Source organism: Pseudomonas marginalis (genome assembly GCF_001645105.1).
Classification (GTDB): Bacteria; Pseudomonadota; Gammaproteobacteria; order Pseudomonadales; family Pseudomonadaceae; genus Aquipseudomonas; species Aquipseudomonas petroselini.
On record NZ_LKEG01000026.1, the window covers coordinates 321,255 to 376,954 of the forward strand.

At 61.1% G+C, this 55,700-nt stretch carries 56 protein-coding genes (1 of these 56 only partly in view); 23 read left to right on the plus strand and 33 right to left on the minus strand.

All coding sequences use genetic code 11. The annotated features are described in order from the left end of the window. The first annotated feature begins 302 nt into the window (after positions 1–302). Both AO064_RS06425 and AO064_RS06430 read left to right on the plus strand, forming a co-directional pair. Positions 303–1,697: an aspartate aminotransferase family protein gene (locus AO064_RS06425; RefSeq protein WP_015885139.1), complete on the plus strand. Its 1,395-nt coding sequence runs from the start codon at positions 303–305 to the stop codon at positions 1,695–1,697. Positions 1,698–1,779: 82 nt separating this feature from the next. Next, positions 1,780–2,001: an MbtH family protein gene (locus AO064_RS06430; RefSeq protein ID WP_015885138.1), complete on the plus strand. Its 222-nt coding sequence runs from the start codon at positions 1,780–1,782 to the stop codon at positions 1,999–2,001. Positions 2,002–2,147: 146 nt separating this feature from the next. Here AO064_RS06430 and AO064_RS06435 read toward each other — a convergent pair whose 3' ends face one another. From AO064_RS06435 to minC, 8 genes are all read right to left on the minus strand, one after another. Continuing rightward, positions 2,148–3,485: an amidohydrolase gene (locus AO064_RS06435; RefSeq protein WP_064052753.1), complete on the minus strand. Its 1,338-nt coding sequence runs from the start codon at positions 3,483–3,485 to the stop codon at positions 2,148–2,150. A 17-nt stretch (positions 3,486–3,502) separates the two neighbouring features. Continuing rightward, positions 3,503–5,668, minus strand: coding sequence for a mechanosensitive ion channel family protein (locus AO064_RS06440; RefSeq protein ID WP_015885136.1), 2,166 nt, complete (start codon positions 5,666–5,668; stop codon positions 3,503–3,505). A gap of 52 nt (positions 5,669–5,720) precedes the next feature. Next, on the minus strand, positions 5,721–5,897 hold the full coding sequence (locus AO064_RS30870; protein ID WP_015885135.1) for a hypothetical protein: 177 nt from the start codon (positions 5,895–5,897) through the stop codon (positions 5,721–5,723). Between the two features lie 146 nt (positions 5,898–6,043). Then, positions 6,044–7,333, minus strand: coding sequence for a M18 family aminopeptidase (locus AO064_RS06445; RefSeq protein WP_046036055.1), 1,290 nt, complete (start codon positions 7,331–7,333; stop codon positions 6,044–6,046). Positions 7,334–7,430: 97 nt separating this feature from the next. Then, on the minus strand, positions 7,431–8,066 hold the full coding sequence (locus tag AO064_RS06450) for an RluA family pseudouridine synthase (RefSeq protein WP_015885133.1): 636 nt from the start codon (positions 8,064–8,066) through the stop codon (positions 7,431–7,433). 96 nt (positions 8,067–8,162) lie between these two features. Next, complete coding sequence (minE, locus tag AO064_RS06455; RefSeq protein WP_003175252.1) at positions 8,163–8,417, minus strand: cell division topological specificity factor MinE; 255 nt, start codon at positions 8,415–8,417, stop codon at positions 8,163–8,165. 3 nt (positions 8,418–8,420) lie between these two features. Further along, positions 8,421–9,233 carry a septum site-determining protein MinD gene (gene minD, locus AO064_RS06460; RefSeq protein ID WP_017737535.1) on the minus strand — a complete coding sequence of 271 codons (813 nt, stop codon included), beginning with the start codon at positions 9,231–9,233 and terminating at the stop codon, positions 8,421–8,423. 200 nt (positions 9,234–9,433) lie between these two features. Then, positions 9,434–10,171, minus strand: coding sequence for a septum site-determining protein MinC (gene minC, locus AO064_RS06465; RefSeq protein ID WP_015885132.1), 738 nt, complete (start codon positions 10,169–10,171; stop codon positions 9,434–9,436). Positions 10,172–10,290: 119 nt separating this feature from the next. Here minC and AO064_RS06470 point away from each other — a divergent pair, with 119 nt between their 5' ends. Both AO064_RS06470 and AO064_RS06475 read left to right on the plus strand, forming a co-directional pair. Beyond that, entirely contained in the window at positions 10,291–11,223 is a 933-nt protein-coding gene (locus AO064_RS06470; protein WP_064052754.1) for a lipid A biosynthesis lauroyl acyltransferase, read from the plus strand. Positions 11,224–11,385: 162 nt separating this feature from the next. Next, the gene (locus tag AO064_RS06475) at positions 11,386–12,516 is read left to right on the plus strand and encodes a patatin-like phospholipase family protein (protein WP_064052755.1); all 1,131 of its coding nucleotides are present in this window, start codon (positions 11,386–11,388) and stop codon (positions 12,514–12,516) included. Between the two features lie 48 nt (positions 12,517–12,564). Here AO064_RS06475 and AO064_RS06480 read toward each other — a convergent pair whose 3' ends face one another. The 8 genes from AO064_RS06480 to puuE form a co-directional block, all read right to left on the minus strand. Next, positions 12,565–13,350, minus strand: coding sequence for an outer membrane protein OmpK (locus AO064_RS06480; RefSeq protein WP_046036057.1), 786 nt, complete (start codon positions 13,348–13,350; stop codon positions 12,565–12,567). 23 nt (positions 13,351–13,373) lie between these two features. Next, the gene (locus AO064_RS30640) at positions 13,374–13,742 is read right to left on the minus strand and encodes a hypothetical protein (RefSeq protein WP_139237980.1); all 369 of its coding nucleotides are present in this window, start codon (positions 13,740–13,742) and stop codon (positions 13,374–13,376) included. Positions 13,743–13,784: 42 nt separating this feature from the next. Beyond that, the gene (locus tag AO064_RS06485; RefSeq protein WP_064052756.1) at positions 13,785–15,131 is read right to left on the minus strand and encodes a nucleobase:cation symporter-2 family protein; all 1,347 of its coding nucleotides are present in this window, start codon (positions 15,129–15,131) and stop codon (positions 13,785–13,787) included. Between the two features lie 193 nt (positions 15,132–15,324). Continuing rightward, positions 15,325–16,629, minus strand: a complete 1,305-nt coding sequence (locus AO064_RS06490) for a urate hydroxylase PuuD (RefSeq protein WP_064052757.1) — start codon at positions 16,627–16,629, stop codon at positions 15,325–15,327. Between the two features lie 51 nt (positions 16,630–16,680). Further along, on the minus strand, positions 16,681–17,184 hold the full coding sequence (locus tag AO064_RS06495) for an ureidoglycolate lyase (protein WP_015885126.1): 504 nt from the start codon (positions 17,182–17,184) through the stop codon (positions 16,681–16,683). A 206-nt stretch (positions 17,185–17,390) separates the two neighbouring features. Then, on the minus strand, positions 17,391–18,386 hold the full coding sequence (alc, locus tag AO064_RS06500) for an allantoicase (RefSeq protein WP_015885125.1): 996 nt from the start codon (positions 18,384–18,386) through the stop codon (positions 17,391–17,393). 41 nt (positions 18,387–18,427) lie between these two features. Next, positions 18,428–18,943: a 2-oxo-4-hydroxy-4-carboxy-5-ureidoimidazoline decarboxylase gene (gene uraD, locus AO064_RS06505; RefSeq protein ID WP_064052758.1), complete on the minus strand. Its 516-nt coding sequence runs from the start codon at positions 18,941–18,943 to the stop codon at positions 18,428–18,430. Beyond that, entirely contained in the window at positions 18,940–19,866 is a 927-nt protein-coding gene (gene puuE / locus AO064_RS06510) for an allantoinase PuuE (RefSeq protein ID WP_064052759.1), read from the minus strand. The genes uraD and puuE overlap by 4 nt, the downstream gene beginning before the upstream one ends. A 388-nt stretch (positions 19,867–20,254) precedes the next feature. Here puuE and uraH point away from each other — a divergent pair, with 388 nt between their 5' ends. Next, positions 20,255–20,608: a hydroxyisourate hydrolase gene (gene uraH, locus AO064_RS06515; protein WP_015885122.1), complete on the plus strand. Its 354-nt coding sequence runs from the start codon at positions 20,255–20,257 to the stop codon at positions 20,606–20,608. Between the two features lie 227 nt (positions 20,609–20,835). Beyond that, positions 20,836–25,971: a dermonecrotic toxin domain-containing protein gene (locus tag AO064_RS06520; RefSeq protein WP_244159493.1), complete on the plus strand. Its 5,136-nt coding sequence runs from the start codon at positions 20,836–20,838 to the stop codon at positions 25,969–25,971. Positions 25,972–25,978: 7 nt separating this feature from the next. Here AO064_RS06520 and AO064_RS06525 read toward each other — a convergent pair whose 3' ends face one another. From AO064_RS06525 to AO064_RS06535, 3 genes are all read right to left on the minus strand, one after another. After that, positions 25,979–26,605 carry a LysE family translocator gene (locus AO064_RS06525; protein ID WP_064052761.1) on the minus strand — a complete coding sequence of 209 codons (627 nt, stop codon included), beginning with the start codon at positions 26,603–26,605 and terminating at the stop codon, positions 25,979–25,981. A gap of 63 nt (positions 26,606–26,668) precedes the next feature. Then, positions 26,669–28,015: an NCS2 family permease gene (locus AO064_RS06530; protein WP_064052762.1), complete on the minus strand. Its 1,347-nt coding sequence runs from the start codon at positions 28,013–28,015 to the stop codon at positions 26,669–26,671. 169 nt (positions 28,016–28,184) lie between these two features. Continuing rightward, complete coding sequence (locus AO064_RS06535; RefSeq protein WP_015885118.1) at positions 28,185–28,619, minus strand: MarR family winged helix-turn-helix transcriptional regulator; 435 nt, start codon at positions 28,617–28,619, stop codon at positions 28,185–28,187. An 82-nt stretch (positions 28,620–28,701) separates the two neighbouring features. Between AO064_RS06535 and AO064_RS06540 the strand changes: the two genes are divergently transcribed. Both AO064_RS06540 and AO064_RS06545 read left to right on the plus strand, forming a co-directional pair. Continuing rightward, a complete protein-coding gene (locus AO064_RS06540) occupies positions 28,702–29,868 on the plus strand; it encodes an aminotransferase-like domain-containing protein (RefSeq protein ID WP_046036062.1) in 1,167 nt (388 codons plus the stop codon). A 10-nt stretch (positions 29,869–29,878) separates the two neighbouring features. Continuing rightward, the gene (locus AO064_RS06545) at positions 29,879–30,481 is read left to right on the plus strand and encodes a glutathione S-transferase family protein (RefSeq protein WP_015885116.1); all 603 of its coding nucleotides are present in this window, start codon (positions 29,879–29,881) and stop codon (positions 30,479–30,481) included. A 103-nt stretch (positions 30,482–30,584) separates the two neighbouring features. On the opposite strand, the gene AO064_RS06550 is transcribed toward AO064_RS06545, so the two are convergent. After that, positions 30,585–31,481, minus strand: a complete 897-nt coding sequence (locus tag AO064_RS06550; protein WP_015885115.1) for a LysR family transcriptional regulator — start codon at positions 31,479–31,481, stop codon at positions 30,585–30,587. A gap of 111 nt (positions 31,482–31,592) precedes the next feature. Here AO064_RS06550 and AO064_RS06555 point away from each other — a divergent pair, with 111 nt between their 5' ends. From AO064_RS06555 to AO064_RS06565, 3 genes are read left to right on the plus strand one after another with little or no spacing between them, the layout of a single operon-like run. Next, a complete protein-coding gene (locus AO064_RS06555; RefSeq protein ID WP_015885114.1) occupies positions 31,593–32,885 on the plus strand; it encodes a CitMHS family transporter in 1,293 nt (430 codons plus the stop codon). Between the two features lies 1 nt (position 32,886). Further along, positions 32,887–34,212, plus strand: a complete 1,326-nt coding sequence (locus AO064_RS06560) for an acyclic terpene utilization AtuA family protein (protein ID WP_064052763.1) — start codon at positions 32,887–32,889, stop codon at positions 34,210–34,212. Beyond that, entirely contained in the window at positions 34,209–34,517 is a 309-nt protein-coding gene (locus tag AO064_RS06565; RefSeq protein WP_015885112.1) for an AtuA-related protein, read from the plus strand. The genes AO064_RS06560 and AO064_RS06565 overlap by 4 nt, the downstream gene beginning before the upstream one ends. Positions 34,518–34,573: 56 nt before the next feature. On the opposite strand, the gene AO064_RS06570 is transcribed toward AO064_RS06565, so the two are convergent. The 5 genes from AO064_RS06570 to AO064_RS06590 form a co-directional block, all read right to left on the minus strand. Further along, positions 34,574–34,945, minus strand: a complete 372-nt coding sequence (locus AO064_RS06570) for a glutathione S-transferase N-terminal domain-containing protein (protein WP_015885111.1) — start codon at positions 34,943–34,945, stop codon at positions 34,574–34,576. A gap of 102 nt (positions 34,946–35,047) precedes the next feature. Then, positions 35,048–35,593 carry a GTP cyclohydrolase I FolE gene (gene folE / locus AO064_RS06575; RefSeq protein ID WP_003442011.1) on the minus strand — a complete coding sequence of 182 codons (546 nt, stop codon included), beginning with the start codon at positions 35,591–35,593 and terminating at the stop codon, positions 35,048–35,050. Positions 35,594–35,671: 78 nt separating this feature from the next. Beyond that, entirely contained in the window at positions 35,672–36,229 is a 558-nt protein-coding gene (locus AO064_RS06580) for a Smr/MutS family protein (protein ID WP_015885110.1), read from the minus strand. 75 nt (positions 36,230–36,304) lie between these two features. Continuing rightward, positions 36,305–36,625, minus strand: a complete 321-nt coding sequence (locus AO064_RS06585; protein WP_015885109.1) for a hypothetical protein — start codon at positions 36,623–36,625, stop codon at positions 36,305–36,307. Between the two features lie 141 nt (positions 36,626–36,766). After that, positions 36,767–37,357, minus strand: coding sequence for a cysteine hydrolase family protein (locus tag AO064_RS06590; protein WP_025855010.1), 591 nt, complete (start codon positions 37,355–37,357; stop codon positions 36,767–36,769). A gap of 239 nt (positions 37,358–37,596) precedes the next feature. On the opposite strand from AO064_RS06590, the gene prmB reads away from it, so the two are divergent. Then, positions 37,597–38,505, plus strand: a complete 909-nt coding sequence (gene prmB / locus AO064_RS06595) for a 50S ribosomal protein L3 N(5)-glutamine methyltransferase (RefSeq protein WP_015885107.1) — start codon at positions 37,597–37,599, stop codon at positions 38,503–38,505. 102 nt (positions 38,506–38,607) lie between these two features. Here the strand turns inward: prmB and AO064_RS06600 are convergent, their stop codons facing one another. Further along, positions 38,608–39,414, minus strand: a complete 807-nt coding sequence (locus tag AO064_RS06600) for a hypothetical protein (RefSeq protein WP_015885106.1) — start codon at positions 39,412–39,414, stop codon at positions 38,608–38,610. Positions 39,415–39,512: 98 nt separating this feature from the next. Further along, a complete protein-coding gene (locus AO064_RS06605) occupies positions 39,513–40,475 on the minus strand; it encodes an alpha/beta hydrolase (RefSeq protein ID WP_064052764.1) in 963 nt (320 codons plus the stop codon). A 143-nt stretch (positions 40,476–40,618) separates the two neighbouring features. On the opposite strand from AO064_RS06605, the gene aroC reads away from it, so the two are divergent. The 4 genes from aroC to AO064_RS06625 all read left to right on the plus strand — a co-directional run bounded on the left by aroC (position 40,619) and on the right by AO064_RS06625 (position 43,960). Next, positions 40,619–41,710, plus strand: coding sequence for a chorismate synthase (aroC, locus tag AO064_RS06610; protein WP_064052765.1), 1,092 nt, complete (start codon positions 40,619–40,621; stop codon positions 41,708–41,710). A 79-nt stretch (positions 41,711–41,789) separates the two neighbouring features. Continuing rightward, positions 41,790–42,953: an MFS transporter gene (locus AO064_RS06615; RefSeq protein WP_064052766.1), complete on the plus strand. Its 1,164-nt coding sequence runs from the start codon at positions 41,790–41,792 to the stop codon at positions 42,951–42,953. Then, positions 42,950–43,480 carry a 1,2-dihydroxy-3-keto-5-methylthiopentene dioxygenase gene (locus AO064_RS06620; RefSeq protein WP_064052767.1) on the plus strand — a complete coding sequence of 177 codons (531 nt, stop codon included), beginning with the start codon at positions 42,950–42,952 and terminating at the stop codon, positions 43,478–43,480. Before AO064_RS06615 ends, AO064_RS06620 begins: the two co-directional genes overlap by 4 nt. A 210-nt stretch (positions 43,481–43,690) precedes the next feature. Next, a complete protein-coding gene (locus tag AO064_RS06625) occupies positions 43,691–43,960 on the plus strand; it encodes a response regulator transcription factor (RefSeq protein WP_015885101.1) in 270 nt (89 codons plus the stop codon). Between the two features lie 58 nt (positions 43,961–44,018). Here the strand turns inward: AO064_RS06625 and AO064_RS06630 are convergent, their stop codons facing one another. Beyond that, complete coding sequence (locus tag AO064_RS06630; protein ID WP_003172952.1) at positions 44,019–44,297, minus strand: DUF3509 domain-containing protein; 279 nt, start codon at positions 44,295–44,297, stop codon at positions 44,019–44,021. A gap of 395 nt (positions 44,298–44,692) precedes the next feature. Between AO064_RS06630 and AO064_RS06635 the strand changes: the two genes are divergently transcribed. The 5 genes from AO064_RS06635 to AO064_RS06655 all read left to right on the plus strand — a co-directional run bounded on the left by AO064_RS06635 (position 44,693) and on the right by AO064_RS06655 (position 50,506). Next, positions 44,693–46,519, plus strand: a complete 1,827-nt coding sequence (locus tag AO064_RS06635) for a long-chain-acyl-CoA synthetase (RefSeq protein ID WP_064052768.1) — start codon at positions 44,693–44,695, stop codon at positions 46,517–46,519. A gap of 113 nt (positions 46,520–46,632) precedes the next feature. Continuing rightward, positions 46,633–47,148 carry an ankyrin repeat domain-containing protein gene (locus AO064_RS06640; RefSeq protein ID WP_015885099.1) on the plus strand — a complete coding sequence of 172 codons (516 nt, stop codon included), beginning with the start codon at positions 46,633–46,635 and terminating at the stop codon, positions 47,146–47,148. A 41-nt stretch (positions 47,149–47,189) separates the two neighbouring features. Further along, positions 47,190–47,720, plus strand: a complete 531-nt coding sequence (locus AO064_RS06645; protein WP_015885098.1) for a hypothetical protein — start codon at positions 47,190–47,192, stop codon at positions 47,718–47,720. 68 nt (positions 47,721–47,788) lie between these two features. Then, a complete protein-coding gene (locus tag AO064_RS06650; RefSeq protein ID WP_015885097.1) occupies positions 47,789–47,980 on the plus strand; it encodes a PLDc N-terminal domain-containing protein in 192 nt (63 codons plus the stop codon). Positions 47,981–48,418: 438 nt separating this feature from the next. After that, complete coding sequence (locus AO064_RS06655; RefSeq protein WP_064052769.1) at positions 48,419–50,506, plus strand: LTA synthase family protein; 2,088 nt, start codon at positions 48,419–48,421, stop codon at positions 50,504–50,506. A gap of 54 nt (positions 50,507–50,560) precedes the next feature. On the opposite strand, the gene AO064_RS29870 is transcribed toward AO064_RS06655, so the two are convergent. Next, the gene (locus tag AO064_RS29870) at positions 50,561–50,713 is read right to left on the minus strand and encodes a DUF3309 family protein (protein WP_015885095.1); all 153 of its coding nucleotides are present in this window, start codon (positions 50,711–50,713) and stop codon (positions 50,561–50,563) included. 327 nt (positions 50,714–51,040) lie between these two features. Between AO064_RS29870 and AO064_RS06660 the strand changes: the two genes are divergently transcribed. Then, entirely contained in the window at positions 51,041–51,856 is an 816-nt protein-coding gene (locus AO064_RS06660; protein WP_064052770.1) for an SDR family oxidoreductase, read from the plus strand. Positions 51,857–51,985: 129 nt separating this feature from the next. Beyond that, on the plus strand, positions 51,986–52,189 hold the full coding sequence (gene csrA, locus AO064_RS06665) for a carbon storage regulator CsrA (protein ID WP_015885093.1): 204 nt from the start codon (positions 51,986–51,988) through the stop codon (positions 52,187–52,189). A gap of 2 nt (positions 52,190–52,191) precedes the next feature. On the opposite strand, the gene AO064_RS06670 is transcribed toward csrA, so the two are convergent. The 4 genes in view from AO064_RS06670 to AO064_RS06685 are tightly spaced (at most 59 nt apart) and all read right to left on the minus strand, a layout consistent with a single transcriptional unit that may run on beyond the window. Continuing rightward, positions 52,192–52,419 (minus strand): YheU family protein, encoded by a 228-nt coding sequence (locus AO064_RS06670; RefSeq protein ID WP_003236706.1) that lies wholly within the window; start codon positions 52,417–52,419, stop codon positions 52,192–52,194. Positions 52,420–52,478: 59 nt separating this feature from the next. Next, a complete protein-coding gene (locus AO064_RS06675) occupies positions 52,479–53,663 on the minus strand; it encodes an osmoprotectant NAGGN system M42 family peptidase (protein WP_064052771.1) in 1,185 nt (394 codons plus the stop codon). A 24-nt stretch (positions 53,664–53,687) separates the two neighbouring features. Continuing rightward, a complete protein-coding gene (ngg, locus tag AO064_RS06680; protein ID WP_015885091.1) occupies positions 53,688–55,421 on the minus strand; it encodes an N-acetylglutaminylglutamine synthetase in 1,734 nt (577 codons plus the stop codon). A 3-nt stretch (positions 55,422–55,424) separates the two neighbouring features. Then, positions 55,425–55,700: the 3' end of an N-acetylglutaminylglutamine amidotransferase gene (locus tag AO064_RS06685; protein WP_064052772.1), read on the minus strand. Its footprint extends 1,497 nt past the window's final position; the window shows 276 of its 1,773 coding nt (coding positions 1,498–1,773); its start codon lies beyond the right edge, outside the window — the gene reads right to left on this strand; it ends in the stop codon at positions 55,425–55,427.

The following is a 55,700-nucleotide window of genomic DNA, read 5'->3' on the forward strand; positions in this document are numbered from 1 at the left end:
CAAAGCGCGGCGGCCTTAGAGCCGACCGGGTTCTTGCTGTTGATCTCGGTCAAATGTGGGAGCGGGCTTGCTCGCGAAGGCGGTGGTTCAGTCAATATGTGGGGTGACTGGCACGCCGCCTTCGCGAGCAAGCCCATTCCCACACTTGGCTCCTCATCCATCAGTTAAAGATCGGTGGTGACTAAATCCCTCCCCTGCTGGTGCGTTTCCAGAACAGGAAATCCGTGCGCATGCCCTCTTGGGCCAGACGCCAGCGGATCGGCAGTTTGGTCACCATCATCAGCGTATTGAGGGATCGAGAAATGTCAGTCGCTACCAGCCGTATCGAAGACGCCCAGGTGCATGAAACGCTCTACCAGTTTGACGAAAACCCGCTGCTCGCCCGTCAGCGCCAGCAGGAGTCCAACGCCCGCAGCTACCCTCGGCGCATTCCCTTGGCGCTCAAGCGCGCCAAGGGGATTTACGTGGAAGACGTGGAGGGCCGCAGTTTCATCGACTGCCTGGCCGGCGCCGGCACCCTCGCGTTGGGGCATAACCACCCGGTGGTGATCGAGGCGATCCAGCAAGTGCTGGCCGATGAACTGCCGTTGCACACGCTGGACCTGACTACGCCGGTCAAGGATCAGTTCGTGCAGGACTTGTTCGGCCTGTTGCCGCCAGCGTTGGCGCGCGAAGCGAAAATCCAGTTCTGTGGCCCCACCGGCACCGATGCGGTGGAAGCCGCGTTGAAGCTGGTGCGCACCGCCACCGGGCGTAGCACAGTGTTGTCCTTCCAGGGCGGTTACCACGGCATGAGCCAGGGCGCCTTGAGCCTGATGGGCAGCCTGGGGCCGAAGAAACCCTTGGGCGCGTTGCTCAGCAATGGCGTGCAATTCTTGCCGTACCCCTACGACTACCGTTGCCCGTTCGGCTTGGGCGGCGCGGAAGGGGTGCGGGTCAACCTGCACTACCTGGAAAACCTGCTGAATGACCCAGAGGCTGGCGTTTTGCTGCCGGCGGCGGTGATTGTCGAAGTGGTGCAGGGCGAGGGCGGTGTGATTCCGGCTGACCTGGACTGGCTGCGCGGTCTGCGCCGTATCACCGAACAGGCAGGTGTGGCATTGATCGTCGATGAGATCCAGAGCGGTTTCGGTCGCACCGGCAAGATGTTTGCCTTCGAACACGCCGGCATCATCCCGGATGTGGTGGTGATGTCCAAGGCCATCGGCGGCAGCCTGCCGTTGGCGGTGGTGGTGTACCGCGACTGGCTCGACACTTGGCTGCCGGGCGCACACGCTGGGACCTTCCGTGGCAACCAGATGGCGATGGCGGCGGGTTCGGCGGTGATGCGCTACCTCAAGGACCACGACCTGGCCGGCCACGCGGCGGCCATGGGCGAGCGCCTGGGTGAACACCTGCGCATCCTGCAGCGCGACTTCCCGCACCTGGGGGATATCCGCGGCCGTGGGCTGATGCTCGGCGTGGAACTGGTTGACCCCAATGGCCCGCCCGACATCCAGGGCCACCCGCCCGTGCATCGCCAATTGGCGCCGCTGGTGCAGCGCGAATGCCTCAAGCGCGGGCTGATCTTGGAACTGGGCGGCCGTCATGGCAGCGTCGTGCGTTTCCTGCCGCCGTTGGTGATCACCGCCACCGAAGTGGACCGCGTGGCGGATATCTTCGGACGTGCGTTGGCGGCGGCGGTTGCCAGCCTCTAATTTTTTTGCAACGTGGTACGTTTCTACAGGTATCAGTGCTGCGCGCGTTGCGCAGCCAGCCTTTCAGCGATGGAGAACAGCAATGACCTCAGTATTTGACCGCGACGACATCCTGTTTCAGGTAGTGGTCAACCATGAAGAACAGTATTCCATCTGGCCCGACTACAAGGCTGTGCCGGAAGGCTGGCGCACCGTGGGCAAGAGCGGCATGAAGAAAGAGTGCCTGGCGTACATCGAAGAGGTCTGGACCGATATGCGTCCGTTGAGCCTGCGCCAGAAGATGGACGGCGCCGCGCTGGGTTGAAGAGGGTGCGCTTACTGTGGTGAGCGGGCTTGTCCCGCGCTGGGCTGCGCAGCAGCCCCAAAGAAGCCGGGAGCGCTTCGCACTCCAGCGCGAGCAAGCTCGCTCACTACAATGACCCTGTTAACCGCAAGAACGCATTTCAGCGGTTACTGGGTGTAGAGGTAATCCGTCGCCAACGACGCCAACGTCCTCACCCCCACCACCAACGCCGACTCATCCACAAAGAACCCCGGATTGTGGTTCGGCGCTGCCTTGCTCATGTCCTGATCCCTCGGTGTCACCCCCAGGAACACAAACAGCCCCGGCGCCTCCTTGGCATAAAACGAGAAGTCTTCCGCGCCGCCCACCAGTGGGCCCTGCACCACGTCATCCTTGGCCGCCCAGCGCAGGCTCGGCAGCATTTTCTCGGTCAATGCCGGGTTGTTGATGGTGGGGTCGTACTTCTCGATGATGGTGACTTCGGCCTTGGCGCCACCGCTTTCGGCGATTTTTTCCACGGTCTGCCGTACGTCCGCGTGCAGCTTCTGACGGATACCGTAGTCATAGGAGCGAATGGTGCCGGTCATGTCCACCGACTCAGGGATGATGTTGTAGCGCGTGCCACCGTTGATGGTGCCAATGCTCACCACCGAAGGGAACGAGGAAATGTCGGTGCGGCGGCTGACCACGGTCTGCAAGCCAACGATGGTCTGCGCACCCACGGTGATCGGGTCGATGCCGTCCCAAGGGCGACCGGCGTGGGTCTGTTTGCCGAGGATCTTGATACGCAAATCATCCGAGCTGGCCAGGGTCGGTCCCGGGCGGTAGGCAATCTGGCCGGCGGGCACACCGGCCCACACATGCAGGCCGAATACCGCGTCCGGCTTGGGCGCTTTCATCACGCCTTCCTGCACCATCATTTTGGCGCCCCAGGTATTTTTGCCGTCGGGAATGAAATCACTCGGGCCTTCCTCGGCCGGTTGGAAGTAGAACACCACGGTGCCGGGCAGGCGCTCGCGCATGCCGGTCAGGATCTTCGCCGTGCTCAGCAGGATGGCGACATGGGCGTCGTGCCCGCAGGCGTGCATCACGTCGACTTCCTTGCCCAGGTAGGTGCCCTTGGCGTTGGAGGCGAAGGGTAGGTCGGCGACTTCCTTCACCGGTAGCGCATCCATGTCGGCACGCAGGGCCACGGTCGGGCCGGGCAGGGCGCCTTTCAGCACGGCGACCACACCGGTGCGGGCTACGCCGGTCTTGACCTCAAGGCCGAGGTCGCGCAGTTGTTTGGCGACCAACTCGGCCGTACGGTTTTCAGTGTTGCCCAGTTCAGGGTGGGCGTGAAGGTCGCGTCGGGTTTCCAGCAACGCCGGTTCAAGCGCTTTTGCCTGGGCGGCGATTTCCTCCCGGGCACTGTCCTGGCCGCTGCTGGCGGCAATCACGGCACTGCTGGCAACGCCGCACAGCGCGCCGAAAACCCACGTGTGTGTCAGACCGGTTAAACGCATAAGGACCTCTCCTGAGTTTATTGTTGTTGATCTTTCTCCTGCACCGTGCCGGCGGTCACCACCTGCACACTCAAGCGCGGCGTGGCCAGGTCCAGCCCGGCTTCGTCCAGATGACGCTTGAGCGACAGGTTGAACGCCCGCGACACTTCCCATTGCTTGATCGGCGCGGTCTTGAACCGTGCGCGCAGGATCGCGCTGCCCGACTCGAAACTTTCGACCCCCTGTATCTCCAGCGGCGACCAGATATTGCGGCGTTGCAGCGGGTCGTTGCGCATTTTCTGACCGACATCGCGCATCAGCTTGATGGCATCGTCAATTTCCATGTTGTAGGGGATCGCCACCCGGAAGATCGCGTAGCCGAACTCCCGCGAGTAGTTCTTGATGCTCTTGATTTCGCTGAACGGGATGGTGTGCACGATGCCGTCGATGTCGCGCAGGCGCACGGTGCGGATGGTCAAGCCTTCTACGGTGCCCAGGTGGCCGCCCACATCCACGTAGTCATCGATGGCCAGGGAGTCTTCGATGATGATGAACAGGCCGGTGATCAAGTCCGCCACCAGCGACTGCGCGCCGAAACCAATGGCCAGGCCGATCACACCGGCACCCGCCAACAGTGGCGTGACATTCATGCCCATGTTCGCCAGGGCGACAATCGCGGCGATGATAAAGATGGTCACGAACAGCACGTTGCGGATCAACGGCATCATGGTCTGCGCTCGTGCGTTGGCCAGGCCTTTGCGCGAGCGGGTGAGGGCGTGGTGGATCGCCGTGTCGCTGAGGATCCAGATCAGCCAGGCGAACAGCAAGGTGCCGCCCAGGCCGAACAGCTTGACGCTGATTTCATGGCCGTCGCCTTCGGTAAAGCGAATCAGCGACAGGCCCCACACCCGCAGGCCCAACTCGATAAACACCAGCCACACCACCAGGTGGGCCAGGGTGTAGACGAAGCTTTTCAGGCGCTCGGAGTACAGCGCGTGGCGCTTATGCCCGCGTTGCGGCTTGAGGGCGTGACGACGGACCAGGCCGTTGATGACCATGCACAGCACCAGCAACACGGTGCACAACAGAGACTGGCGCAAGGCGGTGCTGGTATCGCCGGCAGAGACAAAGGTGGCGAACAGCGAAATGCCCACCAGCAGCAATGCGGGGATGTACCAAAAGGAGCCGATGATTTCGATGGTGTCGCTGAGGGCCCTGCGGGTCAGGCGACGGGACAGCGGCTGGTTGCGGATCAGGTGGGCGATGGGCCGGCGGAAACGCAGGATAAACACACCGGTCGACAGCGCTGCCATCACATTGGCGATCGTCGCGGCGGTGTGTGACAGGTGCTGGCCCAGAGCCAGGACGAGACGCGGGTCGCTCAAGGCCTCACCGAAGGCGGCAAAGCTGCCGATCCACCACAGGGGGCGGAACGCCTGGTGACGCAGGATGTACAGCGCGCGATGGCGATGGGGGCCGTCGAGCACCGAAAAGGCAATCACGCAGATGGCAGAGAAGCAGGTACCGACCACCAGCGCGTAGGCCAAGACCATCGCCAGGGATTTGCCCAGGGACGAGGGCAGGGCGTAGCTCAGGTAGACCGTGATCACCAGGGCGATCAGCCATGGGCCGAGCTTGCGCAGCGCGAAGCGCACCATGTCCCAGGTGCGTGGGTGTTGCGGCAATTCTTCGGGCAGGCCGAAGCGTTCGCGGACACGGTGGCTGAGCCAGATCAGCGCGGCGGCGAGCAGGCTCCACACCGCCAGGATCAGGGCAAACCCGAAAATGATCGGCAGCCATTCGTTGGCCGGCAGCATCAGCGCACTGAGTTCTTCCTTGGCCAGGTCGACTTCGTTGGACCAACGCCCCACCGGGCTGTCTTCGCCGGAGAACTGCTGCTCAAAGCCCGACAGCGTACTGCCGATGAGCCCCAGTACGCCTTGCTCGGCGGCGGGCTGGGCTTTTTGCGTGGCGGCGCGCAGCTTTTTCAGGTCGCTCAGCAACTGAGTGCGCTGCTGGTCGTTTTCCAGGGTCTTGATCACCTCGTCCAACGACTGCCCCAGCGGCACGTCGGCCTGGGGCTGGGTTTTGCTGTTGTTACCCAATAGGCCGGGCAGGCCCACGGCTTGGGCAGGCGTGAGCGGCAGCAGGGTGAGCAGGGCAATCAGGCAATAGCAGGGCAGGGCAAACAGACGGGAAAGCACGAGGCGGTCAACCTTGAAAACGACGGGTTGAGCGAGTGTACGAGTGCAATCGTCATTCGGCCAGTTTGGCGAGGATCTTGTACACCACGGTGCCCAGGATCAGCAGCATGCCGACCCACATGCCGAACACGCCGACAGGCTTGTCACGAAAGTTGAAGCCTACAGCCAACAGGATCATGCCGATCAGAATCGGGATAAGCATGGCGTGGAAGGAGGACATGGAGATCATGGTGCGACGGCCTTGTCGGAGTGGGAATACTGACAAGTCTAGGTCGGATTGCAGAAAGTGCAGGTGATGCAGGTCAGGTGTACGCAGATCTAATGTGGAAGGGGGCAAGCCCCCTCCCACATTTTTGACCGAGTCAGCCCACATTATCAGGGCAGGTCGTGGCTCGCGTAGAACGCGCCCAGCACTTTCACCAAATGCGCCAAGTCATGGCTGCCGCACAGCTCGCGAATGGAGTGCATGGCAAATGTCGGCAGGCCGATATCCACGGTGCGCACGCCCAGGTGGCTGGCGGTGATCGGGCCGATGGTCGAGCCGCAGCCCATGTCGCTGCGCACCACGAAGCTCTGCACCGGTACTTCCTGGGCCATGCACAGGTGGCGGAAGAACCCGGCGGTTTCGCTGTTGGTGGCGTAGCGCTGGTTGCTGTTGACCTTGATCACCGGGCCGGCGTTGAGCTTGGGGCCGTGGTTGGCGTCGTGCTTCTCGGCGTAGTTCGGGTGCACGCCGTGGGCGTTGTCCGCAGACACCAACAGGGATTTCTGAATGGTACGTACGAACTCATCACCTTCCGGCAGCAGACGGCGCAGGGTCTGTTCGAGCATTGGGCCATCGGCACCGCAGGCTGAGCAGGAGCCCACCTCTTCGTGGTCGTTGCAGACCAGCACGCAGGTTTCATCGGTCTCGCTGGTGAGCAAAGCTTGTAGGCCGGCATAGCACGACAGCAGGTTATCCAGGCGCGCGCCGGCGATGAAGTCGCCGTTCAGGCCGATGACCGCAGCGCTTTGGGTGTCGTAGAAGCTCAACTCATAGTCGAGCACCACGTCGGCGTTCAGCCCATGCTCACGCGCCAGTTGATCGGTGAGCACGGCGCGGAAGTCCACGCGCTCATCACCGGCAAACTGCGCGAGGATCGGCGGCAGCTCGGTCTGGGCATTGATCGCCCAGCCCTGGTTGGCTTCACGGTTCAGGTGAATGGCCAGGTTGGGGATGATGGCGATGGGCAATTTGAAGTCGATCAGTTGGCTCTCGACCTTGCCGTCGCGGCGGAACGTCACGCGGCCGGCCAGGGACAGGTCGCGGTCGAACCACGGTGCCAGCAGCGCGCCGCCGTAGACTTCCACGCCCAACTGCCAGAAACCCTGGCGCTGCAGCTCCGGCTGCGGCTTGACGCGCAGGCACGGGCTGTCGGTGTGGGCGCCGACCAGGCGGATACCGCCTTGCAGCGGCGAGTGGCGGCCGAGCTTGAAGGCGATGATCGAGGAGTCGTTACGGGTCACGTAATAGCGCCCGTTGGCCTCGGTGGTCCAGGTCTCGCGCTCGTCGAGACGCTGATAGCCGGCCGCTTCCAGGCGCTGGGCCAGGGCAGCAGTGGCATGAAAAGGAGTAGGGGAGGCCTTGAGGAAGTCGATCAGGCCTTGATTCAACGCTTCGCGCATAAATAGCTCCAGACAGCAATGCGCGGAGTTTACCGTTCGAGGGTGAGAAGTGCACAGAACAAATGTGGGAGGGGAAAAGCCCCCTCCCACAACCGCTTTAAAATGGCGCTGGGCACTCGAAGCGCAGGCGCTCGCCGCTTTGCGGGTGAGTGAAGCTCAGCATGCTCGCATGCAGGCACAGGCGCGGCCACGCAGCCAGGGCCTGTTCATGGGCATACAGGCCATCACCCAACAGCGGATGACCGATGGACAGCATGTGCACGCGCAGCTGGTGCGAGCGCCCGGTGATCGGCGTCAGCTCGACGCGGCACCAGTCACCACAGCGTTCCAGCACCTTCCAGAAGGTCAGTGCATGCTTGCCGAACTCATGGTCGACCACGTGGCGTGGCTTGGTGGGCGGGTCGTAGCGCAGGGGCAGGTCGATGCTGCCGCTGTCCAGTTCCGGCTGGCCCCAGGCCAGGGCGGTGTAGGCCTTTTCGGTTTCTCGGTCGTGAAACTGGCGGGACAGTTCGCGATGCGTATCGGCGTCCCGCGCCAGCAGGATGATGCCCGAGGTTTCCCAGTCCAGTCGATGGACGATGCGGGCTTCGGGGTAGCCGTTCTCCTGCAGGCGGGTGATCAGGCAGTCCTTGTTGTCGTCGGCGCGGCCAGGCACCGAGAGCAGCAGGGTGGGCTTGTTCACCACCAGGACGGCAGCGTCCTGATAGAGGATATGGATGTTGGACAGCGGCATTAAACAGCCTCGTAACAAACGCCAACGGCGGCTCGCCCACCCGGTCCGCAAAAAGGGATCAGGGTGAACGAGCCGCCGTGGCGGCCGCCTGTTCGATCAACGATCAGGCAGGGTGATATTGAGTTCCAGAATCGAGCAGCTGCCGTCATTTTCCAGGGCGACATGCACGTCATCGTTGCCGATATTGACGTACTTGCGGATCACCTCGACCAGTTCCTTCTGCAAGGCTGGCAGGTAGTCCGGCGTGCTGCGTTGGCCGCGTTCGTGCGCCACGATGATCTGTAGACGCTCTTTCGCTACCGACGCGGTACTTGGCTTTTTGTTGGCGCGAAAGAAGTCGAGAAATTTCATTGTTTAGTTGCCTCCAAAGATACGCTCGAAGAATCCCTTCTTCTTAACATCGAGGAAGCGATGTTCCACGGTCTTGCCCAGCAAGCGATCAACCGCATCGCTGTACGCCTGGCCGGCGTCGCTCTGGTCGTCAAGAATGACTGGAACGCCTTGGTTGGAAGCCTTCAGGACGGCCTGGGATTCCGGGATCACACCCAGCAGGGTCACGGCGAGGATGTCCTTCACGTCTTCAACGCCCAGCATTTCGCCGTTGCTGACGCGCTCAGGGTTGTAGCGGGTGAGCAGCAGGTGCTCCTTGATCGGGTCTTCGCCTTTTTCGGCGCGCTGGGACTTGCTGGCCAGCAGGCCGAGCATGCGGTCCGAGTCACGTACCGAGGAGACTTCCGGGTTGGTCACCACAATGGCTTCATCGGCGAAGTACATCGCCAGGTGAGCACCGGTTTCGATACCGGCCGGGGAGTCGCAGACGACGTATTCGAAGGTTTCCTTCAGCTCAGCCAGGACTTTGCCTACGCCTTCTTTGGTCAGCGCGTCTTTGTCACGGGTCTGGCTGGCGGCCAATACGTACAGGTTCTCAAGGCGCTTGTCCTTGATCAGGGCCTGTTGCAGGTTGGCTTCACCGTTGACCACGTTGACGAAGTCATACACCACGCGGCGTTCGCAGCCCATGATCAGGTCGAGGTTACGCAAGCCGACGTCGAAGTCGACGATAACTGTCTTGTGGCCGCGCAGAGCGAGACCGGTACCGATAGCGGCGCTGGTGGTGGTCTTACCCACACCACCCTTGCCGGATGTAACCACGAGAATCTTGGCCAAGGTGTTTCACCCCTAAGGAAAAAGGACTTTTGAGTCCCTGAAAAACATCTCTTGAAACTCGCTGCAGGCGGACAGTCTTTGTAGGAAAAAGATGGGGTTTCCCGAGGAAAAACGCCACTTTCAATTATTCCTACGCAAGTCTTGCCGGTTTCGCTGTGCTATCAGAGTCTAGAGATGCTTGGAAAATGCGGCAGTATCCGTTAAAGACGGATGATGTTCAACACATCGCCCGACAGGTTGACCTGCACCGAAGCCCCCCACAGCGGGTCGCGACGCAAATCTTCTGAAACCTTGTACTGGCCCGCGATGGACACTAGCTCAGCGGTCAACTGCTGGCAAAAAATACGGGCCTTGGTATCACCCTTGATGCCGGCGAGGGCACGTCCGCGCATTGGGCCGTATACATGGATGTTGCCATCGGCAAGAAGTTCCGCCCCCGGGCTGACCGAGGAGATCACGACAAGGTCGCCACCCTGGGCATAAATCTGCTGCCCACCACGTACGGGCGAGGTGATGATCTTTGTCGGCTTGATCGTGGGCTCGGGTGGTTTTTCCGGTTTTTTCTTCTCTTCACCGACCAATGGTTCAAGAGGTCGCTCACGCGCGCCGGACGGTGGCAGTACTGGCAGTTCAATGGCGATGGCGGCGGCAATGTCTTCAATTCGACTGGCGCGGATGGCCAGGGTACGCAGGCCATGGGAGCGGCACACGCGCATCAGCCCAGGCAAGTCGATCACCCCTTGGCCGGCGGGCAGTTTGTCCAAGGCCAGCACCAGCGGGGCGTTGTTGAAGAAATTCGGCGCCAGGGCGACCTTGGCGGCGAGCTGGCGGTCCAGGGCGTCGAGGTCGTTGCGGGCAAGTTCCAGCACGGTGATGGCGAGCATGCTGCCTTTCAGCTGGAACACGGGATCTTGGTCTAGCGGTTCGGTTTGGCTCATGGTCGGCAAAAGCGGCTTGTCACGAAAAGTGTCGAGACTTATAACGAGAACACTCACCCGCCGCAAGCCGAGTCGAACCGTTGTAGAATGCGCGGCCCTTGTCTTTACCGGAATCTGTAATGGATCGCCCGCGTTTTCGAGCTGTATTTTTTCACCCGCGTTTTTGGCTGTTATGGCTGGGGCTCGGCCTGCTGTGGCTGGTTACCCAACTGCCGTACCGCGCCCTGCTGACCATTGGTCGCCTGCTGGGTGCCGGCATGTACCGCGTGGCCGGCGAACGTCGCCGCATCGCCGCGCGCAACCTGGAACTGTGCTTTCCGGAAAAATCCGCCAAAGAGCGTAAACGGTTGCTCAAGGAAAACTTTGCCTCCACCGGCATCGCGTTCTTTGAAATGGCCATGAGCTGGTGGTGGTCACGTCAGCGCTTGGCGCGCCTGGCCCACGTCGAAGGCCTGGAACACCTCAAGCAGGCTCAATTGGACGGCAAGGGCGTGATCCTCATGGCGCTGCACTTCACCACCCTGGAAATCGGCGCAGCGCTGTTGGGGCAGAAGCACACCATTGATGGCATGTACCGCGAGCACGGCAACCCGCTGTTCGACTTTGTCCAGCGCCGTGGCCGCGAGCGTCACAACCTCGATTCCCTGGCCGTGGAGCGTGAAGACGTGCGTGGCATGCTCAAGCTGCTGCGCGCCGGCCGCGCCATCTGGTACGCACCGGACCAGGACTACGGCGCCAAGCAAAGTATCTTCGTGCCGCTGTTCGGCATCCAGGCGGCGACCGTGACCGCCACCAGCAAGTTCGCCCGCCTGGGCAAGGCGCTGGTGGTGCCGTTCACCCAGGAGCGCTTGGCTGATGGCAGCGGCTACCGCCTGGTGATCCACCCGCCGTTGACCGATTTCCCCGGTGAAAGCGACGAAGTCGACTGCCTGCGTATCAACCAGTGGGTCGAAGCTTCGGTACGTGAATGCCCCGAGCAATACCTGTGGACTCACCGCCGCTTCAAAAGCCGGCCACGGGGTGAAGCCAAGCTGTACGAAAAACGCCGCTGATTAAGATGGATAAGTACTGCACGTGTGGCGAGGGAGCTTGCTCCCGTTGGGTCGCGAAGCGGCCCCAGCGTTAGGCGCAAGAAGATCAGGACTGCTGCGCAGTCCAACGGGAGCAAGCTCCCTCGCCACAAAGACAGACCTTTCCCTACATGGAGTGACGCAATGCGCCCAGCTGAACCGGTTACTGGCTTGATTCTTTCCGGCGGCGGGGCGCGAGCGGCGTATCAGGTAGGGGTATTGGCGGCCATTGCCGAGCTGTTGCCGCCGGGAGCACCCAATCCTTTCCCGGTGATCGTCGGCACCTCGGCTGGCGCGATCAATGCTGTGACCCTGGCCAGTGGCGCCATGGACTTTACCGCGGCCATCCAACGCCTGACCGCGTTCTGGCAGGGCTTTCGCAGCCATCTGGTGCTGCGCAGCGATTGGCCGGGGGTGATTCGCCAGGCGGGCCGCTTTTTCATCCACAGCCTGCTGGGCATCGGCGCTCAGGTGCCGGTGGCGCTGCTCAACAGCTCGCCGCTGCGCGACCTGTTGCAGGAGCGCCTGAACCTCGACGGCATCGACGAGGCTATCCGCCACAAACACTTGCACGCAGTGGCGGTGACGGCCTTCGGTTATGAGTCCGGGCAAGCGGTGACCTTCTACCAGGGCGGCGGCACCATTGACGCCTGGTTGCGCCACCGCCGCATCGGCGTGCCGACCCAACTGACGGTGGAGCACCTGCTGGCCAGCTCGGCGATCCCTTTGCTGTTTGCCCCGGTGAAACTCGACCAGGAGTATTTCGGCGATGGCGCCGTGCGGCAGTCGGCGCCGATCAGCCCGGCCTTGCACCTGGGGGCCAGTCGCGTGCTGGTGGTGGGGGTCAGTGGCAACCCGCGTGGCATTGAGCCGGTGACGCTACGCACCTACACCGGCCAGGAACCGACCCTGGCGCAGATCGGTGGGCACATGCTCAACAGTACGTTCATTGATAGCCTGGAAAGCGATATCGAATTGCTGGAGCGCTTGAACCAGTTCAGCCATGCCGCGCCTGGGGTGGCGGCGGTGGAAGTGCTGGTGATTGCGCCCAGTCAGCCCATCGACGAAATCGCGGCACGGCATCGCCAGGAATTGCCGGCGGCGTTGCGGTTGTTTTTGCGCGGGCCGGGGGCGACCAAGACGAGTGGGGCGGGGGTGTTGAGTTACTTGTTGTTCGAGGCGGGGTATTGCAGTGAGTTGATTGAGCTGGGGCGGCGGGATGCGTTGGCCAAGCGCGAAGAAATCACTCGGTTCCTCGGTTTGAAACAGGACTAAATGTGGGAGGAGGCAAGCCCCCTCCCGCATTAGATCTGCAGTGTTCTGTCAGAAGTGGTACTTGACCAGGAAACTCGCTGTGTCCTGGTTGGTCTTGAACGCGCCGGAATCTTCGATCCCGTACTTGTTCTTCCAGTAGTCGTACTCAAAGCCCACATACAACTGCTTGTCGCCCCAATGCAGCGCTTTACCCAGGTCATATTTGACCTGTGGGTTGAAGTGCAGGTTGGCGTGGTAAGTGCCACGGGCGTTCTTGTCGTTGTCCGTCACCCAGTCCATGAAACCATCGATCAGCACATCGGAGTTGCCGACCGGAATCGTGTACGACCAGACCGGGGTGATCTGCCAAACGCCGTCACCCGGGCGATTGCCTTCGGTCTGGCGCTGGTAGAAGTTCAACTGGAAGTAATCGAAACCGGGGATGTTCAAGTCAAAGCCGGGGCCGACCAGATACGACTCGTTATCGCCTTCGCCGAACTCGTAAGTCAGTGCCAGCAGCACATCTTTGATCGGGCCGAAGGACAAGTCTTTGTCCAGGATTTTGCCGAATGATAGCCGCGGGCTGATTTCGCCGTAATACGTACTTGGGCCGACGTTGCCGTCTTCCTTGCCGTTGTAAAAGATGCGGTCGACAAAGAGGAAGTTGTCGCCATACTTCCAGGCATCGGCATGTTCGAACGTGACGGTTTGCTGGATCTGCGGGTTGACGGTAAAGCTCTTGCCCCACAGGTAAGTCAGGCTGTTGTTCTGCCACTGCAACAGGTCACCGGCCACGGCTTGGCCACCGGCCAGCAGGGATCCCGCCAGCATCAGGCCTTGGAACATAGGTTTCATTCGGTTGCTCCCGAGTTAAAGTTTTATGGTTTTTCTTCTACGCAGGCGCTCTGGTGTGGCGCCTTTGGCTTCGCTGCAAAAATCGTCTGTTTGGTCAGCTTTAGTGCTTTTAGCAAGAGCTGCGCCAAGGTGTTTAAAAAGCCAAAAAATCCCCGTCGGCTGCATCGGATGCAGTCGAATTCAGAGGACGTTTGCGCACGTTGGCCGCAGACATAAGGCCGGGATAAGTTGGCCTTGCAGTCAGCTTTTACATTCGCTGTTTTTTTTTGAGTTGATTCGAGCGGGCGCGGAGAATACTGGCTCCAAAGCTTGGGCTCAAGTGCGCTGTAACAGCGCGCGTGGGGCGAGAATGGGGCACGGCTTGTGGCCGGCCCCAGGTGAAGGGTGTGCATGTGAGTGTTCCCTGTCTTGTTATTGTTTTACTAACAAAGGAATCAATGCGTGTGAGCAACGGCAGGTCGTTCAGCGCCGCCGAGAATGTTGAACAGGATATTCAGCGACAACGCGCTGAGGGTGGCCATGGCGATGCCGCTGTGGGTAATCGGGCTCATCCACAGCGGCAGCTGCGCGAAGAACTCCGGGCGCACCACTGGGATCAGGCCCATGCCGATGCTCACCGCCACTAACAATTGGTTGCGACGGTCGGCGATGTCGGCTTCCTGGAGGATCTTGATCCCAGTGGCCGCCACCATCCCGAACATGGCAATCGCCGCGCCCCCCAGTACCGCCGGTGGAATCGATGCCACCAGGTAGGCGGCCTTGGGCAGCAGGCTGAGTACGATCAGAAATGCGCCGGCCATCATCGTCACCGAGCGGCAACGCACGCCGGTCATCTGCACCAGGCCGATGTTCTGGGCGAACGAGGAGTGGGTGAAGGTATTGAAGAAGCCGGCAAAGAACGACGCACCGGCATCACACAGCAGGCCGCGACGGAGCATCTTTGGCGTGACGTCCTGGCCGGTGATTTTGCCCAATGCGAGGAACATCCCAGTGGACTCGACAAAGATGATCACCACCACCAGGCACATCGACAGGATCGGCGCCAACTCGAACTTGGGCATGCCGAAGTGCAGCGGCGTCACCACTTGCACCCACGGCGCTTGGGCCAGGCCGCTCAGGTCGACCATGCCGATAGCCCCGCACAAGGCGTAGCCCAGGCCCATGCCGATCAGCACCGAGATATTCACCCAGAATCCGCGCATGAAGCGGTTGATCAGCAGGATGGTGGCCAGTACCAACGCGGCAATTGCCAGGTAGATGGGTGAGCCAAACGTCGCAGCGGCACTGCCGCCACCGGCCCAGTTCACGGCCACCGGAAACAGCGACAGGCCGATCGCAGTGATCACCGTGCCGGTCACCAACGGTGGGAAAAAGCGTACGACCTTGGACATGAACGGCGCGATCAACAGGCCAAAGAACCCGGCGGCGATGGTTGCGCCGAAGATCCCCTGCAAGCCGATACCCGGCATGCCGGCCATGGCGACCATGCTGCCGACGGCGGCAAAACTGGCGCCCATCATCACCGGCATGCGAATGCCCACCGGACCGATGCCGAACGACTGCACCAGGGTGGCGATGCCGGCCACCAGCAGGTCGGCGTTGATCAGAAAGGCGATTTCTTCACGACTCAGGCCGACGGCCTGGCCAATAATCAGGGGCACGGCGACGGCGCCGCCGTACATCAGCAAGACGTGTTGCAGGCCTACCAGAATCAGTTGCAAGAGGGGCAGCCGCACCATGGCGGGCGCGGCAGGAATCTGCGGTTCGACTAACTCGGTCATGCAACACCTCGGATCTTTTTATTGTTGTGTTGTTCGGCATTCAATTGCCGGGTGGAACTCAATCTTCAAAACACCGGAGACCCTTGTGGGAGGTGGCTTGCCCCCGATTGCAGTTGTTCAGTCACTGATGCGTTGAATGACACGCTGCCATCGGGGGCAAGCCCCCTCCCACATTTGGATCTGCGCCAGCCTGTCAGTTGGTGCGCGCTCCCTGGTTGATCCAGGTGCCGATCAGATCCCGCTCCTGCTGGGTCATCTGGGTGATGTTGCCCAGCGGCATGATCTGGCTCGCCACGGCCTGCGCTTGAATACGCGCGGCCTGCTGTTGGATCTGCGCCGGGGTGTCGAACATCACGCCGGCCGGTGCGGTGCTGAACAACGGGCTGGTCGGCTTGGCCGAATGGCATACGGCGCAGCGTTCCTGGATCACGCCATGGACCTTGTCGAAATCAATCGTCGCCTGGGCTGGTGCCGCAGGGGCAGCAGCCGGTTCGGCAGGCGCAGCGGGCGCGGCGGGTTTCAAACCTCCGCCCAACGCCGTTTCCGGCAACGGCTGATACTCGATGGCCGCCGGCGCCTTGGCCACTTCCGGGGTCGTCGACACCGGTTTCGGCCCGGTCACGTACGCCAGGCAAATCATCGCCAAGGCGCCTACCGGCAAGGTCCACGCATACTTCTGGCTGTTATGCCGCGTGTTGAAGTAGTGCCGCACCAACACCGCCGCCACCGCGATACCGGCCAGGATCAGCCAGTTGTATTGGCTGCCGTAGGTGCTCGGGAAGTGGTTGCTGATCATGATGAACAGCACCGGCAAGGTGAAGTAGTTGTTGTGTCGCGAACGCAGCAGGCCTTTGGCCGGCAGCGCCGGGTCCGGCGTGCGGTTCTCGGCAATCGCCGCGACCAGTGCGCGTTGCGCCGGCATGATGATGCGGAACACGTTGCCGACCATGATGGTGCCGATCACCGCACCCACGTGCAGGTAGGCGCCACGGCCACTGAACACTTTGCTGAAGCCGTACGCGGCGGCAATCAACAGCACGAACAGGATGAAACCGAGCAGGGCAGGGCGCTTGCCCAGGGCCGAGTCGCAGAGGAAGGAGTAGATGAACCAGCCGGCGAACAATGAGCCAATGCCCAGCAATACGCCTTCCGGACCACTGAGGCTGCTGCCCGGTGCCAGCAGGTACAACGTGGGGTTCCAGTAGAACACCACACACAGCAGCGCTATCCCGGACATCCAGGTGAAATAGGCTTCCCATTTGAACCAGTGCAGATTGTCCGGCATGGTCGGTGGGGCCAGTTTGTATTTTTCCAGGTGGTAGATACCGCCACCGTGAATTGCCCACAAGTCACCGGCCAGGCCGCTCTTGGGGTTGACGCGATTAAGGTTGTTTTCCAGCCAGACGAAGTAGAAAGAAGCGCCGATCCACGCGACGCCCGTGATCATGTGAACCCAGCGCACGCTCAGGTTCAGCCATTCCATCAAATGTGCTTCCACAGTCTTTACCTCTCGCCTGTCACCCTTGTTGTCGGGTGATCCGGCCTTCTCTTATTGGTGGGGGGCGAGGATCAACCGCTCATCCTCTTCAAAAAAATGCTCATCGCAGTTATTGCCTGTGCCACTGCGATCAACCACCAGGAAGTCATCCCGCTTTTCGATCGTCAGCACCGGGTGGTGCCAGACGCCGCGATGGTAATTAATGCCCTGCCTGCCGTTGGTGACGAAGGCGCGGACCAAGCCCGATACAGGTGCATCGCCAAGTGGCGCGACCACGATCAGAAAAGGGTTGCCGAGCAGCGGAATGAAAGCTTGGCTGCCCAGCGGGTGTCTCTCCAGCATGCACACGGTCAATGGCATATCTAGCGCGTCGGCGCGGAAGATGCTGATGATGGCGTTGTCTTCCGGCTTGGCGGTTTCGACCGTTGCCAGTTTGTGAAAGCGCATGGTCGACCCGTTGTTGATCATGAAGTGATCGCTGCCGTCGGTTTCGATAACGTCTCCGAAAGGGGCGAAGGCTTCTTTGGTCAGGGGTTCGATCATCAGTGTGCGCATGGCTGTCTTCTTATCCGGATTCTGTGTTGTTGGCATTACTGCTGGTGGTGAGGGGGCTTGTGTGGTGAGCGGGCTTGCCCCGCGCTGGGTGGCGAAGCCGCCCTAAAACCAGGCGCCTGAGTTCTGTCTGACAGAATGCGGTGGCTGGATTGGGGCGGCTTCGCCACCCAGCGCGGGGCAAGCCCGCTCACTACAGGGTTCACCGATTACTTCGAAACTTTACCGAGGACGCGCAGGCGACTCACGCCACCATCCGGGAACACGTTCAGGCGGATGTGGGTAATCGGCCCCAGCGCCTTGATCTGCTCGGCGAAGGTGTGTTCGGCGTGCATTTCCAGCTTCTGCGCCGGCAGCAGTTCGCGCCAGAACAGCGATTGGGTTTCGATCTGGCTGTCGGTGCCGCCCTTCACGAACGCGCCCTGGATCGAGCAGGTGTCCGGGTAGTTGCCCTTGAAGTGCAGGGTGTCGACGATGATCTTCTCGATCTCGCCCGGGTGGCCCAGGGCGACGATCACCCAGTCATTGCCCGGTGTACGACGACGCGCGGTTTCCCAGCCGTCGCCCATGTTGACGCCACGACCTGGGTTGAGGATGTTGCTCATGCGCCCGAAGTGTTCGTCGGAGCACGCCAGGGCACGCCCACCGTTGAGTGCGGCAGCCAGGTCGACCTGTTCGTTGTCGCCCACCGAGGACCAGTCGCGGAACGGCACGCCGTACACACGCAGACGCGCGACGCCGCCATCCGGGTAGATGTTGAAGCGCAGGTGGCTGAACGCCTGGTCGTTGTTGATCTCGTGGTAGTGGTGGCTGTTGCCTTGCAGCTCTACGGCCGACAGCACTTCCACCCACTGGGTGGTTTCGTCAGGCTCGCCCGAGGCCAGGAAGCAGGCTTCCAGGGAGGCCGACGGCGGGTAGTTGCCGGTGAAGAATGAAGTGTCGATGTCCACGCCCTTGATCGAGCCCGGTACGCCCAGGCGGATCACCGCGCTGTCGTAGCCTTCGAAGCGCTTGCGGCGCGACTCCCAGCCGTCCATCCACTTGCCGTTGTCATCGAAAACGCCCTCCTTCCACACGGCCGGGGTCGGCTGGAACAGGCGGTTGGCGTCGGCGAACCAGTCATCGGTGACAGAGATGATCTTGGTGCCCAGGCGGGCGTCGGCCAGGTTGACGAACTTCTCGAAAGGTGCGGCGTAAGCTTTCATTCTTCTTGTCTGCCTTAGATAAAGTGGCTGGGGATGGTCGTTTAGAGGGTCAGTAAGCGGAACAACGCGATCTTGTTGATCTCGTCCAGCGCGCACTTGAACTCGGTGTCCACCGCGTTGTGGATGCGCGTTTCGAACGCGGCGAGGATCTGATGCCGGTTGCTGCCTTTTACCGCCATGATGAAGGGAAACTTGAACTTGGCCTTGTAGGCATCATTCAGCTCGGTGAAGCGCGAGAACTCTTCGGCCGTGCATTGGTGTATACCGGCGCCAGCCTGTTCTCCAGTACTGGCCACGGTAAGCTGGCCCTGGACGGCGGCTTTACCGGCCAGGTCCGGGTGAGCATTGATCAAGGCCAGCTGGCTTGCATGATCAGCGCTCAACAGGATGTCGCTCATGCGCTGGTGCAGGGTTTCGATCTGGTCGATCGACGCGTCCTGGCCCAGGTCGAAGGCCTTTTCGGCCACCCATGGCGAATGTTCGTAGATGTCGGCGAAGGCCTGGACGAAGGTGTCGCGGCTCAGGGTCGACGGTTTCAGCGTTTGGAATGCAGTCATTTCGCTGCTCCCGTGTACGGATGGGTCGCGTGCCAGTGACGGGCAATGTCGACGCGGCGGGTGAACCACACCTGTTCATGGCCCTTGGCGTATTCGATAAAACGCTTCAAGGCGGCCAGGCGGGCAGGGCGGCCGATCAGGCGGCAATGCAGGCCGATGGACAGCATCTTCGGCGCTTCGGCGCCTTCGGCGTAGAGCACGTCGAACGCGTCCTTGAGGTACTCGAAAAAGTCATCGCCCTTGTTGAAACCTTGCACCTGGGTGAAGCGCATGTCATTGGTGTCCAGGGTGTAGGGGATCACCAGGTGCGGCTTGCCGGTGGGGTTGTTGGGTTCCCAGTAGGGCAGGTCGTCGTCGTAGGTGTCGCAATCGTAGAGGAAGCCGCCTTCCTCCATCACCAAGCGTCGGGTGTTGGGGCCGGTGCGCCCGGTGTACCAGCCCAGCGGGCGTTCGCCGGTCAGTTCGGTGAGGATGCGGATGGCTTCGAGCATATGCTCGCGCTCCTGGGCCTCGTCCATGTACTGGTAGTCGATCCAGCGGTAGCCGTGGCTGCAGATTTCGTGGCCGGCCTCGACCATCGCGCGGATCACATCCGGGTGACGCTGGGCGGCCATGGCCACGGCGAAGATGGTCAGCGGGATATCGAATGCTTTGAACAGCTTGAGGATGCGCCATACGCCGGCACGGCTGCCGTATTCGTACAGCGACTCCATGCTCATGTTGCGCGCGCCTTGCAGCGGCTGGGCCGAGACCATTTCCGAGAGGAAGGCTTCGGATTCCTTGTCTCCGTGCAAAATATTGCGCTCGCCGCCCTCTTCGTAGTTGAGTACGAAAGACAGCGCAATGCGCGCCTTGCCCGGCCAATGAGGGTGAGGAGGGTTACTGCCGTAACCGATCAGGTCGCGTGGGTAGTCAGCGCTCACTGCAGTCTTCCTTCTTGTTCGTCGAAGTAGCGATGAGTGATTGTATACAACTTATTGCTCAGTTTGTAAGCCTGCATTTCTGCATTTTTTCCGAATGGCATGCGTTTCAGTTACTGCAAGAAACCTGCCTGACTGGTCAGCTAAAGCCTAAAATCTTTTTGGTAGACGCCCACCTGTAGGCGTCAGCTTACCGGCAAGCATTCTAACTGGGTATAGCAGGTGCACCATTGTCGCCACCCAGGCCGCCACTCACGGGGACCGGGTGTTTGTTAAATTTATTGTGTACAAGTTTTTTGAAAAGTGTCTTAATCGTTCATCGCCGGCTTTTTTGATGCCCTGAAAGAGTGCGGTTTCCTCTATTACTGACCACGGGAGGCGCACAGACGCCATGGGACGTTTGACCACACACGTTTTGGACGCCGCACACGGCTGCCCCGGCAGCGCAATCAAGGTCGAGCTGTATCGCGTCGAAGGCGCGCAGCTGGAACTGGTTGCCACCGCACAGACCAACAGCGACGGCCGCTGCGATGCCCCCCTGCTGCAAGGTGATGACTACCGCAGCGGTGTCTATCAGCTGCAGTTCAGTGCGGGCGACTACTACCGCGCTCGAGGCGTGCAATTGCCGGAGCCTGCGTTTCTTGATGTGGTGGTCCTGCGGTTCGGCATCAGCGCCGAGCAGGACCACTATCACGTCCCGCTGCTGATTTCGCCCTACAGCTATTCGACTTACCGCGGTAGCTGACTAACGTACACCACTGACTTCGTTGGTTTTGGCCCGCCCACACTGCGGGCTTTTTTTCGAGTGCTGTTCAAGGAGGGCGATCCGGCAAGGGCGCTTTCTAAGGTTCCCCTGGCATATGAACAGGGAGAGCGCCCGCGATATTTTTATTAGGCCAAGGTTATTTATGTACATCGGGAGCAGTCGTCGATCTGCGTAGCCTCGTGTTTTTCAGAGCAACGGAGGCGAAGATGAGCGAGGTACCCGACTCTCAGGCAGGACGTGTCGACGATGACCCTATCAAGGACGGCTTGACCCGCCGAATCAATTCCAGCGCTTCGCCCAGCCGCACGATCAACGAGCTGCACGCCGCCAGCCTGCGAGCCCGGGCATCGACCAAACGCCTGAACACCTTACTGAGCCGTGCCCCACGCATTCGCCGGATTACGCGCGTGGCATTACAAAAGGCCTTCGGCGTGAACCTTGAAACCCTGCCGGGCAAAGTGCCGATGCAGGAGAGCCAGGTATGCTCACTGCCGGACTTGATCGAGGCGAGCCTGAGGTTGCTGGCGTCGGAGCCCGATGATGATGGCGTGGCCCCGTGTACGCTGGATGACAGGTCCCAGGCGGCCTTGTTGGACGCTCTTGGAGAGTGGGACCACGCGCAGCTTGATGAGGCCCAGGCGGATTACTGGACGGGATTGGCGGGCGACTCCTGGCTGTCACGCCAGGCACGTTGGCGTGAGGTCTACAGCGAGTGGTTAGCCGACCAGGCGTTGCTGGCTCACGGCGTGTTGGAGCTGTCGGATCATGGCGTGGAGATGGTGCAGGGCATCCTCGACGCGCCCACCTTGGCGGCGCGGCAGCAGGCGGGTGGGTTTTGGGGCGGTTTGCAGGTTTCACCGCTATTTTGGCCGGCCAAGGGAGCGGTCCGCGTGCTGTTGGGCGGCGCCTTGCATATCTATCAGGACGAGGGGCGCAGCCATCAGCGGCAGGTGATTGTTCTGCCGGGGTTGGCCCAGGTGTTTCACGAATTTGGCTCCTTGATCAGCTTGCAAGAGCAACTGCCGAGGTTGATCAATCGGCATTTGGAGGCCGTGTGGCCACGTTTGCCCCTGAGTCGTCGACACGAATTACCGGACGTTGTCTCACAGGATGCCGTTCCTCTCACCGTCCAGCCCCCGCAACCGCTGACGGATAACGCACTGCACCACAGCGCCGATAGCGTGGTGCGCATCCAGTGGGAAAATGAGCGCGATTGTGTCCGGCAGATCAACTTGGTCCTGGTGTTTCCTCGCGACGCGGCACGCGGCAGCGAGGGGAGTATTATCCAGCGCTTGCAGCGGGTTGAGCAGGAGCGCAAGCAGTGGATCCAGCCACGACCGGACCTTCACGCTGCGTTGGAGCAAATGCTGGAGTGGGACCGGCTACGTCGGTTGCAGCACATCGATTTTGCCAGCCTGGATTCGGACCTGGCGATCAAAACCCGCGAAGCCAAGCTGCTGCGCTATGAGAAAGCGCTGTCGGGGCTGTTGGACCCCACGGACCTGAACCATGAGACCTCCGCGCATAGCGACTTCCAAGCGCTGCACCGGCAGTGGCAGGAGGCCTTTGCCGCTGCGCAAACGCTGGTCTCTGACTCGCGCCTGGCAGACCTCGAATACTGGAAATATAGCCCCGCAGGCCAGCGTTCACGGGCTTCGCAACTGCTGAAAGCATGCCATACGGCGTTGGATGCCGAGGTGCGCCTGCAACACCAGTTGAAGCTGATCGGGCCCCGCCATCTGAAGGTCGGGCTTGAAGCCCTGGAAAAAAAACCAGCCACCGCCGATGCACGCAGTACAACGCGGTGGCTGGGTGTCTCGATTGGCAGCGGCCATCGCTTGCTCGGAGCATGGGTCATCACCACTGCCGAGGCTGTGGCGCGGCCGATTCGCCAAGAGCCGGTGCTGTTTTATTTGCCGGGTATCCACGGTGGGCTTCAAGGGTTCAATTCACTGGAGCAACTGTCTGCCGCGCTGGACGCCAGTCTTAAAGACGCGGACGGCTCACCCCTGTGGCGCAGCGTTCACCGTCCGAAGCGCGCACGGGCCATGGCTGAAGTCAAAGCCTTGGCGACCGACCAGCCGTTGACGGTGACCTGGTCGGTGATTGAAGGGCACGCGCTGATGCTGGCGATTCGTGAGCAGCTCGAAGGCTTCAATCAACTGCGGGTGAGCGTGGAAAAAGGCGAGCAAATTTTTCGCGAAGTCAGTGACACATTTTTGGCCAAAATGCTGTTGGCCGATGAAGCGGCCAGCAGCTTGCAGATCCCACCCAACGATACGCGGGACCAGGCGTTGGCCAATGTCGAGGTCTTGCGCCTGGCGGCGGCGCAGGTCAAGCGTTTGCCCGCCTGGATGGCCCAGGCCGCAGTGGCCCAACGCAGGCAATATGGACGGCTGCAAACCCAGGCCCTGAGTGCGCGCCAGGTCCTCGAGCGCGGCCTGTTGCACCATTTGCCGGCGCTGGCGACGTTTGCTCGCCAAGCGCTGATCGCGCAGTTGACCGCCGATGGTTTTTATCCCGAGGTGAACATCGACCAACCGATGCTGGAGTTGCCCGATGATGTCAGCACCCACTGGGAAGGCCACCCACAACGCCCGGCGGGCGGGTCGGGGATCAAGACGGTGGTCAGCCAGCAACGCAGCCAGTTCAGCCTGTTACAACTGGCCCTGAGCAACCTGGATGCCGAGGCGCCCTGGACACGACAGAGGTTGCGCCATGCGCGTTACCTGGAACCCGCCTGGAAGACTCGCCTGACCCCTGACTATTTGCTTGAAACGATTTCGGCCCTGGACCTGGGCGGGCAGTACGACCACCAGATCAGTCAGGCGTTTTATGGCGATGGCGAGGGTTCGACTGGCCTGCGGGCGGTCCTGTTACGGGCGTTTCGGTTGGCGGCGCGATGGGAGCTGTTCAGTGCCGTCAACGCGGGGTTGAGTGCCCGTGCGCAAAGCCTGTTTGACGTTGCGCTGAGCGCCCGCTCGGTGTCTGACCTGGAACGTAACGGTCATCGGGTTCAGTTGTGTTGCGTTCGGCTGGAGGCGTTGACGTTACCCCAGCCGCGACATGTGGCCGGCATTGTGCTGATCCTCGATCAAGTCGATGGCCGGTGCCTGGTGTATTGGCCCGAGGCAACAGGGCACCCGGCGTTAACCGAGCATCTGAACCTGGCGCGAGCTCGTCAGGCACTGATCGACCTTGCGGCTGAACCGGACATCTGTCTGGACATTGCCCGCAAAATCGCGCCGGGTTGGGAGGCTCAGGCCCTCGGCAGTTACCCGGAAGTCCTGCACCGTGTTGCCGAACCATTGAGCTGGTTGAGGGTCATCCACGGGTTTGCAAGCAACGGTTGGCCGGGCATCGCAAAGGCTGTGCGGCGATGGTTCATGACCTGGCGCGTACAGCCGGCCAAAGCCTTGACGGAGATCGAAGCCGAAATCAGTGAGCAACAGGCCGCAGCACCGCGTCAGTGGTTGGGGATTACCCTCAGCAACGGCTATCACCTGTTGGCCATGGTGGCCCATGCTCGGGTACTCGGTGTCCAGCGCCAGGCGCGCAGTGAGTCCAACTCCCGTGAAGAGTTGCAGGCCTATCGCGAATGGCGCTTGGGTGAACAGGTCGACGCCAGGCGGCGCGGGCTGTTGTCCTACGTGCCGGGGGTGGGCCTGGGTGTCAAGGTGTACGAAGTATTGCTGGCTGCCAGGCGGGTGTATCAACGCGCCTCGCCACATGCAGTGTTCGACCTGGTGTCGAGTGTCCACATGGCCGTGGTCGAAGCGCTCATGACCTTAAGCCCCGGCATCCTGGCGCGGGGCAGTCGTGGCCTCAGCACCGCGACCCTGCGCCAGGCCCTCAAGCAGTTGCATCGCCAGCAGCGAATGGCACATGGCGGCGACTTTTATTTGCGTTCGTCGCCCGGCGCGCGTTCGCTCAAGGGCCTTGACGGCTATAGCACCTCGACCACCGTCGACGGTGCGATTGCCCTTCGTGGCCACAGCAAGGGCAGTTATGTGAAAGGCGGCGAACAGTTTGTGGTCGACGGTGCAGAGCGCTACGCCGTTTATCGTCGCCCAGGGGAGCGCGACCTGCGCATGAAAAACACTAAGGCCGCCGGTGAGAACGAACTGGTGCTGCGCATTCAAGAACCCTCCGAGTGGCTACTGGGGGCCGACGCCCCGGAACCGACGCCCGGTCCCAGCTCCGGGCGGTGGAGGCCTTGGGATACAACGGAGGGGAACACCGGCTGGTCGGCACCGCAGGCGCCTCCCCGCACCGGTTATCGGGACCGCGCCGTGCTGGCGGATCATGCCTGGCAGGGCTGGGGGCAGGAAGTACCGGCCGAGCCACCGCAGGCGATATCCGCTTCCAAGCGCTTGTACCGTATGCCTGGCCCCCGACCTTACGACGCACTGCTGTTGGGCAACAAATATTACGAGATCCTCCCCGCAGGCGCGAAGGGACCGGACGATCTGGTTTTCGTGAGGCGTAGCGTACGCATGGGAGAAGGGCCTTATGACGAACTGGTCCACTGGCTCAGCGATGACCTGGCTTCCCAGCCCATTCCTTTTACCTTGGGGGCCGACGGCCTGTGGACGCCGCGTCAACCGCTGTTCGTTGGGCCCTTGGTCGAGTCGGTGGCTACGGCTTTTCCTGGCTTGACCCGCTCGAGTCAGTACGCCGTAGCCCATCGTCTGGTAGAACTGGCCGATACGGGGAACTCAATGACCGCCACGCGCCTGCTCAATATTCGCGCGACCCTCGATGATTGGCTGCCGCCGGTGCCCCGCGTTCTGGGGCAGACGGATGACCTGTTAAGGATGCTAAAGCCGCTGCGACTGGAGAAGCGAGCGAGCATCAACATCGCCACTGAAAGCACTGGGATGGGGTTTGCCCGCGTGGACTTCATCGTGCCTTTTCGACTGCCTCCTGCACTGTCTGGCCCAAAAGGCACCGCGAGCACGCGCACCAAAAACTTGACCGTGCGCAAGGCCGTCAGGCAAGTGCTTGAGCGCCAGGGTTTTACCGTCACGGCAGTGGAGAAACGCAAGATGGGCAACCAGTACAACTTTATCTGCACCCATCCCAAATCCAGCAATGTGTACTTCATGATGACGCGCTGGACGGAGTCGAGCAGCCTGAATATCCAGTCCACGGATGTGCTGCAGTTGTCCGACACCTGGTTTCGACGAACCCTGACCCATAGCCCTGCCAGCAAGAAGGGGCTGTACGAACCCGTCAAGCAAGCCATGAAGGACAAACGCCTGGTCAAAATGCTGGTGGGCATACAGCACAACCGCAGCGCGGGTTACTTCACGGTGTTCATGATCAAGGTGACGGACTAGGTAACGATCAGCGACTGAGCAGTGACGCCGCGCCCGCACCACTGAACAACCCTGCGCTGATGCGGTTGAACCAGCGTTGTCCCTTGCCGCTGCGCAGGTACTGCGCTGCGCCATGGGCGCCGAGGCCGTAGGCCAGCTTGCACAGCAGGTCGAGTACGGTCCACGTGGCGATCATGATCAACAGCTGTGGCACAAACGCCTGCTGGGCACTGAGGAACTGCGGCAGGAAGGCGGCAAAAAACAGGATGTCCTTGGGGTTGCTGGCGCCCAATATAAAGGCGCGGCCAAACAGCGTGCGAAAGCGCGGCGTAGCAACGGCCTGCGGTACCACGGCACCTTGGGCCGGTTGGCGCGATTGCTGCCAACTCTGCCAGGCGAGATAAAACAGGTAGGCCGCGCCGACAATTTTCAACGCGCTGAACAGGTGTTCCGACGCCAGCAGCAGGGCGCCCAGGCCTAATGCCGATGCGCTCAACAGGCAGATCGAGGCAGACACGCCACCGAGAAATGCCGGGTAGGAGCGGCGCAGACCGAAATTCAAACTGTTGCTGATCATCAGCAATGACAACGGTCCCGGGATCAGGATCACTACCAGCGCAGCGCCGCTGAACAGCAGCCAGGTTTCCAGACTCATTGCGTTCCTCCCTTCATACAAAAGCCCCACCCGACGGGGTGAGGCGGGGTCAAACCGGTGTCCCTACAGGAACGCGAACTTGGCAATGAAGATCGCGCAGAGCACCCACAGGCTGACAGAAATTTCCCTATGCTTGCCGGTACCGGCCTTCAGCGCCACATAGGTGATAAAACCCAGGGCGATCCCGTCGGCAACCGAGAAGGTCAGCGGCATCATGATCGCCGTAACAATCGCCGGGATGCTGTCGGTGGCGTCGTCCCAGTTGATATGGGCCATGCCGCTCATCATCAGCATCGCGACATAGATCAACGCGCCGGCCGTGGCGCACGCAGGAATCATGCCGGCCAGCGGCGCGAAGAACATCGCCGCCACAAACAGAACGCCCACGGTCACGGCCGTTAGCCCGGTGCGGCCACCGGCGGCGACACCGGCGGCACTTTCCACGTAGCTGGTCACCGGTGGCACGCCGACCATGGCACCGAACACGCTGGAGGCACTGTCGGCCTTCAACGCGCGGGACAGGTTATCGATCTTGCCATCGGCATTGACCAGCCCGGCTCGTTGCGCGACGCCCATCAGTGTACCTGCGGTGTCGAACATGTGTACAAAAAGAAAGGCAAATACAACGCTGATCATGCTGACATTGAACACACCTTTCACGTCCATGGCCATCCAGGTCGGCGCCAGGCTCGGTGGGGTGGAGATCATGCCGTTGTAGTGCACCAGCCCCAGCCCCCATCCTGCCAGGGTGACGGCGATGATGCTGATCAGGATCGCGCCAAACACGCGGTGGTAGCTGAGAATGGCGATGAGCAGGAAACACACGGCCGCGAGCAGTGGCGCGGGTTCATGCAGCGAGCCGAGCTTGATCAGCGTGGCCGGGCTGTCGACGATGATCCCGGCGGTTTTCAAACCGATCACCCCGAGGAACAAGCCGACACCCGCGCCCATGGCATGGCGCAGGCTGACCGGAATGCTGTTGAGCAACCACTCACGCACCCGCGAGAGCGTCAGGCCCATGAACAACACGCCGGAGATAAACACCGCGCCCAGCGCGGTTTCCCAGGTGTAGCCCATGGTGCCGACCACGGTGTAGGTGAAAAACGCGTTCAACCCCATGCCTGGTGCGAGACCCACTGGCCAGTTGGCATACAGGCCCATCAACAGGCAACCCAGCGCGGCGGCGATGCAGGTGGCGACGAACGCCGCGCCATGATCGATGCCGGCGTCGGCCATGATGTTCGGGTTGACGAAGATGATGTACGCCATGGTGATAAAGGTGGTGAGGCCGGCGATCAGCTCGGTCTTCACTGTGGTGCCATGCAAGCGCAGTTTGAACAGGCGTTCCAGCCAGCCGGTGTGGGTGGGTTGGAGGTCCAGGGGTGAGGCTTCGGATTTGCGGCTATCCACAGCGAGTACTCCTCAAGCATTTTATTGTTATGGCCAGCGCGTAGGCGCTGAGAGGTACTGGCGGGTTTGTTGACCAATAGGTCAGGAACTCGCACGAAGCGAATTATGCTTTTGTATACAAATAAAGCAAATAATGTTTTCGATTGGCTGGGTAAAAGGGGATGAAAGGCTAATTAGCCGCACTTAACGCCTGATTCACCGCCAGCCATCCCGCCACCGCGTCTTCGCCCGCTTCACTGAACGCGCGCTGTAACAGCTTCACCTGTTCACGGCGTAATGACTGCTCGAAACGCCGACCTTCCTCTGTCAATTCCAGCAGGCGTTTGCGCTTGTCGGTCTCGGACGCGACGCTGTCCACCAGGTGCATTTCCTGCAATTGACGCAACGGCATGTTCAGCGCCTGTTTGCTCACCCCGAGCAATTCCAGCAGTTCCTTCACGCTCAGGGCGGGGTAGCGTGCGATAAAAAACACGATGCGCTGGTGCACCCGGCTCAGGCCACGGCGCTCAAGCATTTCGTCGGCCTTGGCGGTAAAGGCCTGGTAGCCGAAGAAGAACGCCTCCATGGCTGTTTGCTGGCTGGTCGGGTTTTTAAGGTCAAGCATATTGACGTATCCACTGAAGTCGTCGTAATTTCGGTCAACCAGTTTGACGTATTTTCTACAGTCTTCGCTACCGGTGACCCTAATGGCCTTCTCTGAACGTGTTACGCGCCTCAAAAGCTCCCTGATCCGTGAAATCCTCGCGGCGGCCCAGCGTCCGGAAGTGATGTCGTTCGCCGGTGGCCTACCCGCGCAAGCCATGCTGCCCGCCCTGGACTGGGATGACATGCCGCTCACTATCGGCCAATACGGCATGAGCGAAGGCGAACCTCACTTGCGCGAATTGCTCGCTGCGCAAGCTCGCGCCTTGGGCGTACCGTGCCAGGCCAGCCAGGTGCTGGTGGTCAGCGGCTCCCAGCAAACCCTGGACCTGGCCGCCAAACTGTACATCGACAAAGGCACCCAGATCCTGCTGGAAGGCCCGACCTACCTGGCTGCTTTACAGATCTTCCAACTCTTCGGTGCCGACTGCCTCACCGTGCCACTGGAAACCGACGGTCCCGACCTGGCCGCGTTGCGCGCTAACCTCGAACGTCACCACCCGGCGTTTATCTACCTGATTCCAACCTTCCAGAACCCGTCGGCTGTACGCTACAGCGAGGCCAAGCGTGCAGCGGTCGCCGCCTTGCTCGACGAGTTTGGGGTGACGCTGATCGAAGACGAGCCCTACCGCGAACTGACCTTTGACGGCGGCAGTGCCAAGCCCATCGTTGGCCGCCTGAAAAAGGCCAGCTGGATCTACACCGGCACTGTGTCCAAGACGTTGTTGCCCGGTTTGCGCGTGGGTTACCTCATCGCCAGCCCGGACCTGTTCCCGCACTTGCTCAAGCTCAAGCAATCGGCGGACCTGCACACCAACCGCGTCGGCCAATGGCAGGCGATGCAATGGGTCGGCACGGAAAAATACCAACAGCACTTGGTAGAACTGCGCAGCTTTTACCGCGAGCGCCGTGACGCATTCCAAGTGGCGCTGGCGCATCACTTCGCTGACCTGGCCGACTGGCAGGTGCCCCAGGGTGGATTATTCTTCTGGCTGACCTTGAAACAGCCGCTCGACACCCGCACCTTGTTGGCGCAAGCGTTAGAACAGAACGTCGCGTTCATGCCCGGTGAACCGTTCTTTTCAGAGCCGGACCAACACCTGGGTTCGCTGCGGCTCAATTTCAGCCATATCGACCCGGCCCGTCTGGACGAAGGTCTCAAGCGCCTGGCCGCGGTGGTCCGTCAAGCACAGCACGCGCAAGCGGCATAAGGGGAGCCCCATGTACAAAGTTTATGGCGATTACAAGTCGGGCAACTGCTACAAAGTCAAATTGATGCTTAGCCTGCTGGGCATCCCGTACCAATGGATCGATGTCGATATCCTCAAGGGCGACACCCAGACCGCCGAATTCCTGGCCAAGAACCCCAACGGCAAGATCCCGGTACTCGAACTGGAAGACGGCACCTGCCTGTGGGAGTCCAATGCGATCCTCAACTTCCTCGCCGATGGCAGCGAGTTCCTGCCGACCGAACCGCGCCTGCGTACCCAGGTGTTGCAGTGGCAGTTCTTCGAGCAGTACAGCCACGAGCCGTACATTGCGGTGGCGCGGTTTATCCAGTTCTACCTGGGGCTGCCCGAGGAGCGCCTGGAGGAATACAAGAAGCTGCACAAGGGTGGCTACAAGGCGCTCAAGGTCATGGAGCGCCAACTGCAACTGACGCCGTACCTGGTGGGTGATCAGTTCTCTATCGCGGACGTGGCCTTGTATGCCTATACCCATGTGGCCCATGAGGGTGGTTTTGAGCTGGACGCTTATCCGGGTGTGCAGGCATGGTTGAAACGTGTTGCCAGTCATCCCAAGCATGTGGCGATGCTGGACTGATTCACTCGGTCAAAATGTGGGAGCTGGCTTGCCTGCGATAGTATCGCCGCAGTGCAACTGGCAGACAGTGTCGTCTGCATCGCAGGCAAGCCAGCTCCCACATTCAGCTCAGTGGTGTGTCAGAGAGTTGTTCTTTCAACAGGTCAAAGCAGCGTTGCGCCGCCGGGCTCAACCCCATCCCGCTGCGGCTGATCAACCCGATCTCCCGGTTCACGCCGGGGTGATCGATGCTGATGCGCTTCAACCCTTCCAGGCTGTCCGCCGCCGATTCCGGCAGCACACTGATGCCCAATCCCTGGCGCACCAACGCCAGCACCGTCGACATGTAGTTGGCTTCCATGCCGGCGTTCATCGTCAGGCGTGTCTCATCGAATAGCGCATCCACTTGCTCCCGCACGCTGCTGTCACGGCCAGTGAGGATGATCGGCTGGTCCGCCAACTGTTCCAGGCTCAGTTGACGGTGGCGAGTGAGGGGATGATCCACCGGCACGAATGCACACAAGCGATCATTCAATACCGGCACGAACTCCAGGCCATGGCTGAGCCGTGCGCGCACGCCGATGCCGAAATCCACCTCGCCGGAACGCACCTGGGCATGAATACGGTGGGCCACCAGGTCATGCAGGCGCACTTCGATCCCGGCAAAACGCTCGCGAAACAGGCGCAGCGCCGGCGGCAGGGTGCCGGCGCAGACCGAGGGCAGGGCGGCGATGGTGACCACGCCCCGGCGCAGGGCGGCCAAATCGCGGGAGCCGGTGACGATGTTGTCCAGGTCCAGCAGCAGTTTTTCCATGGGCCCGCGGGCTTCCTGGCCGGCGGCGGTGATGCTCACATGGCGCGGGCTGCGGTCGAGCAGGGCAACGCCGAGCCAGTCTTCCAGTTGCTGGACCTGCACCGTCAGTGCGGAAGGCGACAGATGCAGCTCATTGGCCGCCTTGGTGAAGCTGCCTGTGCGAGCCACCGCAAGAAACGCTTGAATGTGTTGGATGCTGTTCTTCATTTTGTTTTTCCGAACACTAGCTGGTGAATATTCCAATTTACAAAGACTACCTCGCTTCCAATACTCCAGGGAAAACAATAACCGGCCACCAAGGCCGCTCTGGAGTAACCCATGCTCGCTACCCTGGGTGTCATCACCATCCTGTGCCTGCTCGCTGCTGTCATGAGCAAACGCCTTTCACCGCTGGTGGCGCTGATCGCTTTACCGATCATCGCCGCGCTGCTCGGTGGGTTCGGCCTGCAGACCAGCGCCTTCATCATCACCGGTATCAAGAACGTCGCCCCCGTGGTGGGCATGTTTGTGTTTGCGATCCTGTTTTTCGGGATCATGACCGATGCCGGCATGCTCGACCCCATCATTGACCGCATCCTGCGTACGGTAGGCACGCGTCCTACGCGGATTGTCGTCGGCACCGCGACCCTGGCGCTGCTGGTGCACCTGGATGGCTCCGGTGCGGTGACCTTCCTGGTGACAGTGCCGGCGATGTTGCCGCTGTATACCCGGCTGGGCATCGACAAACGTATCCTCGCCTGCGTCTGCGCGATGGCGGCCGGGGTCAACTTTCTGCCATGGACCGGTCCGGTGTTGCGCTCGTCGGCGGCGCTGCATGTGCCGGTAGCCGACCTGTTCCAACCGCTGATTCCGGTGCAGATCGTCGGCCTGGTCTTCGTCTTCGGCTGTGCGTGGTGGCTCGGCCGTCGCGAAGAAAAACGCCTGGGCCTGGGCGCCGGTTCAACCGTCGATGCGGTGCCGCAACGGGTACTCAGCGACGATGACATCAAGCTGCGTCGCCCTCGGCTCTTCTGGGTCAACCTGATCCTGACTGTGCTGGTCATGGTGGTGATGATCGCCGGCTGGGTCGACCCGGTGGTGATGTTCATGCTCGGCACCGTGCTGGCACTGTGCATCAACTACCCGAACGTGGATGCCCAGCGCGCCCGCATCGACGCCCATGCAAAAACCGCCCTGACCATGGCCAGTATCCTGCTCGCCGCCGGGGTGTTTACCGGGATCATGCAAGGCACCGGGATGCTCAAGGCGATTGCCGAAGTGGCAGTGGCACAGATTCCCGCCGGCCACGGCAAGCTGATCCCGGCCGTGGTGGGCTTTATTTCCATGCCCCTGAGCATGCTATTCGACCCCGATTCCTACTATTTCGGTGTAATGCCGGTGATCGCCGAAGTCGGCAAGGCCCTCGGCGTCGACCCGCTGCAAGTGGCCCAGGCCTCGTTGCTGGGCGTACACACCACCGGCTTCCCGGTCAGCCCGCTGACCCCCGCGACCTTTCTGTTGGTGGGCTTGTGCAAGGTCGAATTGGCCGATCACCAGCGCTTTACCATCCCTTTTCTGTTTGCCGCGTCGGTGTTGATGACCCTGACCGCGTTGCTCCTGGGAGTGATTTGAGATGAAAACCTTGCGCATCGGTTCCGGCGCCGGCTACTCCGGCGACCGTATCGAACCTGCCGTGGAACTGGCCGAGCAGGGCGACCTGGATTACCTGGTCTTCGAGTGCCTGGCCGAACGCACCATCGCCCTGGCGCAGCAGGCGCGGATCACTGACCCCGCTGGCGGTTATGACCCGTTGTTGAGTGAACGCATGCGTCGTGTGCTGCCCTTCGTAGGGATAAGCGCCGGGCGTCGCCGTCTGCGGGTGATCACCAATATGGGAGCGGCCAACCCGCTGTCGGCGGCTGTTGAAGTGCGGCGGATTGCCGGCGAGCTGGGCCTTGATCTCAAGGTGGTTGCCGTGGTCGGCGACGACGTGTTGGCGGGGCTGCAGCCCGAGTTTCTGCTGGATAACGGCCAGACGGTCGGTTCCCTGGGCGAGCGGATCATTTCCGCGAATGCCTACCTGGGCGTCGATGGCATTCTGGAGGCGTTGCGCGCGGATGCGGATGTGGTGATCACTGGGCGTGTGGCCGACCCCTCCTTGTTCCTGGCGCCGCAGATGTTTGAGTTCGGCTGGGCAGCGGACGATTGGCAGCGCCTGGGACGCGGTACGTTGGTGGGGCATTTGCTCGAGTGCGCCGGGCAAGTCAGTGGCGGCTATTTTGCCGACCCTGGTCGCAAGGCGGTGGATGACTTGGCCCGCCTGGGCTTCCCCTTGGCCGAGATCGATGCCGAGGGTGAAGCCCTGATCACCAAGGTCGCCGGCTCCGGTGGCCGGGTCAGCCGCGCCACGTGCACGGAGCAACTGATCTACGAAGTGCACGACCCGGCGGCGTACCTCACGCCTGACGTGACCGCTGATTTTTCCCACGTGGGATTTGTCGAAGAAAGCGCTGATCGTGTTCGCGCCGTGGGTGCGGGTGGCCGTGCGCGACCCGAGCAGTTAAAGGTCAGCGTCGGTTATCTGGACGGTTGGATCGGCGAAGGGCAGATGTCCTACGGTGGCCCCGGTGCTGTCGCACGAGCGCAGCTGGCGCGGGATGTCGTCCTCAAGCGCCTTGAGTTGACGGGCGTGAAGATGCAGGACGTGCGTGCCGAACTGATCGGCATGGACGCGCTCCACGGGCCGCGCAGCACGGTCGAGCCCTGGGAAGTGCGCCTGCGCGTGGCGGCCCGCTGTGAAGCACGCAGCGAAGCGGTGCGTGTGGGTAATGAAGTGGAAACGCTCTACACCAACGGCCCGTCTGGTGGCGGCGGCGCCAGCAAAAGCGTACGCCAGGTGGTGGCAGTGGCATCGTTGCTGCTGCCGCGTAACGTGGTCAACCCGAGGATCGAAGCATGAAGCTGCACACGCTGGCCCATTCCCGGACCGGGGATAAGGGCGATACGTCGAACATCTCGATTATTGCGTACCGTGCCGAGGATTATCCGCTGCTGTGCGAAACGCTGACCGCCGAGCGCGTGGCTGAGTTTTTTGCGGACCAGCTGGAGCCCGGCGCTGCACCGGTGCGGCGTTATGAATTGCCTAACGTGCAGGCACTGAACTTCGTGCTGCCGGGGATCTTGCGGGGTGGCGTCACGCGTTCGCTGGCGCTGGATGCCCATGGCAAGTGCCTGGGCTCTGCATTATTGGATCTCGACCTGTAAATACCGTAACTGTGGGAGGGGGCTTGCCCCCTCCCACATTGGTTATCCAGTGTCTGTCAGACCGCCGCGAAACGTTTGTCGAGGTAGTCGATGATCACCTTGGAGTCATACATCCAGGTGGTCTGGCCATTTTCTTCAATGCGCAGGCATGGCACCTTGATCTTGCCACCTTGCTCCAGCAGGGTCTGGCGGTCTTGCTCATTATTCTTCGCATCCTTCAAGGCCACCGGTACGTTCAGGCGGTGCAGGGTGCGGCGGGTCTTCACACAGAACGGGCAGGCGTGGAACTGGTAGAGGGTCAATTCCTTGGCCGCTGCGTTCACCTGCGCCTGCTGTTCGGCGGGGCGCTGTTTTTTGCGCGGGCGGGTCAGGTAGTCGCCCGCGATGATGACGTGGCCGAGGCCGACTCGAAGTGCTTTGACGAACATGGCTGAAACCTCTTGCCCATGACAGAAGGGGCCGCAGCTTACCTTAATTCTGCAGGCGAAAAAAAACCGGCGATGAACGCCGGTCTTTTCCTACGCAGCCTGTTACTTGATCAGACTGAGGAATTCGCTACGGGTGGCCGCGTTTTCGCGGAACTCACCCAGCATCACCGAGGTGATCATCGACGAATTCTGTTTTTCCACGCCGCGCATCATCATGCACATATGCTTGGCTTCAATCACCACGGCCACGCCCAGTGCACCCGTCACTTGCATCACCGCGTCGGCGATCTGGCGGCTGAGGTTTTCCTGGATCTGCAGGCGGCGCGCATACATGTCGACAATCCGCGCGACCTTCGACAGGCCCAACACTTTGCCGCTCGGGATATAGGCGACATGAGCCTTGCCGATAAACGGCAGCAGGTGGTGTTCGCACAGCGAGTACAACTCGATGTCCTTGACCAGCACCATTTCGCTGTTGTCGGAGCTGAACAAGGCACCGTTGGTGACTTCTTCCAGTGTCTGCTCATAGCCGCGGCAGAGGTACTGCATGGCCTTGGCGGCACGTTTTGGCGTGTCGAGCAGGCCCTCGCGGGAAACGTCCTCGCCGAGTTGGCCGAGGATCGCGGTGTAATTCTGTTCCAGGGACATGAAACTACCTGTGGGATTTTCGCAAAGCGCAAGGTTACGGTGGCGGACACATCGCTGCAAGCCTGACGATGGCACTTGTTACTCGTCGCGCCCTTCCATCATGGTGCGCTTGAGCATCACATACACCGCACCCGCGCCGCCGTGGCGGGCCTGGCACGAGGTAAAGCCGAGCACCTGCGTGTGCTGGCGCAACCAGGTGTTGACGTGGCTCTTGATCATGGGGCGTTTGCCGTCCAGCCGCACCGCCTTGCCGTGGGTGACGCGTACGCAGCGGATTTCGAACTTGGTTGCTTCGGCGAGGAAGGCCCACAGGGTTTCCCGGGCTTTCTCCACGGTCATGCCGTGCAGGTCGAGGCTGCCCTCGAACGGGATCTGGCCGACCTTGAGCTTGCGCATCTGGCTTTCCTGCACGCCGTCGCGGGCCCACATCAGCTCGTCTTCGGGGCCGACGTCGATCACGAACTGGTCCGACAGGCCGTCCACCGTGGTGGCATCGGTGCGTACGGTCGCGGCCTGGCGCAGCTTGGCGATCTGCGCACGGTCAGCCTTGGGTTTGCCCGTGTCGGCGCGGTCGTGTTTGATCGGCTTGACGCCGCGCAGCTCATTTTTGAACAGGGAAAAATCGTCGTCTTGCATGTCAGCCTCCGCGAAGGGCGGGCAGTTTACCTAAATCGCGGCGGCCAGGGCGCAGGAAACGCTATCCAAGCGCCATCAGTCGTGCTTTTTCATCAGGTGTGAAGCGATGTTCAGCGACAACGGCTGACGCATCTTCCGACGGCTACGGCGCCACAACCACACGCCCAACCACAGCACCAATAGCCCGATCACCGCCAGGATTGCCGAGCCGCCTGGGCTGGCATTCAGTTCGCCAAGGGCCGGCGAGTGACCGAACAGACCGGCGCCACCAGCGCCGGCCAACAGCACACCTACAATCGCCAGCAGCGCGGCAATGCCGGCCACCAGGCGCAGACGCCAGTTGCTCGGGCCCTTGGGGCGCAAGCGACGAGCATCAAAACCATCGGATATCTTCATTCCGACCTTTCCTCCAGGGTATCGGCCCTTCGACCGGACAATACACAGGTTGTTCCTGTACCCGAGGCAATTGCAGCAAATGACAGGCATTTGCTGATGAGCGGAGACATAAACAGGCCGCGCCGCTCATCAGAAGGACGATCAGATCAGATCTTTGGTCAGCGCCAGGGTGGCGAAGTTGTCGGCCATGATGGCCATTTCGGTCTGTTGCACATGTTCGGCGCTCAGGATGCCGCCTTTGTAAGGCAGGTCACGGGTGGCGCAGGCGTCTTCCACCAGGGTGCAGCGAAAGCCCAGGTTCTTGGCGGCGCGCACGGTGGTGCTGACGCTGGAGTGGCTCATGAAACCGCAGACGATCAGGTCCAGCGAGCCGAGGTCCTGCAGGTGCTTTTCCAGCCCGGTGCCATGGAACGCGCTGGGCAGCAGCTTGCCGATGATGGTTTCGTCGCCTTCAGGCTCGAGCCCCGGGATGAACTCGCCGCGCTCGCCCTGCGGGTCAAACAGGCCGCCAACGGTGCCCAGGTGGCGCACATGCACGATCGGGCGCCCGGCGTTGCGGGCTGCGGCGACCAGTTGCTTGATATTGCCAACCGCTGCGTCCATGCCCGAGAGGGCGAGTGGACCGCTGAGGTATTCCTTCTGGGCGTCGATGATCACGAGGGTCGCATGGCTGAGGTTCGCTGCTGCGTAACCACGACCGCTGAGTTGAAACATCGTCTTTGGAACGGACATTCTGGGGCTCCTGTGAGGGGGGCTTTTGTGACATTGTCCACTGGCTGAGCGGTTCTGTGAATCGCTACCATCGTAAGGTACGCCGTTGTTGGCGTGCAGCCATGTCAAGAGGTGCGCGTGTTTAACCCAATGATGGCAATTTGGATGAATTCCGACGGATGGCGAAGGGGTTTCGTACGTCGTCGGTACCGGTGAAGACTGTTAGAATCGCCAGTCGTTTTTTCCAGGAGTTTGCCCCCGTGATCACTTCCCGCCTGCGCACCTTGCGCGACCACATCCGATGGGCTGTCAGCCGTTTCCATGGGGAAGAGCTGTTTTTCGGGCATGGTACCGACAATGCCTGGGACGAAGCCCGGCAATTGGTGCTCGGCGCCTTGCACCTGCCGTGGGAAATTGCCGACAGCTATCTGGATTGCAACCTGGAAGAAGAAGAGATTTCCCACGTTCAGCGTTTGCTGCATCGCCGCATCCATGAGCGCGTGCCCACCGCTTACCTGCTGAAAGAGGCCTGGTTCTGCGGCATGTCGTTTATCGTTGATGAGCGCGTGCTGATCCCGCGTTCGCCGATCGGCGAGCTGATCGAAAACCGCTTTGAGCCCTGGCTGGCCCAACCGCCGGCACGCATCCTCGACCTGTGCACGGGCTCCGGGTGCATCGGCATCGCTTGCGCCTATGAGTTCCAGGACGCCGAAGTGGTGCTGGGGGACCTGTCCTTCGAAGCCCTGGAAGTGGCCAACCAGAACATCGAGCGCCATGGCGTCGACGAGCGCGTGTACACCGTGCAGGGTGATGGTTTCGACGGTCTGCCGGGCCAGCGCTTTGACCTGATTGTGTCCAACCCGCCGTATGTGGATGCCGAAGACTTCGCCGACATGCCGGATGAATACCAGCACGAACCGGAGCTGGGCCTGGCCTGCGGCGATGATGGCTTGAACCTGGTGCGGCGCATGTTGGCCGAGGCGGCGGACCATTTGACCGAGAAGGGTTTGCTGATTGTTGAAGTGGGCAATAGCCAGGTGCATGTCGAGGCGCTGTACCCGGAAGTGGACTTCGCCTGGCTGGACTTCCAGCGCGGTGGGCACGGGGTGTTCATGTTGACGGCGGAGCAGTGCCGCCAGCATCAGGCCGTCTTCGCCGCCCGCGTTTAAACCGGTCAACGTGGGAGGGGGCTTGCTCCCGATAGCGGTGCATCCGTCACTGCATTCGGTGACTGACACGCCATCATCGGGAGCAAGCCCCCTCCCACCGACTTACCGGTGCGTGGCAATCCAGATCAACAGCCCGGCCTGAAACACCGTGAACGCCACCAGGCACGTGATGGTAAAGCGCAGCCCGCTGTCTTCACGCTTGAACTTGGTGACCTTTTCCTCTTCCTTGCGCAGCTTCACTTCCTGCTCCATCAGGTTCTGCTCGGCCTGTTGCAGCATCTGCGCCGCTTCGAGAATCTCCACGAACTGCACTTTTTCGGTGTTCCAGCTATCCAGCACATCGCTGACCTTGCCGGGCTGCACGTTGCCCTTCAGGTGCTGCACATCGGCGTAGGCCACATCAAAACCCTGGACACGCAGGAAATGATCGCGGCGCAGGCGGGTGGCTTCGTTCAACGCGTCTTTGTTGGCCAGGTCGACACCGTCGACGCGGTAATGTGACCACTTCTTCTTCGCCCAGGCGGCGCCTTGAGCGACCAGGAAGCGCCCGATGCCTCGGTTGGCCGGTTCGATTTCCAGGCTGTTGCCGGGGCCGAAGTGCACGCGGTGTTTGTCGTGATCGACCCAAATGTCCAGGTGGTTCTGCTCACGGCGCACCCGCTGGCCCGGCAGTTGGATGACCATGCGCAACAGGCTGTGGTGTTTGTCATTGCGCTCGGCATAGCCGAACTGCACGAACCGCAACGGCCGCACGCCGGTGGCGCGGTCGATGGCCAGGGGCGCCAACCGCAGCATCTTGAAATGCTCGGCCTGAACCTCCGCCCACGGCAGGGGCGCCGTGTCGACGGCCTCGGTTTTTTCAGCCGGGCTCTCGGCAGTCGGTTCCGGTGTTGCTTCAGTGGTTGTCATGCGTGCGATCCTGTCCAAACCCAGCCAGTCGACAGTCTTTTTACTGTCGACCCTGGGCTTATCGGCCATTTTTGTCAGGACTGGAGGCAATTTGTCGTTTAACGGGGCTGAAGTCCGTCGATAAAGCGCACCAGGCGACTGCCCAGCTCGGCGGCGAGAGGAAGTTGCGGGTCATTGTAGGAGGCCAATTGTTGCTTTACGTCGTTGGGCACGATGCGCATCACGTGGTTCATGCCTTCGATCACCGTCAACTGGGCGTCGGGCTTGGCTTTTTTCAGCTGCTGGGCGTCGCCGACGCCCACCTGGATGTCGTTGGTGCCCTGGATGATCAGCGCGGGCATACGCAGCTTGGCGAAGGCTGCCGAGGGATCGGCGCGAAACAGGCTGATCAGGTAGGGCTGCACACTGGGTCGGAAAATACCTTCCAGCGGGCCAGGCACATCGGCATCCACCTGCCCGGCCTTGAGGTGATCGAGGATCTCATTACTGCGCAGCAACAGGGCCGGGGGCAAGTGATCGGCCAGTTGCTGGCGGATCACCTGGTCCACGGGGCGAGCGCTGCCGGACAATGAAATAACGCCTGCCGGATCAAGTTGCGGCGCGGCAAGGGCGGCCACCAGGGCGCCTTCGCTATGGCCCAGCACAATCAGCGGGCCCATGCGTTTGTCGGCCTTGAGCAGTTTGCCCCAGGCCACTGCATCGGCCACATAGGCGTCCAGGGTCAGGTTGCGTTCATCCGGCGTGGCGGCCAGGCTCGCGGCCACCCCGCGCTTGTCGTAGCGCACGCTGGCGATGTTATGCCGCGCCAGTACCCAGGCCAGGCGCTTGAGGCTGTCGTTGCGCGCGCCGTCGGCGCTGTTGCCATTGCGGTCGGTGGGGCCGGAACCGGCGATGATCAGCACCACCGGCACGGGGGTGTCCGACTGGGGCAGCAACAGCGAGCCAAACAGCTCGCCACTGCCGGTGTCCAGGCTGATGGGCCGTTGCAGCACGACAGGGGAGGCGGCGAAGCCAAGGCTGGAAAACAGAGTGAGGGTCAAAAGCAGAACTCGAAGCATCATCGCGCCATCATGAGGAAGGTGCCGGTTGGACCAAGGTCTACCGGTAAGGTTTCGAGGATGAACTAGTCGGTTAGCCTGCGTATACTGGCCGCCTTAAGTTATTACGGTTGACTTGATTCAACTGATTTCACGGAGCGCCCTGCATGTCCGGCAATACCTTCGGCAAGCTGTTCACTGTCACCACCGCGGGCGAAAGCCATGGCCCGGCGTTGGTCGCCATTGTCGACGGCTGCCCGCCCGGCCTCGAGCTGTCCCTGGAGGACTTGCAGCGTGACCTCGACCGCCGCAAGCCCGGCACCAGCCGCCACACCACCCAACGCCAGGAACCCGACGAAGTCGAAATTCTCTCTGGCGTGTTCGAAGGCCGCACCACCGGTTGCGCCATCGGCCTGCTGATTCGCAACACCGACCAGAAGTCCAAGGACTACTCGGCGATCAAGGACCTGTTCCGCCCGGCTCACGCCGACTACACCTACCACCATAAATACGGTGAACGCGACTACCGTGGCGGCGGCCGCAGCTCGGCCCGCGAAACGGCCATGCGTGTGGCCGCGGGTGCCATCGCCAAGAAATACTTGGCCACCCAGGGCATCATTATTCGCGGCTACATGAGCCAGTTGGGCCCGATCGAAATCCCGTTCAAGACCTGGGACAGCGTCGAAGACAATGCTTTCTTCAGCCCCGACCCGGACAAAGTACCGGAGCTTGAGGCCTATATGGACCAGCTGCGCCGCGACCAGGATTCCGTCGGTGCCCGAATCACGGTGGTGGCCGAAGGCGTTAAACCCGGCCTGGGCGAGCCTATCTTCGACCGCCTCGACGCTGAACTGGCTCACGCGCTGATGAGCATCAACGCGGTCAAGGGTGTAGAGATCGGCGCCGGCTTTGCCTGCGTGTCCCAGCGCGGCACCGAGCACCGCGATGAGCTGACCCCGGAAGGTTTTCTCAGCAACAACGCAGGCGGCATCCTCGGCGGTATTTCCTCCGGCCAGCCGATCGTGGCGCACCTGGCGCTCAAGGCGACGTCCAGCATCACCACGCCGGGCCGTTCGATCGATGTGCACGGCAACCCGGTAGACGTGATCACCAAGGGCCGCCACGACCCGTGCGTCGGCATCCGTGCCACGCCGATTGCCGAAGCAATGATGGCCATCGTGCTGATGGACCACCTGCTGCGCAACCGTGGGCAAAACGCCGATGTACGCGTGAGTACGCCGGTATTGGGCCAGCTGTGACAGCCTGTCATGGCAGGCGCGCGTGCTGTCGTTGTAGTGAGCGAGCTTGCTCGCGCCGGGCTGCGAAGCAGCCCCAGGTATGACACCCGCTCTCCCATACTGGCGCCTCTCCAGCTTCTACCTCTTCTACTTCGCCCTCCTCGGGGCGACCGCGCCTTTCCTGGCGCTGTACTTCGATCACCTGGGGTTCTCCAGCGCGCGCATCGGCGAGCTGGTGGCCATCCCCATGCTGATGCGCTGCGTGGCGCCCAACCTGTGGGGCTGGCTGGGCGACTACACCGGTCGGCGCCTGGCGATCGTACGCTTTGGCGCGGTGTGCACCCTGGCAAGTTTTTCGCTGATCTTCATCAGCCACACCTACGCCTGGCTGGCCCTGGTGATGGCTTTGCATGCGTTCTTCTGGCATGCGGTGTTGCCGCAGTTTGAAGTGATCACCCTCGCGCACCTGCAAAAACAGACCTCCCGCTACAGCCAGGTCCGCCTGTGGGGCTCCATCGGTTTCATCCTCACCGTGGTAATTATGGGCCGCCTGTTCGACTGGCTGAGCCTGGACATCTACCCGGTCGTCGTCGTGGTGATCATGGCCGGCATCATTGGCGCCAGCCTGTGGGTGCCGAATGCGCAGCCCACCACCCACGGCAATCGCCTGGCTGGCGATGGCTTCCTGAAACAATTGCGCAGCCCTGGCGTGCTGGCGTTTTATGCCTGTGTGGCGTTGATGCAAATGAGCCATGGCCCGTATTACACCTTTCTGACCCTGCACCTCGAACACCTGGGCTACACCCGTGGCGTAATCGGCCTGCTGTGGGCCTTGGGCGTGGTGGCGGAAGTGCTGATGTTCCTGGCGATGAGCCGCATCCTCTCGCGCTTTTCGGTGCGCCGGGTGCTGCTGGCCAGTTTCCTGTTGGCGGCGCTGCGTTGGTTGCTGTTGGGCTCGTTTGCCGAGTTTTTCTGGGTGCTGTTAGTGGCGCAGGTGATGCACGCCGCCACTTTCGGCAGTTTCCATGCCGCGGCGATTGCCTTCGTGCAACGCAGTTTTGGCGATAAGCAACAAGGCCAGGGCCAGGCGTTGTACGCCGCCTTGGCGGGTACCGGCGGTGCGCTGGGTGCCCTTTATTCCGGTTACAGCTGGAACCTGTTGGGGCCGACCCTGACCTTCAGCATCGCCAGCGTCGCGGCCCTGGCCGCTGCCGCTATCATCGGTCTTCGATTGCAAGAGCAGAACCAAGGAACCCTTCAATGAGCTATGTCGCCGTTTACTCCGCCGCTTCACCGGACACGCCGAACAAGGTCCTGACCCATTTTGACGATATCGCCGCGACCCTGGCGGAGCACGGCGTGCGCTTTGAACGCTGGCAGCCGAGCCCGATAGGGCAAGGGGCCAGTGACGCTGAAATGATTGCGGCGTACCAGATGCATATTGATGCCCTCGGCTACGAGGCTATTGAGGTGGTACGCGTGACCGGCGATCACCCGCAGAAGGCTGAACTGCGCGCGCAGTTTCTTGACGAACGCTGCTACAGCGAAGATGAGGTGCGTTTTTTCATCGCGGGGCAGGGTTTGTTTTCCCTGCACATTGGCGACTACGTGTACGCCGTGCGCTGTGAGAAAAATGACCTGTTGGTGATCCCGGCCGGTATCAAGCACTGGTTCGATATGGGCGAGAACCCGCATTGTGTTGCCTTGCGGTGTTTCAATACCGCACAAGGGCAGGTGCCCCTATTGACGGGCGACACTATCGCCCGGCACTTCCCTGGCTTAGACGACTAACCGCGACTTATCAGAAACTACAATCCCTATAGGTTGGAAGTTGCTGTGGGAAGAAACTTAAACTTCTGTAAGGCTCGGCTGTTTATTCTGGGCCCTGCGCCTTAATACCACTCGTTATGTAACTCTCTCCGGCATCAACGTTTATGTCGCCTGTCAATAGGAGGAATCCGAATGTGGCGCGGCAGAGACAGAAAATAAGGAGAGGATTGAATGAGCGCCCCAACGGAATTATTGATACCACCGTATACGGTGCCCAATGCGGTCAGACGACGTCTGAACCTGGCGGGAAAACCGCTGACCCCGGCGGAGTTAGAGATCCTGCGCTGGGCCTCGGAAGGCAAGACCGTCTGGGAGATCAGCCAGATTCGCACCACGTCCGAAGCCACGGTGAAATTTCACCTGCGCAATATCTACGGCAAGCTGGAAGTCAGTAACCGCGTGCAGGCGATGAACGAAGCGGCGCGTCAGGGACTTTGCTGAAGGCAAAAAAAGGGCCGCGACACTCAACGGTGTCACGGCCCTTTTTACTGCCTGGCATTTAAGCCGAATGATAAGTCGGCAGGGCAAAGCGGTTCTGGCTTTGCAGCATGGAAATCTGTGGCAGCTCGCTGGCTTGTTCCGCCAGGTCGCGGCGAATGGCGCTGATCACCCAGGTCAGCTGATCGGCAGTGTGCAACTGCTGATAGGAGATCGAACGCTTGACCTGTTTACCTTCGCTGTTGCGCAGCGTCAGCAGGATACCGCCGTCTGGGCGAGGCTGGGTGGTGACGTCGTAGTTGGAGAATACTGAAGCGAATTTATCTTGGATCAGGCTCATGTCTATCAGCTCCGTTGGCTCAAGTTGGCAAGCATGGAGTGATAGGTGCAGTGATTGTGCCATCTAGCGGTTAGCTAAAATATCGTTATAAAACAATCACTTAAAAAAATAGCAAATTTTCGATTTCGTGCAATTTGCATGAATGGCCATCATGCATCCTGCATTTTGCGTGGCTCAGCCGGGTTGAGTGGGCGCGCCTCATTCTTAAATGACTGCGCCAGCACCGCGAAATTCCTTTTATCAGCGGTCGCCCCTTGGGATACAAAACTTTTCAAATCCCGCGTGTACAGCCGAAGAAGGGCTGACGTATTTTCCTGCAAGGCACTCGGTCTCTCGCCTATGGGCGCACGGGTGTTACAGGATCATTCGAAGAATAAGAAAAAGGACGTTCCTCCATGAGCCACTCGCAAAATGACATGATCACCTGGCGCATGATGCTGCGTAAGGTACCCGCGATTGTGCGTGCCTTGCCGCGCGTGGTGCGAGGGATGCGTGCTGCCAATGTCACCGACCCCGAGCAGCCCTGCGGACTGGGCTGGCACTTCGAACAAGCCACCCTGCGTAACCCGCAGGGAACCGCCTTGCTGTATGGCGACCGTGTGATCAGTTACACCGAAGCCAACCAGCAGGCCAATCGCATCGCCCGCCACCTGCAAGAAAAAGGCATCGGCAAGGGCGATGTGGTGGCGATGTTTATCGAAAACCGTCCCGAATTATTGTTGAGCGTGCTGGCCGTGGCCAAACTGGGCGGTGTCTGCGCCATGCTCAATACCGCGCAAACCCACGGGGCGCTGGTGCACAGCCTGACGCTGGTGAGCCCGGCGGCGATTGTGGTGGGGGCGGAATTGGTGGCCGCCTATGAGGCGGTGCGCGATCAAGTGGCGATCCCTGCGCAGCGCAGCTGGTTCGTCGCCGAGCAGCAGGGCGCGGCGGTGCCCGAGGGGTACAGCGACCTGATGGCCGCCAGCGCTGAATGTTCGGTGGAGAACCTCGCCAGCGCAGCGCAGATCTTCTTTAACGATCCCTGCTTCTATATCTACACTTCCGGCACGACGGGATTGCCCAAGGCCGGCATCATGAAACATGGCCGCTGGACCAAGACCGCCATCAGCTTCGGCCGCATTGCCCTGGACATGGGGCCGGACGACGTCCTCTATTGCACCTTGCCGCTCTACCATGCCACCGGCCTGTGCGTGTGCTGGGGCTCGGCAGTGGTCGGGGCGTCGGGCTTCGCCATTCGGCGTAAATTCAGTGCCAGTCAGTTCTGGGGCGATGTCCGCAGATTCGAGGCGACCACCCTCGGTTATGTCGGCGAGTTGTGCCGGTACTTGCTCGATCAGCCAGCCAGCGAAAACGACCGTGATCACCGCGCGACCAAGATGGTCGGCAATGGCTTGCGTCCTGGCGTGTGGGCGCAGTTCAAGGCGCGTTATGGCGTCGAGCATGTGTGCGAGTTGTATGCCGCCAGCGACGGCAATATCGGCTTCACCAACGTATTGAATTTTGACAACACCGTCGGCTTTTGCCTGCAGCACTGGGCGCTGGTGGACTACGGCCACGACACCGGTGAGCCGCTGCGTGGCAGCGATGGTTTCATGCATAAAGTGAAGAAGGGCGGGCAGGGGCTGTTGTTGGCGAGAATCGATGAAAAATCCCCTTATGACGGCTACACCGACCCGGAAAAAAACCGCAAGGTGATCCTCATTGACGTGTTTGAGAAGGGCGACCGCTATTTCAACACCGGCGATCTGATGCGCAGTATTGGCTTCGGCCACGCGCAATTTGTCGACCGCTTGGGGGATACCTACCGCTGGAAGGGCGAAAACGTCTCTACCACCGAAGTGGAAAACGTCCTGTTGCAGCACCCGCAGATCGCCGAAGCAGTGGCCTATGGGGTGGAAATCGAAAACACCAATGGTCGCGCCGGGATGGTTGCCATCACCCCGAGCGAATCCCTGGCCGCGCTGGACATGCGTGAGTTGCTGCAATTTGCCCACGGTCAGTTGCCGCACTACGCGGTGCCGCTGTTTCTGCGGATCAAGGTGAAGATGGAAACCACGGGGACCTTCAAGTACCAGAAGGTACGGCTCAAGGAGGAAGCGTTCGACCCGGACAAGGCGGGCAATGATCCGGTCTACGCCTGGCTGCCGGGGTCGGACTGCTACGTGCCAGTGACCGGCCAGTTGTTGGCGCAGATTCAGGGTGGGCACTTTCGTTATTAAAGGCAGCGCTATTGAATATGCCTATGGGGGCTTTTGACAAAAAAGCCATGACAGGTGGGAACTCCATCGCGACACTGGGCGCCTATAAAGGACCACACACGGAGCCGTCCCACATGTCAGACCAAGCCAAACAGATGACCGACGACGAAGCCGCAGAATTTGCCGAGCAGGTGTTTGACGTTGCCCGCAAAGGCGACGCCGCCATGCTCGCCGCGTTGCTGGCCAAAGGCTTGCCGGCCAACTTTCGTAACCACAATGGCGACACCTTGCTGATGCTCGCGGCCTACCACGGCCATGCCGAGGCGGTAAAAGTGCTGCTGGAATTCAAGGCCGATCCGTTGATCGCCAATGACAAGAACCAATTGCCGATCGCCGGTGCGGCGTTCAAGGGCAACCTGCCAGTGGTCAAGGCGCTGATCGAAGGCGGTACACCGGTCGAGGCGGCCTCTTCCGATGGCCGTACCGCATTGATGATGGCAGCGATGTTCAATCGCGTTGAAATGGTCGACTACCTGCTCGGCCAGGGCGCCAACCCCAAGGCCACCGATGCTCAGGGCGCGACGGCATTGGCCGCCGCGCAAACCATGGGCGCGGTGGATACGGCGGCGCAATTGCAAAAACTGGTGTAGGCTTTGCGCCCTCGAAAACCAGCCCGCTACAGGATCACCCCATGAAAGCCGCCCTCGTCGAACTTATCAGCAACATCAGCGCCGGCGTCATGGGCGAGGACGAGGTGGCGCGTATCGCCGATGAAGCGGCGCAGGCCTACGCGGACCCGGTGGCGTTTCTGGCGGCCAACCCGGATATCAACTACGACGACACATTCCCCATTCCGTTGGGGGAGTGGGTCGTGGTTGGCAGCCTGCCGGACACCGTGGTGTTCCAGGCCGACACCTACGGCGACCTGTTCGCGCAGATCGTCGCGTCGTTCGGCCCAGGCGTGGCGTTCAATCTCACGCCCAAGCAACTGGCCAAGACCGAAGCCCTGACGGCCCTGAACCGTATCCAGATCCAGATGAGCGCGCTCAGCCCGGAAGACGGCGGCTATGTGCTGCTCAACTTCAGCCAACCGTTGGATGACGAGATCCAGGCCGTGTTGGTCTACGGTAACGACCTGCCGCGCGTGCTCGAGCTGTGTGCCGAAGTCGGCATCAAGGCCGAACCCTCCCTGGAAGCGCTGAAAGTTGCCGTCCACGTCTGAAATAAAACGGAACCCCGGCCAGGGCTGGCTATCCTAAAGGTGCATGCCCTCACTTTAGGAGCAACACCATGGGTTCCACTTTTAATGGCTTGATCGGGCTGATCATCCTGGCGCTGGATATCTGGGCGATCATCAACGTATTCAAAAGCGGCGCGAGCACGGGCGCAAAGGTGCTGTGGATCCTGTTGATCCTCCTGCTGCCGGTGCTGGGCCTGATCATCTGGGCGATCGCCGGGCCACGGGGAAATGTGCGGCTCTAGAGTGAGCACAATCCATGTAGGCGCGGGCTCGCTGTGGTGACCGCGCTTGTTGTGTTGAGCGGGCTTGCTGTGGTGACCGGGCTTGTTGTGTTGAGCGGGCTTGCTGTGGTGACCGGGCTTGTTGTGGTGAGCGGGCTTGTTGTGGTGAGCGGGCTTGCCCCGCGCCGGGCTGCGAAGCAGCCCCATCCGATCTCCGGTGAACCCTCTCACCACACCCCTGAGATTTGTGTATCGAAATATTCGCTGCACACAATTTTCACATCTTATCCAAGACAATTCGCCGGTTGAATCTCCCTGCCAAGGCCCTGCCTCAAGGTGTCTTAAACGCGGGACGGCGCTGCTCGTTCAGTAATTAATAGCCTTGCTGTGATTGATCGGGCACCATTCGCGCCACTGCACCACTTCGTCACTTAAACTTCCAATGGGTCCTGAAACGACATGGCAAACCCGGACGCCCTGAGTCAGCAGCGAGCTTCTAATCGCCTGCTGCAACCGACCGTCAAATCCCATCTGGCATACACGCTGCTCTGCGCACTGGTCATGATGGTGATGTTCTCCCTGCTGCGCCTGGCGCTGCTGGTCTACAACCGCGAGATGATCCTCGATACGCCGGCCTCTACCTTCCTTGAAGCGTTCGCCAACGGCCTGCGCCTGGACCTGCGTCTGGTGGTGTACCTGATCATTCCGTTGCTGCTGGCACTGTTCAGCGTACGGGCAATGGCAGCCCGCGGGTTCTTTCGTTTCTGGCTGACCGTGGCGTCCAGCATCGCCCTGTTCCTGGGCCTGATGGAAATGGACTTCTACCGTGAGTTCCACCAGCGCCTCAACGGCCTGGTCTTCCAGTACGTGAAGGAAGACCCGAAAACCGTGATGAGCATGCTCTGGTACGGTTTCCCGGTGGTGCGCTACCTGCTGGCCTGGGCCGTGGGCACGCTGATCCTCAGCATGGCGTTCAAAGGTGCCGACCGTGCGACACGCCCGCGCGGCCCCTTCAGCGGTGGCAGCATCGGCACCCGCCAGGTCGCGCCGTGGTACTCGCGCATCGCGGTGTTCGTGGTCTGCCTGCTGATCGCCGTGGTCGCCGCCCGTGGCACTCTGCGCCAGGGCCCGCCGCTGCGTTGGGGTGACGTGTACACCACCGACTCGAACTTCGCCAACCAGTTGGGCCTTAATGGCACGCTGTCGCTGATCGGCGCGGCCAAGGCCCGCTTCTCGGAACACCGGGATAACACCTGGAAAGCCACGCTGGAGCAGCCGCTGGCAACCCAGACCGTGCGCGACATGCTGGTGCTGCCGACGGAAAAACTGGTGGATACCGACACCGCCGCCGTGCGCCGTGAGTTCACGCCACCGGCCGAGAAAACCCTGCCGATCAAAAACGTCGTGGTGATCCTGATGGAAAGCTTCGCCGGTCACTCGGTGGGGGCGCTGGGTCGTCCGGGCAATATCACGCCGTACTTCGACAAACTGTCCAAGGAAGGCCTGCTGTTCGACCGCTTCTTCTCCAACGGCACCCATACCCACCAGGGTATGTTCGCGACCATGGCGTGCTTCCCGAACCTGCCGGCCTTCGAATACCTGATGCAGACCCCGGAAGGCAGCCACAAGCTGTCGGGCCTGCCGCAGTTGCTCAGCGCACGCAAGTTTGACGACGTGTATGTCTACAACGGCGACTTCGCCTGGGACAACCAGTCGGGCTTCTTCAGCAACCAGGGCATGACCAATTTCATCGGTCGCAACGACTTTGTCGACCCGGTATTCTCTGACCCTACCTGGGGCGTGTCCGATCAGGACATGTTCAACCGTGGCCTGGAAGAGTTGAAAGCCCGTGAAGGCGGCAAGCCGTTCTACGCGTTGCTGCAAACCCTGTCCAACCACACGCCGTACGCTTTGCCGACCCCGTTGCCGGTGGACAAAGTCACTGGCCGTGGCAGCCTCGACGAGCATTTGACCGCGATGCGCTACTCCGACTGGGCCCTGGGTCAGTTCTTTGAGAAAGCCCGCAAAGAGCCGTATTTCAAGGAAACCCTGTTCGTGATCGTCGGCGACCACGGGTTCGGTAACGAGCAGCAAATCACCGAAATGGACCTGGGCCGCTTCAACGTGCCGATGCTGATGATCGCGCCGGGCATGCAGGAGAAGTTCGGCGAGCGCAACCATACCGTCGGTACTCAGATCGACATCGTGCCGACCATCATGGGGCGCCTGGGCGGCGAGACCCTGCACCAGTGCTGGGGCCGTGACCTGTTGAACCTGCCGGAAGGCGATAAAGGTTTCGGCGTGATCAAGCCATCGGGCAGCGACCAGACCGTGGCATTGCTCACCGGCGACCGTGTACTGGTACTGCCCAAGGAAATGCCACCGAAGCTGTGGGAATACGAACTGGGCGCCAACCCGACCGGTAAAGTGATTGCTGAATCGCCGGACGAGGCGGCACTGAGGCAGAAACTCGAGTCGTTCCTGCAGACGGCCACCAAGAGCCTGTTGGATAACACCGCCGGTGTGGTAGACGGCAAGCCGGATTAATTAACCGGCAATAAAAAAGAGGCCTTTAAAAGGCCTCTTTTTTTTGCCCGGCGTTTATATCCGACCGAGCAACAACAGCACCAGCAGGACCACCAGTACCACACCCAGGATGCCCGACGGGCCATAACCCCAGTTACGCGAGTGAGGGAACACTGGCAGACCACCGACCAGCAGGAGGATCAAGATAATGATCAGAATGAGGCTCATGGTTTTTTCCTTATTGGCCTTCTGCAAAGACCGGTTATTTAACGATAGGCCCGCAGTTTAATAACGAACGCCTTAACAACTCCGACTGGTGTCCCTGGTGGAAAATTCAGTATTTTTTTAAAGCATTTCGCACACTTGCTTATTTCTTTTAATGCGTTCGCAACTGCGCCCGATTAGTTGAAAAATATTGAACTTAGGCTATACGCAACCCTCCGACCCAGCCGCTGGTTTGCCAGGGGCATTCATCAATCTGATGGTGGGTGGGTGCTGGAAAAACCTTCGCTACACTGCCGGTCACTTCTTCCGTGAACCACAAGGCTACTTTCTATGCAAAATCGCATGATGATCACTGGCGCCGGGTCCGGCCTGGGTCGTGAAATCGCGCTGCGTTGGGCCCGCGAGGGTTGGCAGTTGGCCTTGTCGGATGTCAGCGAGCCGGGCCTGCAGGAAACCCTCAAATGGGTGCGTGAAGCCGGGGGTGATGGCTTCGTCCAGCGTTGCGACGTGCGCGACTACAGCCAGCTCACTGCATTCGCCCAAGCCTGCGAGGTAAAGCTCGGCGGGGTTGATGTGATCGTCAACAATGCCGGCGTCGCCTCGGGAGGCTTCTTTGCCGAACTGTCCCTGGAGGACTGGGACTGGCAGATCGCAATCAACCTGATGGGTGTGGTCAAGGGGTGCAAGGCGTTCCTGCCGCTGCTGGAAAAGAGCAAGGGCCGTATCATCAACATCGCGTCCATGGCCGCGCTGATGCAGGGTCCGGCGATGAGCAACTACAACGTGGCCAAGGCTGGCGTGGTAGCGCTGTCGGAAAGCCTGCTGGTGGAACTCAAGCAACAGGAGGTCGGCGTGCATGTGGTCTGCCCATCGTTCTTCCAGACTAACCTGCTCGACTCGTTCCGTGGACCGACCCCTGCGATGAAGGCCCAAGTGGGCAAGCTGCTGGAGAGTTCGCCGATCTCGGCGGCGGATATCGCCGATTACATCTATCAACGCGTCGCGGCGGGTGAGTTCATGATCCTGCCCCACGAACAGGGGCGCATGGCCTGGGCGTTGAAGCAGAAGAACCCGCAGTTGCTCTATGACGAAATGACCAGCATGGCCGACAAGATGCGCGCCAAGGCTCAGGCTGCCAAGGCCTGATCCGGTAGCGGTCTGTCAGGCAATTTACCTGCGTACGTAGGGCCTGCCTGATTTCGTCGCAAGCCATTGATGCTCCGACACCGAGCGCGCATGGTCGAGGTCCTTTCATTGCTAATAAGGACATCCGCCATGCTGGTCTTAAGCCGCGCCGTAGGCGAAGTCATCTCTATCGGTGATGACATCGCCGTACACATTCTTGAATTGAACGGCAGCCAAGTGAAATTCGGCGTGGAGGCGCCGAACGGGGTGCATGTACACCGTGCCGAGGTCTACCAGAAGATCCGCGATCGGCTGGGCGCCACGACCCATCCGGTGCCGGTGCCCAATCTCTGATCTCAGTCGAACAGATGCTTGGGCACGTCGTGCTTGAGCATCAACTGGCACTGCTCGCTGTCCGGGTCGAACACGATCAGCGCCTGCCCCTTGGTGAGCGCCTGGCGTACGCGCAGCACGCGGGTCTCCAAAGGCGTGTCGTCACCATTGTCGGTGCCGTCACGGGTGACGAAGTCTTCGATCAGGCGCGTCAGCGTGTCGACTTCAAGTGCATCGTAGGGAATCAGCATACAAGCCTCGGGTGATGGATCCCGGCGATCCTACTGCGCCGGGATCAGAGTTGCCAGCGTCAGGACTTATTGCCGACCAGGCTGTCCACCGAGGGCACGCGGGTGTCGCTCTCCATCTGCGTCTCATGCTCGATCTGATGACTGAACCGATCCAGCGAGCCCTGGGCCGGTTGCGCATCGCTGGCGAACACCGGTGGGCTGAGAATGTAGGCGCCCAACAGGCGACTCAGCGCCGCGAGGCTGTCGACATGGGTGCGCTCGTAGCCGTGGGTCGCATCGCAACCAAACGCCAGCAACGCAGTGCGGATGTCGTGCCCGGCGGTCACGGCCGAGTGCGCATCGCTGAAGTAATAGCGGAACAGGTCGCGGCGCACCGGCAGTTCGTGGTCCGACGCCAAACGTAGCAAGTGACGGGACAGGTGATAGTCATACGGCCCGCCGGAGTCCTGCATGGCCACGCTCACCGCATGCTCGCTGGAGTGCTGGCCGGGAGCGACCGGAGCGATATCGATGCCGACAAATTCACTCACGTCCCAGGGCAGGGCGGCCGCTGCGCCACTGCCGGTTTCCTCGGTGATGGTGAACAGCGGGTGGCAGTCGATCAGCAAGGGCTCACCACTGTCGACGATGGCCTTGAGCGCGGCGAGCAGGGCGGCGACGCCTGCCTTGTCGTCCAGGTGGCGGGCGCTGATGTGCCCGCTCTCGGTGAATTCCGGCAGCGGGTCGAAGGCCACATAGTCACCGATACCAATGCCCAGGGAGTCGCAGTCGGCACGGGTCGCGCAGTAGGCGTCGAGGCGCAACTCGACGTGGTCCCAACTCACCGGCATTTCATCCACGGCGGTGTTGAACGCGTGCCCGGAGGCCATCAACGGCAACACGCTGCCGCGGATCACGCCATTATCGGTAAACAGGCTGACGCGGCTGCCTTCGGCAAACCGGCTCGACCAGCAACCTACGGGCGCCAGGCTCAGGCGGCCGTTGTCCTTGATCGCACGCACGGCGGCGCCGATGGTGTCCAAGTGGGCAGAGACCGCACGGTCAGGGCTGTTTTTCTGGCCCTTGAGGGTGGCGCGGATGGTGCCGCGCCGGGTCATTTCGAAGGGGATGCCCAGTTCTTCCAGGCGCTCGGCGACATACCGCACGATGGTGTCGGTAAATCCGGTGGGGCTGGGAATGGCGAGCATTTCCAGTAGGACTTTTTGCAGGTAATTCAGATCCGGTTCTGGGATGGTTCGGCTCATAAAGACTCCTGGGGTTCGGATCGTTCAGCTATGGGGAAACAGCAAATCCACAAATTTTTCCGCGGTAGGCTGCGGTTCATGATTGGCCAGGCCGGCCCGTTCGTTAGCTTCGATAAACACGTACTCGGGTTGGTCGGCGGCAGGCACCATCAGGTCCAGGCCGACCATGGGGATGTCCAGGGCGCGGGCGGCGCGTACGGCGGCGTCTACCAACGTGGGGTGCAGGATGGCGGTGACGTCTTCCAGGCAACCGCCGGTGTGCAGGTTGGCGGTACGGCGCACGGCCAGGGTTTTGCCACGTGGCAGGATGCTGCTGTAGTCGTAGCCGGCGGCGTGCAGGGTGCGTTCGGTTTCGGCGTCGACAGGGATTTTGCTTTCGCCATCAGTCGCCGCCTGGCGACGACGGCTCTGGGCTTCGATCAACGCGCCGATGGAATGTTGACCGTCACCGGTCACTTCCGCAGGACGACGAATCGCAGCCGCAACCACCTCGAAACCGATCACCAGGATGCGCAGGTCCAGGCCTTCATGAAAGCTTTCCAGCAGCACACGGCTGTCAAACTGGCGCGCCGCTTCAATCGCCTGCTGCACCTCTTCGATGCTCTGCAAATCCACCGCCACGCCCTGGCCTTGCTCACCGTCCAGCGGCTTGACGACGACGCGCTGGTGCTCGTCGAGGAACTCCAGGTTGTCATCGGCGCTGCCCGCTAGTTGTTGCGACGGCAGTTTCAAACCGGCCGCCTTGAGCACTTTGTGGGTCAGGCTCTTGTCCTGGCACAAGGTCATGCTGATGGCGCTGGTCAAGTCGCTCAACGACTCACGGCAACGCACACGGCGCCCTCCGTGACTGAGGGTGAATAAGCCCGCGTCGGCGTCATCCACCTGCACATCGATACCGCGCCGATGCGCTTCTTCGACGATGATCCGGGCATAAGGGTTAAAGCCTGCCTGCGGACCCGGGCCGAGAAAGAGCGGCTGGTTGATGCCGTTCTTACGTTTGATCGCAAAGGTGGTCAGCGCCCTGAACCCCAGCTTGGCGTAAAGGTTCTTGGCCTGGCGGTTATCGTGCAGCACGGACAGGTCCAGGTAGCTCAGGCCACGGCTCATGAAGTGTTCCACCAAATGGCGGACCAGCACCTCACCCACGCCAGGGCGGGTGCACTGCGGGTCCACGGCCAGGCACCACAGGCTGCAGCCGTTTTCCGGGTCATGAAAGGCTTTCTGGTGGTTGAGGCCCATGACGCTGCCGATCACCGCGCCGCTGTCTTCATCTTCCGCCAGCCAGTAGACAGGCCCACCGGCATGGCGCGGCGTAAGGCGTTCAGCGTCGACGGGCAACATGCCGCGTCCTTGATAGAGCTGGTTGACGGCCAGCCAATCGGCTTCGGTCTGCACCCGACGAATGCGGAAACCACGAAATACCCGCGTGGCCGGCCGATAGTCGGTGAACCACAGGCGCAGCGTGTCGGACGGGTCGAGGAACAGTTGCTGCGGATCGATCCCGAGAATCTGCTGCGGTGCAGCCACATAGAGTGCGATGTCGCGCTCGCCCGGCTGCTCATTCAGCAGTTCCTGGGCCAGGGTCGCCGGGTCGGGAAAGGTGTGCCCGATCAACAAGCGGCCCCATCCGCAATGCACGGCTATCGGCTCGGCGGCCAAGGGGCTGCCATCTTCCGCCAGGCGGGCCTGCAGGCGCTCATAGGTCGGCGCCTGGCCCTTCAACAAGCGTTGGCTGTAAGCCGCTGCGAGAGGTTTCATTACTCAGATTCCTTGTTCGCTGAGCCACAGGTTCAGCGCCGCCAGTTGCCACAGCTTGGAGCCGCGCAGCGGGGTCAATTGGCCTTGCGGGTCGGTCAGCAAGCGGTCGAGCATGGCGGGATTGAACAGGCCGCGATCCTGGCTCGGGTCCAGCAACAATTCACGCACCCAGTTCAGGGTATCGCCCTGCAAGTGTTTGAGGCCTGGCACGGGGAAGTAACCTTTCTTGCGGTCGATCACTTCGCTCGGGATCACCCGGCGCGCGGCCTCTTTCAACAC

Excerpts from the sequence above, each read along its gene's own strand:
- AO064_RS06425 (WP_015885139.1), top strand. The coding sequence starts at position 303 with ATGTCAGTCGCTACCAGCCGTATCGAAGACGCCCAGGTGCATGAAACG.
- AO064_RS06430 (WP_015885138.1), top strand. The coding sequence starts at position 1,780 with ATGACCTCAGTATTTGACCGCGACGACATCCTGTTTCAGGTAGTGGTC.
- AO064_RS06435 (WP_064052753.1), bottom strand. The coding sequence starts at position 3,485 with ATGCGTTTAACCGGTCTGACACACACGTGGGTTTTCGGCGCGCTGTGC.
- AO064_RS30870 (WP_015885135.1), bottom strand. The coding sequence starts at position 5,897 with ATGATCTCCATGTCCTCCTTCCACGCCATGCTTATCCCGATTCTGATC.
- AO064_RS06445 (WP_046036055.1), bottom strand. The coding sequence starts at position 7,333 with ATGCGCGAAGCGTTGAATCAAGGCCTGATCGACTTCCTCAAGGCCTCC.
- AO064_RS06450 (WP_015885133.1), bottom strand. The coding sequence starts at position 8,066 with ATGCCGCTGTCCAACATCCATATCCTCTATCAGGACGCTGCCGTCCTG.
- minE (WP_003175252.1), bottom strand. The coding sequence starts at position 8,417 with ATGAAATTTCTCGACTTCTTTCGCGCCAACAAAAAGCCAAGTACCGCG.
- minC (WP_015885132.1), bottom strand. The coding sequence starts at position 10,171 with ATGAGCCAAACCGAACCGCTAGACCAAGATCCCGTGTTCCAGCTGAAA.
- AO064_RS06470 (WP_064052754.1), top strand. The coding sequence starts at position 10,291 with ATGGATCGCCCGCGTTTTCGAGCTGTATTTTTTCACCCGCGTTTTTGG.
- AO064_RS06475 (WP_064052755.1), top strand. The coding sequence starts at position 11,386 with ATGCGCCCAGCTGAACCGGTTACTGGCTTGATTCTTTCCGGCGGCGGG.
- AO064_RS06480 (WP_046036057.1), bottom strand. The coding sequence starts at position 13,350 with ATGAAACCTATGTTCCAAGGCCTGATGCTGGCGGGATCCCTGCTGGCC.
- AO064_RS30640 (WP_139237980.1), bottom strand. The coding sequence starts at position 13,742 with ATGCACACCCTTCACCTGGGGCCGGCCACAAGCCGTGCCCCATTCTCG.
- AO064_RS06485 (WP_064052756.1), bottom strand. The coding sequence starts at position 15,131 with ATGACCGAGTTAGTCGAACCGCAGATTCCTGCCGCGCCCGCCATGGTG.
- AO064_RS06495 (WP_015885126.1), bottom strand. The coding sequence starts at position 17,184 with ATGCGCACACTGATGATCGAACCCCTGACCAAAGAAGCCTTCGCCCCT.
- alc (WP_015885125.1), bottom strand. The coding sequence starts at position 18,386 with ATGAAAGCTTACGCCGCACCTTTCGAGAAGTTCGTCAACCTGGCCGAC.
- uraD (WP_064052758.1), bottom strand. The coding sequence starts at position 18,943 with ATGACTGCATTCCAAACGCTGAAACCGTCGACCCTGAGCCGCGACACC.
- uraH (WP_015885122.1), top strand. The coding sequence starts at position 20,255 with ATGGGACGTTTGACCACACACGTTTTGGACGCCGCACACGGCTGCCCC.
- AO064_RS06520 (WP_244159493.1), top strand. The coding sequence starts at position 20,836 with ATGAGCGAGGTACCCGACTCTCAGGCAGGACGTGTCGACGATGACCCT.
- AO064_RS06525 (WP_064052761.1), bottom strand. The coding sequence starts at position 26,605 with ATGAGTCTGGAAACCTGGCTGCTGTTCAGCGGCGCTGCGCTGGTAGTG.
- AO064_RS06535 (WP_015885118.1), bottom strand. The coding sequence starts at position 28,619 with ATGCTTGACCTTAAAAACCCGACCAGCCAGCAAACAGCCATGGAGGCG.
- AO064_RS06540 (WP_046036062.1), top strand. The coding sequence starts at position 28,702 with ATGGCCTTCTCTGAACGTGTTACGCGCCTCAAAAGCTCCCTGATCCGT.
- AO064_RS06545 (WP_015885116.1), top strand. The coding sequence starts at position 29,879 with ATGTACAAAGTTTATGGCGATTACAAGTCGGGCAACTGCTACAAAGTC.
- AO064_RS06550 (WP_015885115.1), bottom strand. The coding sequence starts at position 31,481 with ATGAAGAACAGCATCCAACACATTCAAGCGTTTCTTGCGGTGGCTCGC.
- AO064_RS06555 (WP_015885114.1), top strand. The coding sequence starts at position 31,593 with ATGCTCGCTACCCTGGGTGTCATCACCATCCTGTGCCTGCTCGCTGCT.
- AO064_RS06560 (WP_064052763.1), top strand. The coding sequence starts at position 32,887 with ATGAAAACCTTGCGCATCGGTTCCGGCGCCGGCTACTCCGGCGACCGT.
- AO064_RS06565 (WP_015885112.1), top strand. The coding sequence starts at position 34,209 with ATGAAGCTGCACACGCTGGCCCATTCCCGGACCGGGGATAAGGGCGAT.
- AO064_RS06570 (WP_015885111.1), bottom strand. The coding sequence starts at position 34,945 with ATGTTCGTCAAAGCACTTCGAGTCGGCCTCGGCCACGTCATCATCGCG.
- folE (WP_003442011.1), bottom strand. The coding sequence starts at position 35,593 with ATGTCCCTGGAACAGAATTACACCGCGATCCTCGGCCAACTCGGCGAG.
- AO064_RS06580 (WP_015885110.1), bottom strand. The coding sequence starts at position 36,229 with ATGCAAGACGACGATTTTTCCCTGTTCAAAAATGAGCTGCGCGGCGTC.
- AO064_RS06585 (WP_015885109.1), bottom strand. The coding sequence starts at position 36,625 with ATGAAGATATCCGATGGTTTTGATGCTCGTCGCTTGCGCCCCAAGGGC.
- AO064_RS06590 (WP_025855010.1), bottom strand. The coding sequence starts at position 37,357 with ATGTCCGTTCCAAAGACGATGTTTCAACTCAGCGGTCGTGGTTACGCA.
- AO064_RS06600 (WP_015885106.1), bottom strand. The coding sequence starts at position 39,414 with ATGACAACCACTGAAGCAACACCGGAACCGACTGCCGAGAGCCCGGCT.
- AO064_RS06605 (WP_064052764.1), bottom strand. The coding sequence starts at position 40,475 with ATGATGCTTCGAGTTCTGCTTTTGACCCTCACTCTGTTTTCCAGCCTT.
- aroC (WP_064052765.1), top strand. The coding sequence starts at position 40,619 with ATGTCCGGCAATACCTTCGGCAAGCTGTTCACTGTCACCACCGCGGGC.
- AO064_RS06615 (WP_064052766.1), top strand. The coding sequence starts at position 41,790 with ATGACACCCGCTCTCCCATACTGGCGCCTCTCCAGCTTCTACCTCTTC.
- AO064_RS06620 (WP_064052767.1), top strand. The coding sequence starts at position 42,950 with ATGAGCTATGTCGCCGTTTACTCCGCCGCTTCACCGGACACGCCGAAC.
- AO064_RS06625 (WP_015885101.1), top strand. The coding sequence starts at position 43,691 with ATGAGCGCCCCAACGGAATTATTGATACCACCGTATACGGTGCCCAAT.
- AO064_RS06630 (WP_003172952.1), bottom strand. The coding sequence starts at position 44,297 with ATGAGCCTGATCCAAGATAAATTCGCTTCAGTATTCTCCAACTACGAC.
- AO064_RS06635 (WP_064052768.1), top strand. The coding sequence starts at position 44,693 with ATGAGCCACTCGCAAAATGACATGATCACCTGGCGCATGATGCTGCGT.
- AO064_RS06640 (WP_015885099.1), top strand. The coding sequence starts at position 46,633 with ATGTCAGACCAAGCCAAACAGATGACCGACGACGAAGCCGCAGAATTT.
- AO064_RS06645 (WP_015885098.1), top strand. The coding sequence starts at position 47,190 with ATGAAAGCCGCCCTCGTCGAACTTATCAGCAACATCAGCGCCGGCGTC.
- AO064_RS06650 (WP_015885097.1), top strand. The coding sequence starts at position 47,789 with ATGGGTTCCACTTTTAATGGCTTGATCGGGCTGATCATCCTGGCGCTG.
- AO064_RS06655 (WP_064052769.1), top strand. The coding sequence starts at position 48,419 with ATGGCAAACCCGGACGCCCTGAGTCAGCAGCGAGCTTCTAATCGCCTG.
- AO064_RS29870 (WP_015885095.1), bottom strand. The coding sequence starts at position 50,713 with ATGAGCCTCATTCTGATCATTATCTTGATCCTCCTGCTGGTCGGTGGT.
- AO064_RS06660 (WP_064052770.1), top strand. The coding sequence starts at position 51,041 with ATGCAAAATCGCATGATGATCACTGGCGCCGGGTCCGGCCTGGGTCGT.
- csrA (WP_015885093.1), top strand. The coding sequence starts at position 51,986 with ATGCTGGTCTTAAGCCGCGCCGTAGGCGAAGTCATCTCTATCGGTGAT.
- AO064_RS06670 (WP_003236706.1), bottom strand. The coding sequence starts at position 52,419 with ATGCTGATTCCCTACGATGCACTTGAAGTCGACACGCTGACGCGCCTG.
- AO064_RS06675 (WP_064052771.1), bottom strand. The coding sequence starts at position 53,663 with ATGAGCCGAACCATCCCAGAACCGGATCTGAATTACCTGCAAAAAGTC.
- ngg (WP_015885091.1), bottom strand. The coding sequence starts at position 55,421 with ATGAAACCTCTCGCAGCGGCTTACAGCCAACGCTTGTTGAAGGGCCAG.